Genomic DNA, 57,671 nt, shown 5'->3' with positions numbered 1-57,671 from the left:
TGGATTGAGATAGTTGATATCAAATCCTCTATCATTTGAGTCAATCCACATAACCGATTCAAAAAGACCTACATTGAGTCGTTTGGAAACATTCCAACTCAAATAATGATTGGCCATATACTTGGTTAGGAAGGCACCATCTTCAGTAACTTCAGGTCTGACATCTCTTAACCACATCCAAGTATTTGTGTACTTGATTTTCCAAAAGTTAGTGTTCAATTTTAAAAACGGATAAGGGCTTGACACATCGCTCTGCAACAATGAACGGTACCCATCACCAATAAAATTCTTGCCATGACCAAATTGTATATTCAAAAAGTCTGCAGGCGTATATGACAAATAAGCTTCTGCTACAGGATAATCATAAGAATCCTTCTTAAATCGTTTTGCGATACCTCGTCCAGGAATGATTGCTGGATCTGAACCTGAAGCTTTCAGGCTTTCGGCATATTGGTTAAAGTAATGCGCAAACCTTCCTTGACTTTCATAAACCGATGCTGAAAAATTAAATTTTTTGCCGAGTCCAGCCTGTAAGAATAACCCTCTTGTGTTATTATAGGTCGTGCTAAAATCTGCTTCCGTGTCTTTTCCTACTTGCAAATCAAAAATAGGGTCAACGGTAAACCAGTAATCCTTTCCTTGGATAGCGACCAGATGTTCATCCCATATTTTTCTGCTCCACCATTCGTCAGAACCTTTAACCAAGGCTTCCTTTTCTGACTCAAAATCGTAATATCTAGCCACTTCCTGAAACATAAATGGTTTCGCGGCTGTATGGCTATTAGTGCCCAAACCATTCATTTGTTGGTCAAATCGCGCATAATAATTATGTGTGAACGGAATGTTTAACTGACTTTTATATTCTAATTTTTCGTAGGTTCTGATGTCATTACTAACACTATCGTATTCATTACTTACAAGCGCATTCAAATCTTTGACCTCCTTAACGTCTGGTAACGATTTGGTTCCTGTTGACAATTCTTCAGGATTTACCAAAGGAATTTTCACCGTTAGGGAATACTGAAAATAGGTTGGCTTACCATTGTAAGTGCCAGGAATCACTTTAGGCAAAGTATCAAAAACCCGCTTTGTTTCATCTTTTAGCTCATCATATACTGCATCGACATAAAGTAAATTGATGTTTCCCTCTTTATCGACTTCAAAAAGTATTTTGACATCGCCTTTATACGATTCTTCATTAACTATTTCAGGTGTTTTGAAATTGTTGAAAATAAAGGTGTTTAGTTTATTGTTAAAACAAACTTTAAGTTGCTCTATCGGCTGCGATTCACATTCTGGAAAAACAGGCGATTTTTCATAGACTTCAAGAGTTTGTGCATTCAATAACCCCAACCATAAAACAAACATGATAAAGCAACAATTCCTCATAAATATGTAATCTTATTTTGATGCTGGAAAGATACTATTTTTTTCAAAAGCGGAAACCATTGCCAAACCAATTGAAACAAGAAAACCGCTATCTAACGATAACGGTTTAAGTATCTATTTAATCAATATTACTGCACTTTAAATTTAATAGGCAAATTATATATTACCGAAACTGGCTGATTTCTCTGCATACCAGGTGTCATTTGCGGAATTTTACCCACGACTCGTTCTGCTTCATCTTCCAATGGCTTAAGTGGCGCTCTGGTTTTAATATCTGAAATACGGCCATTTTTATCAATCCTGAATTGTACATCTATTTTCTGTAAACCTGAAAGTCCATAATCAGCCGCTAAATCTGTATTGAATTTTCTTTGGATGAGTTTGGCCAATTTTTGCGACATGCATTTTAAACGTTCGCTATTGCTCTCAGCACTTTCACAACCTGGATAAATAGGAACCCGTTCTACAGCAATCAAAGTTAAAGGCTGATCAATTGATGGTGTATTATCCGTTTTATTTTCAATAGTAGTGTTGATTGTAAACGGTTCTGACACCACTTTTGGAGTGGCGATATCAACTTTTGTTGGCACAATAGCAACATTATTCTTTACAACCATAGGAGCTTTGCTAACTATTTTTTGGGATTGCTTTTTAACTTGCTTTTGGACTTGTGGTTTAGCTTCAACAATGTAATTCTTGACATCAATATCAATAAAATCATCATTGTCAACCATATCTTCAATTTTAATGACTTTGGTTTCAAACTCCATTTCAAAGATGCCATAGGTTCCTAGAAGGCAAAGAATTAAACCAATTTGAAAATACAACGTAGAGTTTTTTTGTAAATTTGCATCATGCTTTTGTGATTTTTGCATGTTTTTATTGCTCTGACCAGCAATATCATGCTTTTTCTTTAAATTTTTCATAATACTAGAATGTTAATGTTAATATTTTGAAAAAATCACAATAAGCATACCAAAGTAAAAATCCCATCTAAAAATTTAGATGGGATTTTGAATATATAGCTAAAACTGAATATCTAGTCTTGAACTTGGAATAAGATTGGTAAAGAATAAGGTACTGTTACAGCCTTACCTCTTTGCTTTCCAGGTTGCATTTTAGGTAATAAGTTAATAACCCGTTTAGCTTCTTTCTCTAAACCAGGATGTGGAGCTCTTGCACGAACATTTGTAATATTACCTGTTTTATCAATCTTGAAAATCACACTTATACGTTGTTTCCCTGAAAGCCCTAAGTCTGAGGCAAGCTCGGTATTAAACTTTCTGTTCACAAACTTTGCAATCTTTTCAGACATACATTGCTTCTTGGCATTATTAGTCTTTTCCTTTTCGCATCCTGGGAAAACCGGTACATTCTCAATAACCGCAAATGGAACTTCTATGTCTTCTTCTACTTCTTCTACTTCGACCTCTTCAACCTCAACAATTTCTTCTTCTTGATCTGTTTCAGTAGACTCGATAACAGTTTCCTCAACCTCTTTCTCATCCTCTACAATCTCAATTTCCTCAGGAACTACAGGTGGTGGAGGTGGTGGAGGTGGTGGGATAATCTCTTGTTGTGTAATTGGAATTTCTTCTTCTAGTTCATCATCAACATTTAGCTGGCCTATATCGATATTAGACTTATCGTAAGACTTATAGTTAATAGTAAGATAAGTCAATGTCATCATCAAGGCCAAACCTACTGCAAAATAAAGGGATGCATTTCTACTTACATCCGACTTATGATGCTTTTTAGGCTCCAATTTTGTATTCTTTTTTGATTCCATTTCTATTCAGGTTTTATAGGATTGCTAATTTAACCAAAAATATGCTAAAAAAACAAACCGTTATTTATTTTAACTTTCCTTTGCCTGCAAAGAGTACACTGATGTACATTATTACAGTACCTATGGTATTGGCAATAACATCTAAGTAATCTGGTGTTCTGAAATCTGTCAATACTGATTGTAATACCTCAATAATAATGCCATAAACAACCGAAACTAATGCAGCACTAAACAAAGGTGCTTTTAACGATGTACTCCTCAAAAAATTAAAGATTAGGAACGTCAATATAGCATAGGCCAAAAAATGATAGATTTTATCATCAAATGACGATCCTAAATCTGGTACAGAAGACACCTGACTTAAGCTCCCTATGGTTAGAGCAACAACGTATGTAAGTAAAATTGGTAATGCCCAGCGCTTAAGCACCTACAATGGCTTTATAATCTTCAGCGGATAACAAGCTATCAATTTCTGACGCATCAGAATATTTAATTTTAATCATCCAGCCATCACCATAAGGATCGGAATTTACTTTTTCAGGCTCGTCCTCAAGAGATTCATTGAATTCAATTATTTCTCCTGAAAGCGGTAAAAACAAATCTGAAACGGTCTTCACAGCTTCGACTGTTCCAAAGATCTCTTCAGCATCAAGGACTTCATCAACTGTTTCTACTTCCACATAAACAATATCTCCCAATTCGCCTTGAGCAAAATCTGTAATGCCTACGATAGCAGTATCGCCTTCAATCTTAACCCATTCGTGGTCTTTAGTGTACTTTAAATCTGATGGTATATTCATTAGAATCGTTAATATATTATTACTGACAAAAATAATTGTTTTGGTTTAAAACCTAGTGTTAATTACCAAAATTATATCTTAATGTAAACCCTGTACGTATGGTCGTTTGTGGAAAAGCTGTCGAGATTTCATATTCTGAAAAAGTATAGTCAAAATAGAAAATGGCCGTTAAATTTTTAGTAAAGGCGTAATCTGCTGCAAACTTAGCTCCCCAAATAGTTTGACCTTGAGTGATCTGATTGTTATCAATATCTAGGTTTCTGATAATCGTTTTATTGTTTCGAACAGACACATCGGCTTTCATATTCAAGTCACTTTTTATGATTTGTCGTGGTCCAGCTAATTTAGATCGAATCCTCACATCCTTAATACGATATCCCAGTCCGAGTATATATTCCTTTCCTTGGATTTCAGTAAGCAGGTTGTTATCAAAACTCAAGGACAAAATTCTATCTTTCTTCATCTCAGCAAGAATTTTGACAGAATTTTTCATCTCAAAGTCTAACCTAAACAATGGACTAAATTGTTCTTCTAAGTTAATATTACTGAAGACTGTTGCATTTTTATAGTTTCCTGATTGGTCCAGAACTTCTGGATCTTGGTTCTCATATGTTACACCTGGTTGCAATACTCCAGGAGGCAAATCAAGATTGGTTCTGAATTGGTTGATCGTATAGCCAGAACGGTAACCATGGGTAATTGAAAAACGCTTGAAGTTTTTCTTAAACCATTTCATCTTCATAAATCCGGTGTACTTTATTTGCCAATTTGGAATCGGAATGTCTTTAAATGCCGACAAGCCAATTTTATCTGCACTTCTACCTCTATAAGCCGCTAGGAATGCTGGTAATAAAACCGCTTGATTATTTTTACCAAATCCTAACGGGAAGCCTTCACCATCACGAGCAAAGTTTTCAGTACCGTAAAAATCTCGTGCCAAACGGTTTGCTACGATTATTCTGTTAGCTCTAAAGTCGTCAAAGGCTTGCGATTGTGTTTCATCACTTTTTTGGAAAGCAGTTTTAATAAGTGCCGTTGAAATACTAAAGTTACCAAAAGAGTTTGTAAGCAATTCATTATAAGTATCACTTAAGCCATCACCATTAATATCAGTGGTATTAAAGTTTTGAGTAAGGTTTTCAGAATAAGTTCTGTTACCAGTAATGTCAATCTTTAAATCATTGATTGGTTCAAGATTAGCGGAAACATCCAAAATACGAGTTGTAACTTCAGTATACTGCTGGTTAAAATCTGGAAATACTGTCAACCACCCATTTCTGGCGGCTAAATCCCTAATGTTTTGCTGGCTTCCAAATGTAAAGCCTAAAGTTGGCTTTAATGTTCCTAAAAATCCTGGTGTAGGAAGGTATCCTGGCAGGAAGGTTCCATTGTTTTCAGAATAGTTGATTTGTATTCGTTTGACACTCGTCAATAAGTCGATGGCACCATTTAAAATCTTTGTTCCAGCACCTGATTTAGACTTTGGTTTTTGAGCAACATCGTTAGTGTTCCCATCTTCTTTGTTTTTACTTTCTTCTTTACCTTTTTCCTTTTCTAGACCTCTAGGAACTGCACTTTTATTTGTTGTAGCTCTTGAACCAGTTGGTACTCGTTTTTTTACAAGTCCGACGTACTTGTAAAGGTTTTCCATGTTTAATGTGGAATTGATGTTATGGGTATTGGCATTTTGAATTGAATTACCAAGATTATAACTTCTGATGATATCTGGGTTATCAACATCTCGTATCTCCAAATTTTGATTTAGGTCAGAACCCTTTTGCCATTGGAAATCTCCTGTGTATGAATAGGTAGCTCTCAGGAAACTTAAAGTTGGAATTTTGTACAACGGAATCTCATAGTTTATCTGAAGCTGCTGGTTTTGAATATTAGGATCCCCTAGATCAAAGAAGCCATCCCAAACATCGAGACTCGGATCTTGTCTTCCATTTATAACATCATTAATAAAATAGTTCCTTACAATATTCTGATTAGAGGCAGTAAAGTTTAAGCTCAAAGCCTTTGTCAGGTTGTAATTTATAACATATTGAAGGTTGAAATTATAATTTCTTCTGAACAATTCCTGTAACCCGATATTATCACCTGTTAGATCAACTTCTCTAAACTTCTGTTTATTAAACTGCCTGATGATATCTGTATTAACGGAAAAGCTGGTTGGGATTGGATTGAAATTGAAATCTTTTAAGATTTTCCAGTATTTGCCTCTAAATAGAGAGTCGTTCTTTTTAAACGGCTCAATATTCATTGGTTGGAAACTATAGTTGTAGTTAACACCTGCTCTCACATTTTGGTCCAAAGAATTCTCGATCTCAAAATCGCGATGCTCAGTTTTGTTATAAGAATAATTAAAGGTTAGATTTTCCACATCATAGAATCGAGGTGTTTTATCTGTAGTTCTATTCTTTCTAACACCAATGAAGTTAATGCTTTGCCTTTTGGTATAGCTTTCGTTGACATTTAAAATTGAGTCTCGATTATTGGTGTTTTCCAGTTGGGTTTCAAGTTTAATATCACGATAAAACTCATCGTATTCTGGAGTGATGACCTCTTCTCCGATACCATAATTAAAAGGAATTTGAATACCCCATTTTTTAGGCAGTAATTGCCCTAAATTCATATTGGTTACTACATCGTATTGTTGTACATCTTCTCGGCTTCGTTCATTAGGTCTTTGTTCTACGGAACCAAATCCAATCGTACTTTTTCTACCTGTAGCACTAATGTCTGCAAAGTCTGCAAAATTAGCATCCAAAGCAGCTACTGCAGCCCAACCACCTTCATTGTCCAAATCGGAAAGACGCAATTCATTAAACCAAACCTCTCCACAGGCATTCATTCCATTATTATCTGGATTTTTCAATCCTACCATTAAAACCCTAATATCTCCAAAGTTAGGATTACCCTTAATAGCAAGACGCTGTTGACCAATTGTATGCGGATCAAACTCGTTTACTTCAACAAGTTCACCATCAACCAAGTTATAAAACGTTGGGTCTTCATTAGCTAAAGTTCCATTAGTAATACCCAAAGACTTTATTTGTTCTAAAGCTTTAAGTTCAATGTTAATTTCATTGACTTCTGGCCAAACACTTTCAGGAGATACTGATCCAGAAGATACTTGAAGAGGCACTTCAATTTGATAATAGTTTTGTGTAAAATCGTTACCCATTCTTATAAAACCAACCAAATCGCCATCACTTAAACTACCTGTTTCACCTTCTTCAGCGTGAATGAACATACGCAGTTTATTGTACTGACGCATATCGACAGAGATATTTTTGAACACACCTCTTGAATCTCTTGGCTCCAGTTCACAAACCTCAACTTGTAATGACTGCTCATTTTGTCTAATGATATTGTTATTGTTGTTGAGCTGCTCTAACTGAACTCCAGGAGGCAACACATAGTTTCCATCATTTTGTTGAAGACCTACGACACCTACATTAAGATCGGTATTGTCGTTATCATTGTTTGGTTCTTCATCAAGGCTTAAAGTATAACGTCTCCAATCACTTCTAACCAAGTCTAATGTTGCAAAACGCAAGACTCTTGGTTGTGTAAAGCCTGTTAAGTACATTCTAACAAAACGAACTGAACGAATATCAGTTATACCTCCAATCGCCTCGGTTGGGTCAGAGATTGGAATTCTAAACTGGTACCATTTAACTTCTCTTGTTTGACCATTAGGAAGCAGTACATCTCTTGTTTTAATATCGTTAATCTGAGGGTTATTGATATTAAGAGATGTAGGTGTTACATCAATTTCATATTGAAAATAACTATCAATAGTATTCATGGTGTTATCTCTATTGATATCTTCAACATCAGGTTGTGCGGTCGATCCTCTATTGGTGTCGGTAAAGACATCTGGAGAGTTTCCTTGAAGTCCGTTATAGCGTTTATAGCGTTCGAAAATATCTCCGTCTGTATTGAGGTAGTAGGTATAATTATCATTTGAAGGGTCAGGTCCAAATGCAGCTCCATTAGGAATTAATGTGGCCTCTTCGTTATCGTCATAACCATCATAACCAACATCTTGATTTGTTCGCTCTTGTCCAGACGTTGAAAACGTATAGATCAACGATTGATTTCGAGGTACGACAGTGTTATAACTTGTTGGAACCAAATCGCTGATATTACCGCTTTCAGGTAAACCATTCTCATATTGTTTTTTTCCATCCTTTAGAACATCCTCAGAAATATTTCCTAGGTTGATAAATAATTTCCCTCCATTAGCTGGCGCAATATCATCTAAAAAAGGATCTTGAACCCAAAAATCAATATACTCTACATTGGCCTGTTCAAAATCGGTTGATGTAATTTGTCTGGTAATCCCAGCCCAACTGTTATTGGCGTTAAGAACACCGTTGGTAGCAGAGGGATCATAGTTATATGGTCCACGTTCTGTTGGATAATATGCTAAATCCAATGTATTGATAACCGTTTGTTGTCCTTGAGCTATATCAATTTCTGGAAATACCTCATCAATAAAAACACGTCTGGTATATAAATTAGACACGTCGTCATCAGTAATACCTCCTGGACGTTGATTACTGTAGAAAATCGGATCAATAGTATACCAGTTCAAAAACGCTCTATCGAAACCATTTTGAATACCGTTTTCATCCTCACCACCAAAACCTGGATAAGATCTACCCAATTGTCTTGGTCTACTGGATAAGAACCAAGATAAAGGCGATAATAAATCGATAGCACCTTGAGTCCCTTCAAAATCGTCAACATAAGCTGTCGCTTCATTATTGAAGTCTGTTCCTTTTGGAGCTCCTGGTTTCAAATAAGCGAATTCACCACGAACGGAAACATTAGATGGCACATCAGTATCAACATTAGGCAGCTTATTCACCAAACGGGTTAGGAATGGGACTTCCGTTGAATAATTTCCATTAAACCCAAAGATGGTATTGTTGATGGGCTCTGTATTGTAATTGGCTTTTTGGGTAATTGGACGTTCATTCAAGTTTAATAAGGTAGCTCCCAATACAAAATTTTCATTGAATTGATGTTCGACATTAACACCTGTAAATCGTCGAGTTTGTTGACCAAAAATAGCATTGTTTTCGACAGAAACATTGATTGGAATATTGGATGCTTTTAAGGCTTCATCTAAAATTTGAACACGACCAATTTGATAGTTAACCGTGTAATCAACACCTTCTACTAAAGTTCGTCCTCCAGCGGTTACGACGACTGAACCCCTTGGAACATTAAATGCTCCTAATGGAATTCCATCACCACCAGAAGATTTGTATCGACCCTTTATTTGAAATTTGTTCTTTTCAGCTTCGTCTAAAGCAGCAATTTTAGTAGACTTATAGAGAATATCGTAAACGTATTTCTCTTGGTTAAGGTTGGTATAGGTTTCTTGTTCGTAATCTATAGCATTGTTATTTGGGTTCCCATCATTATCAAGTACATCAAATAAGTAACGTCCAAAAGGCTCAACCTTAGTAAAAACGATCTTTCCATTTTGAGGAATGACAGTCATGCCTGGCACATAATCAAAAAATCCGTCACCTCCTGCTTGCGGATCGTTATTGAAGTTTAATCGGTCTAAATGAAATAGTCGAATCAAAGGCGTATCAACAATTTCTCCATCATCAGTGTTATCAAAAGGCGTATTGTTATCAAATGCAGGGAAAGACTCCAAAATGTTACCATTAGCATCCCTAACTGGAGAAATATAGTTTAAAGGCGATGCTTCTGTATAAAAAATGTTTAATCTAAAATCTTCTTGCTCTAGTTGAAATGCTCCAGTGTCATAAATGTTCTTCATCATCAAGTCCCAAATTGGTTCTTCTACATTTGTGATTGGACTTTTCAACATTTTCAATACGAGACTTTGGGTGGAGCCTTCAGCAACAATAAAGCTATCATTAATCCCATCAGCGTTGGTATCTGTTCCGTTATCGACGACACCATCGCCATTAACATCAGCATCGGCATTATCATTAATACCATCACCATCTGTATCGGTTCCATTATCTGGAGTACCATCACCATTGACATCAACATCGGCATCATTTGGAATTCCATCTTGGTCATCATCACTATTGGTTGCAATAGAATTGATTCCATCATTGGCAAATTCACCTACTTGATACACTTCACCACCAATAGTATATTGAAATGCCACGGCTAAGATCTCATCGTTCAGAAGTCTTTGGTTCAAGGAAATGTATCCCAATTGATTTTGCACTTGATAATCTGATCCTTGAATAAGCTTTCTCGCATTTTCAAGTTTACCAAAATCAAACCCTTCATTCGCTGGAACCAAAATCCCTTGTTCCACCGTAGTAATATCTCTAACCAATGGTGACAAAAGAGAACCAGGACCCGCAATATTTGTTGGATCAAAATCATTATTTGAGTTGTCTGGTGGTTGGTTAGCGCCTACATTCACAAATCCAGGAGGTGCATTGTCTAAACCTATGACATCAGACTCCCCTAAATCTTGAAACGCAGCAATGTTTCTAACATTATCTGTTTGATTGCTCCTATTTGTTACCCAAACCTCGATTCTAGTTATTTGAATATTGTTATTTATAAACGGATAACGAAGCATGGCTTCATCATAGTTATTTCTAAAGTATTGTGATAGAAAGTAGTGTCTGTTTTCATCGTAATCCCTAACAAAAAACTCAAATTCCTCTAAAGTTCCACCTCCTTGAGCAACTACAGATTGTGACTGCGATCGTTGTTCAGAAAAAATAGCAGTAACTCTTGTTTTGCCGAATTGTAATTCAGTTTTAACACCAAAAAGACTTTGAGCTCCTGTAATCAACGAACTGTTTAACGGCATTGCTACGTTACCAACTTCTATTTTCCTAACAATATCATCTTCTGTAGGCGTGTATTCTAACTTTACCAAATTTTGAAAATCGAAAGTGGACTCCGTATCGTAATTTGCTGTAACCTGTAAACGCGTTCCCACTTTACCTAGCAAACTCAAACTGATACGTTGATCAAAATCAAATGTGAAATTGCTTCGGTTTCTTGGTGAAAATGTAGGATTATCTTGCTTCGTAAACAACACGCCTAAGTCCATTTCCACAGAACCTTGGGGAATGACTTCTATGGTATTGCCCCCAAAGAGTGTTTCAAAAAAGCCTGAGTTAATGTAGAATTCAGGCAACAAGTTTTTCTGTTCCTCTTCAGTACCCTCTTTTTTACCGTCAGCCGCATCAATTTTCTGTTTGTAATATAACTTTTGCTGTTCTAACAACACAAGTCTTTGATATTCAGCTGGTGTTAAGATAATTGGGTAATTGATATTGAACTCGCCTACTTTTTCAGTGTAGATATAACGATCTGTGACAGGGTCGTAAGTGTACTTTGAAACGATGCTTTGAGGATTAGGCATGGACATACTTCCTAATGCAAATCCTGTTTTTGTACTATCTTGACTTGAAGGGTTTTGTTGGGCATTGGTAATAAAACTGACCAAAACCATCATCGGTAGCAGGAAAATACGTCGTAAAGATATAAGTAAAGTATAGTTAGTTGTTGAGCTCAAATTTATAATTTTTTTAATGCATCCTTTATAAGGGTTTCTACATTAGCATCTGGTTGTTCAGACAATAATTTGTCAAGAACACGTTCGGATTGTTTTTTTGAAAATCCGAGAACTTCTAAAGCTGATAACGCTTCATCTTTATTCGTATTGTTTTTATTAACAGAAACTTCATTTTCATCTAAATCATAAACCTTAAGTACCTTGTCTTTTAAATCTAAAATAACTCTTGCTGCCGTCTTTGCACCGATTCCTTTAATAGATTGAATCAACGCTACATCTTCATGGGCTATGGCTTCCTTAACTTGCTGTGGTGTAATGGAAGACAACATGGTTCTTGCTGTACTGGCACCAATTCCATTAACCGAGATGAGAAGTTTAAAAATTTCACGTTCAGCTACAGATGAAAATCCGTATAAGGTATGCGAATCTTCTCGTACAATGAGGTATGCAAAAAGTTTAAGGCTTTCTTCGTCAGGAATTTGTGAAAACGTATGTAAGGAGATATTTAATAGATAGCCAACGCCATTGCAATCTATAACAACATCTGTTGGGTTTTTTTCAACTAATCTCCCCTGAATATGCGTAATCATTTAATAGCTTTGGTTCAAAACCCAAATGTAATAAAATTATTTACATTTCAAAGGTGCTTATTTGCTAATGTTTAAGGCGTTCTATTTCGATTTTTTCCTTCTGCTGAGCGTCAATTACTGCAATGGCCGTCATATTGATAATCTCTTCTACACTAGCATCTAATTGAAGAATATGAACTGGTTTTCTCATGCCCATCATAATTGGTCCAATAGAATCTGCTTTATTCAATTCCTTAAGTAACTTATAGGTAATATTAGCCGATTCAAGATTAGGAAAAATAAGTGTGTTAACCTTTTTTCCAGCCAATTTAGAAAATGGAAAAATATCTTGTAGCATTTCGCTATTTAGAGCAAAATCGGTTTGCAATTCTCCATCTACAGATAAGTCAGGATGACGCCTATGAAGGTAATCTACAGCTTCACGAACTTTGGTCGCTGTTTGGTCTTTTGAAGACCCAAAGTTTGAGTAGGAAATCATGGCCATAACCGGTTCCATACCAAACATCTTCACCACTTTGGCCGTCATTTGGGCAATGCGTTTTAAATCATTTGCTGATGGATTGATATTAATTGACGTATCACTTAAGAACATTGGTCCGCGTTGCGTCATCATGACATTTGTTGTTGCTATTCGAGTTGCTCCAGGCGCCAAACCAATCAACTGAAGCATAGGCTTCACTACTGAAGGGTAGCTTCTAGAAAAACCAGTAACCAAGGCATCAGCATCACCTTCATTAATCATCATTGCCGCAAAATAGTTGCGTTCTCGCATCAATTGTTCAGCTGCATATAATGTAATGCCTTTACGTTTTTGCTTTTTCCAAAATACTTTAGCATAGTAGTTCTTATGTTCGAGTTCTTCATCAGATTTGGGATCGATAATACTAAGGTCAGCTTCAAACTCGATTTCTTCCATAAGCTTTAAAATGGTATCTCGTCTTCCTAGCAATATAGGAATGGCAATACCTTCATCATAGACAAACTGGGCAGCTTTGAGGACATCTAAGTGATCAGCTTCAGCAAACACAACACGTTTCGGGTTTAATTTTGCACGATTGTGAAGTAATCTCACAATTTTATTGTCAGAACCTGAGCGTTCTAATAGTTCTTCTTCATATTTCTGCCAATTTTCTATAGGCTCCTTGCTTGCACCACTTTCCATAGCCGCTTTTGCAACTGCTAGAGGAACGGTAGAAATAAGTCTCGGATCAAAAGGCTTCGGAATGATGTAATCTCTACCAAAAGTCAATTTTGTTTCTCCATAAGCAATATTCACTTGCTCTGGAACCGGTTCCTTTGCCAATTCGGCTAAAGCTTTCACTGCAGCCATTTTCATCTCTTCATTTATTTTCGTTGCTCTAACGTCTAAAGCTCCTCTAAAAATAAATGGAAATCCGAGGACATTATTCACCTGATTTGGATGATCGCTTCGTCCTGTGGCCATAATGATATCATCTCTAGTATCAATCGCTAATTGATAGGAAATCTCAGGGTCTGGATTTGCCATGGCAAAAACAATAGGATTTTTAGCCATTGTTTTCAACATTTCAGGCGTCACGATATCAGCCATTGATAATCCGATAAACACATCGGCTTCTTTCATAGCTTCATCAAGCGTATCAATATTTCTGGAGGTAGCAAACTCTGCTTTTTGTGAGGTAAGGTTTTCCCGATCTTTACGAATCACACCTTTACTGTCTAACATGACCATATTTTCTTGCTTAGCACCACATGATTGATAGAGTCGCGAACATGAAATGGCCGCTGCTCCTGCACCACTAACTACTATTTTAACCTCTTCGATGTTTTTTTCAGCTATTTCCAAAGCATTCAACAAAGCCGCTGCAGATATAATTGCAGTACCATGCTGATCGTCATGCATAACTGGTATATCCAGTTCTTCCTTAAGTCGTCTTTCAATTTCAAAAGCTTCAGGTGCTTTGATATCCTCAAGATTGATGCCTCCAAATGTTGGAGCAATGTTCTTAACCGTTTGAATAAACTCTTCAACATCTTCTGTATCTACTTCAATATCAAAAACATCTATATCTGCAAAAATTTTAAAAAGCAAGCCTTTACCTTCCATAACCGGTTTAGAAGCTTCAGGACCAATATTACCTAATCCCAATACAGCTGTTCCATTAGAAATTACAGCAACCAAATTACCTTTGGCTGTATATTTATAAGCATTGTTCTTATCCTTTTCAATTTCTAAGCATGGCTCAGCTACTCCAGGAGAATAAGCTAAAGACAAATCACGTTGGGTAGCGTACTTTTTTGTAGGCACCACTTGTATTTTTCCTGGTTTTGGCTTGGCGTGATATAGTAAGGCTGCTCTTCGTTTACTTTGTTTGCTCATGAAATGGCTTGTTAGATCAATAGTTTAATTTCAATAATATTTGATACAAATGTAACGGTTTTAATGCAAAGCCATGCTTAAAATCTAACATCGAGTTTAAAGTAATTTCCAATAAATAATTTACATTTTTTGTCATTCAGGCAACCATTATTTTAAAATAAGCGTCTAGATAATAAACCGTCAATTAATTATGAAACTATCTTTTCTCATTTTCCTTCTCTCTTTTCTTAGTTTTTCGCAAAACAGCAAAACTTTCAAAATCGTTGACCAGTCTGACAATACACCTGTTGCCTTTGCAAATATTATTTTCAACGATGATGTTTACAGTGGTACCATAAGTGATATTGATGGTTTATTTAAAATTCCATCAGATGTCAAAAAAATCACCATTAGCTATATAGGTTATGAATCGCAAACACTGAACATAAACGATCTTAAAACAAATGTGATTCGTCTACAACAAAAAATCAGTGCTTTGGATGAAGTGGTGATCAATTCAAATGAAAACCCTGCGCATCGCATCATTAGAAATGCTGTTAAAAACAAAGACATCAACAATCCTGAACGCTTAAATGCCTTCACTTATACCTCATACGACAAGATCTTTATCGACACAGAAGGCATAGAAGTAAAGGAAGATACGTTAAATGAAATTGGAGAGTTCTTTGATAAATCGTACCTCTTCATTACTGAAACCGTTGCTAAGCATAAACACATGAAACCTGGATTTTCAGAGGACAGTATCATTGCAACCCGATCATCAGGCTTCAAATCTCCTCAATTTGCTGTACTTGCCAACGCTTTGCAACCGTTTTCTTTTTATGAGGAATACATCAACTTATTTGAAACCGATTACCTGAATCCGATTTCAAAAGGAAGTACCAAGAAATACAAATTCAAAATTGAGGATGAATACTTAAGAGGTAAGGATACCATTTTTGCCATTTCATTTGAACCCAATGCCAATAGAAATTTTGAAGGTTTAAAGGGATTGGTATATATCAACTCGAATACCTATGCGGTACAAAGTGTTGATGCAACCACATATAATTCGGGACGTATTACAGTTGCCATTCAACAAAAATACAACTATTTAGAAGAAACACAATGGTTTCCAGAACAGTTGAACTTTCAAATTGATATAGGCGATGACTCTGGAACCTTCAAAGAAAGTTTTGGGGTATTTAGATATGTTGGAAAAAGTTATTTATCGGATATTGACCTAAATCCTTTACTGGATAAAAAGGACTTTTCTGTACTTCCGTTAGGTGTTCAAAAAAAAGCCACGCAAAAGGATTCCATTTTCTGGAAATCTGCCAGACGTGACACCTTGAGCATAAAGGAGACCCAAACCTATAAAATCATTGACAGTATTGGTGATAAATTAAATTTTGACAAAATAGCAACACTTTCAGCAGACTTGAGCAAGGGTAAAATTCCGTTAAAATATGTAGATATTGATATTTCCAAATCCTTGATTGTAAACAAGCATGAAAACTTAAGGCTTGGATTAGGTCTATATACCAATGATGACCTATTTGAAAATGTTTCCTTAGGTGGATTTGCAGGTTATGGTTTTAAAGATTCCGAATGGAAATATGGAGGGAGTATAGAATATGATGTACCAAGTAAAAAAGACATTTCCCTTACCTTTTCCTATGAAAATAATTTAAAGGAAGTTGGACGTCCATTTTCAGACCGATCCCTTACTTTATTTAATTTCAGAAATCTTATTGCTGAGCGAATGGACAAAATTGAAAGTTTTGATTTTAAAACTGATATGAAATTATTCCGAAATATTGATTGGAGCGTTGGAATTACTAGAGCGAAAACAACACCGCTTTACAATTACCAATATAATAATGGCTCTGGAGTTGTAACTCAATACAACACTACCGAACTTCATATCGGATTGCGCTATTTTGTCAATGAAAAGCTGACCAATATGTTTAATTCAGTATTCAGGCTAGACAGTGATGACCCTGTTTTCAATCTCAATTATACCAGAGGTTTTTCTAATCTTTTTGGGAGTGATTTTAGCTATAATAAAATCCAATTTACCATGGACGATAGTTTCAGGATAAAAGGCTTAGGTAAAATGAGTTATAGAATCGATGCTGGCTATATCGATTCGTCAGTGCCTTACGGACAATTATTCACAGGTGAGGGTAGTTTTGATGATGGATTGCCTTATGTATTCAACAACTATTTTCAAACCGTTCAACCTTATGAATTTTTATCAGATCGCTATGTACACCTTTTTACCGAACATAACTTTGGAACGCTTTTTAATAACAAAGGCTATTTTACTCCTGAAATTGTTTTACACAACAACATAGGTATTGGCGATTTGGCGCATCCAGAACATCATCAGAACATCAGGTTTTCTACAAAACAAGAATTATTCTTGGAAACTGGACTTGAATTGCGAAACTTATTAAAATTTCCGATGATGAATATGGGCTATTTTAGTTTTGGTGTAGGAGGTTTCTACCGCTATGGATATCATAACTTGCCAAAATCTAGCGACAACTTTGTGTTTAAGTTTTCTACTGGGTTTACGTTTAAGTAATTAAATAATCCATAGAATTAAAACTGAAGTGTTTTATCGTTATCACCGTCGCTGTAAGCTATTGAAAATTGTAAAGTGTCCAAGCCGACTTTTAATTCAGCCCAATGATTCTTATTTACCCATTTTAAACTAAAATGCTTATCATTTTTTTTAATAACTTCTAAGTTGCCATTAAATGCTATAAAAGTATTTCTAAATCGAATCATTTTTAATTGACAGCTTACAACTTCTGTTTTAAGTCTATCATTTACATCTTCAACACTTAGTGTCGTGCGATTTATTTCTTTGTGACCGCCTTGACCTGCTTTTTCAACAGCATCATAATCATTGGTTCCTGCAAACAGATCTAAATACCAAATTTGCGGAATACCAGGCATAAATAACTGAATGGCTCTTGCCAATAACAACTTTTGCTCATTTTCACCTAAAGCACTAAAGTATGTTGCATTAATTTGATAATATGAAATTTTGTTGCCTTCTGAATCATAGATGTTTTTAACTCTGCCACCTCGTTCAAGAATAATGTTCATTATACTTTCAATATCATCATCCTCTAAAAGTCCATCATGATAAATTCCATTTGTTTCTTTACCTTTTAAATCTAAAACAGGAATCCCATCGTGACAACCTAGCATATTGATGGTTTTATACTTATTTAATAAAATTTCATCAATCCATCTCAACAAAACATTACAAGATTGTTCTTCTAAAGTATGGATGATAAGACCTGGAAGAAAAAAATCATAAATATGATATCCTTCATTTGAAACTTCTTTGTGAAGCCCTAGGCCATGTTCTGCATGAATCTCAGGCAGAAGTGTTAAGTTATTTTTTTTAGCAATGGATTTAATTCGTTTTAAATATTCCCAAGTTCCAGGTGTATTGAAAAAATTAGCTTTCCCAACAGCTTTATGCAAGTATGCAAATGCATCTAAACGTACAATCGAACAACCATAATTTTTTAATTTAGACAAGGTATCTTCATAAAACTCCCAAACCAATTCAGATTGTGCATTAACATCCATTTGACCCAAGATATTGGCTTTGTTGGCTATTACACACTTGACTTCAGTTGCTACAACTTCAGTACAATTGAAATTTGCTTCATAAGGATTTTTGCCTTTAATAATGTTATCGTTAACAGCATCACAGATATTTGATTTTTCTTCTTGCGTAAGAGAAGTGATTCGTTTTAAATCTTGAATATCAATGAGATTATAATTGATTTTTTGATAAAAGGTATTCCAATATGGTTGGAGTGTTCCATCAGGAAAAGGGACGTTCAGTATAGGCAATCCTGATTTTCGCATAAACAATTTATCAAGATGAACTTTATCAGGAATAATTATTCCATTATCATTGACTTTTCCATTCCCTTCCCAAAAGCTATTCCAATTAATAAAAAAATCTTTGTATTTGGAATCATTTCCATGAACCAATAAATCTTGAAATTGAGGTGAAGCGACAGATAGGTGATTAAGGACAATATCAAATTTCAGCTTAATGCCTAGTTCTTTTAAGTCTTCTAAATCTGAAGTAGATACCAATGACTTATTTAGATCATAATCTATAATTGAAAAACCTCTATCCAAATCACTATTGAAGAACGTGGGTAAGATGTAGAATAAGGAAAATACATCTTTAAACTCTGGGCGTTTCAGAAGCTCAATAATATCTATCAAGCGTGTGCCAACACTATCAGGATATGCATTGAGCATAACACCATTAACGTTCAATTTTGTTTCTGAGGTTTCTCTATAAAACATGTTTTGGAAAGAATTCACAATAATTTGGAAAGAATATTTATATTATCTGGTAATCTACCAACATTCTGTAGTTTAAGGGCAGCTAACTTTAAAGCTATTTGCAAACAATCTTCAATAGGTTTATTTTGAACGTAAGCAAACAGAAAACCTGACCAAAATGCATCACCAGCACCAGTGGCGTCCATGACATTATCGATTTTGATTGCTGGCAACTTGATTGTAGTTTTTTCTTTTCGAGCCAACTTAACACCTTTGCTACCAAGTGTTAAACAAATAGTTTCAACACCCAGCTTATGGAAATAATTAAAAATTTCATGATGATTGAGTGTTTTATTAAAAAAACGAAACATATCATCTTCACTAATCTTCAGTAACGGATTTAATTCGCAATACGAAGCGATAATTTTATTGGCTTCCGTTTTATTTGCCCACATTTTTTCTGAATAATTGAGATCGATGCTTAACTTACAACCTAGATTAAATGCTTCTTCTGCCTTCTTAAGGATGGTGGTTTGAGCCGGATTTTTACTTAAAGCAAAACAAGTTGTGTGGAATATTTTTGTACGATAGAGGATCTCTGTTGGAACTTGTTCAGGAGAGATTTGAAAATCAGCGGCTCTAAACGGCAAGAAATCCGGTGTAGAATCAGATCTCGAAACAAAAATCACACTAGTAGGATCATTAAGAGTTGTTTTCACCAATGACGTATTTACTCCAACTTCAGAAAAACGTTTATGAATATAGGTACCAAAACCATCATCACCGACAGTAGCAACCATATATGAATTTAATCCCAATCTTGACGAATTCATTGCTACATTTGTGGGAGAACCTCCTAAATACCTATGATAATCTCTTGTATCATCAATTGTTACTTCAGTTTGATGACCAATAAAATCAATCAGGACTTCTCCTATACATAAAATATCTATATCTCTTTTCTTGTTTTCCAAAACAAAAATTATATCATTTGAATTTTTACTATTTCCTCCAAACTTAAAAACGGACAAAATCAGTCTACTTTTTTTAGTCGTAATGCCAATACTGATGCAACTACAAAACAACCGCCTCCAAATAGAATTGCATTAACAGCACTATTATTAAGGAGATGTTTTACAATTGGTCCAAAAGTCAAAGTTTGAATTCCCATTGGTATTACAATCATCATATTTAAAATTCCCATGTACACGCCACGCCTTTCTTGAGGGACAATTTTTGATACCATGGCGTAAGGAATTCCCATTATGGCAGCCCAACCAATACCAAATAAAATCATAGGCAATATTACAAGGTTGGCATCTTGAATGTTTGGTATTAACAACATAGCGATAGCTGTTAGAAACAAACTTGCAACATACACACGTTTACCACCCCATTTCATTGCTAAAGGTACAAGTGCTAAAGCAAAAACAATGGTTGAAATATTATAAGTCGTATTCATTTTAGCAGCCTGGCTCAATGCTTGGGATTTATCAAACCCTAAACTCTCCTCAAACATTGGTGATATAAACTGCCAGTAAACAAACAAAGCATACCATTGAAACAAATATACGCCTGATAATTGCCACATAAATTTAGGCATGTCTTTTACAGCAGTTAAAATTTCAACCAAAGGCATTTTTATGCGGTCGATAAAAGGCAATGCTTTGTGCTTGCTTATTTCTTTTAACTCTTCAACTTCAGGTGGTATTTCAGGTGTTTTTAAAACGGACCATAGAATAGTACTTACAGAAAGTATCGCTCCAATGAAAAAAGAGTAATAAAGCCATGTAGGAATAACTTTTGCCGTTCCATTCATGGTTTCTTGACCGCCAAACCAATCTTGGAATAAAAATATTGAAGCATTGGCCAAAACAATTCCTGCACCGACAAATAAACTTTGCATTTGATAACCAAAACTCAATTGTTTTTTAGGCAACTTGTCACCAACAAAAGCTCTGTAAGGTTCCATAGCCATATTATTTCCAACATCTAAAATCCATAATAGCCCTACTGCAAACCACAACGAAGGACTATATGGAAAAGCAAACAAGCAGAAACTTCCTATAATAGCACCTATTAAGAAGAATGGTTTACGTCTTCCCCATTTTGGAGACCATGTTTTATCAGAAATAGCCCCAATAATTGGCTGTACAATTAATCCAGTTACAGGACCAGCGAGATTAAGTAGTGGTAAGTCATCATGAGCAGCACCTAAAAATGAGAAAATCGGATTGACAGCTGTTTGTTGCAATCCAAAACTGAATTGGATTCCTAGGAAGCCGACATTCATATTAAAAATTTGCCAAAAACTCAATTGCGGTTTTACCTTACCCATGATTATCTCGTCTAAAGTTCTAATTATTAAAGATAAAAAAGAGCCAATAATTATATAATAACATTGACTCTTTTAACTCAATCAATCAATTTAACTTAAATATAGAATTAACTCACTCAAAAAAAGTCTTAAAAATTATAATTCAATCCCAGGGAAATTGACCTTCCAGGGACAGGACGTGCTCGCACATAGTTTACTTGTCCTTCTGTAATTGAACCTTCCTCTGATTCAGTGATTCCCAATGAATCAAAAATGTTATTTAAAGCTAGGTTAGCACTCAAGTCTTTAGTTATACCGTAATTAAAGAATCCATTAATGATAACGAATCCAGGCATAATCAATTCATTACTGTCTTGGGCATATGCTTTTGTTTGCCCTATAAAACTTAACCCAAAAGCATTTTGTTTTTCAGCCCCAAAGTTATAAGAAGGAATTAGGTTATAAATGAAATCTGGCTGTCGTCTTGGTGTATTTCCATCATTATCACCAGAATCTATTTTAGCCTTTGTATAGGTTACTCCTCCTCTAAGGAAGAAATCATTTATTCTATAAGTTCCTTCCAATTCAACACCTAATGAACTATAATCATTTTCAATAATGGAATTAGACGTCGCTTCAAAACCTCCTTCTTCTGAAGTTTTAGCATAAAAGAATGTGGCATACAGCGATCCATTTTCAAAGCCTCTTTTATAACCAATTTCAGCTTGGTTTATGAAGTCTAATGCATTTATCCTGTCACCATCTAGATAATCTAAACCAGAAAACAATATGCGGTCAGCTTTAGCAGATCCACCTCTACTGTATCTTCCAAAAACTGCTTGATTGTCTTTTATTTTATAGTTAACTCCAAAAGAATAAGAAATATAATCATAGTCATAATCTACTGCGGTTGGATTTGCGGTATCGACAGCTGAAACCGATTGTTCAGGCACAGAAATGCTGCCATCATTATTAACATCATATGCTGTTTGAACTGTTCCAGCAAAAGATCCATCAACTTGACCTTTATCTAGACGAATACTAGCATCAATATTCAATTTATCATTTGCTTCAAATGAGATATTAGCATAAGGCGCAGAGATATTATACTGAGTGTCATAATTTCTTGTACAGCAGTTCCCCCAAAATGGAACTCCATAAGCATAAAGTCCGTTTGTACTTAGTGGGTTGCTTGAAGCATCCTGAACATCAATAAGTCTAGCATTATCATCGTTAACTTCTTGTAAATATGAATTCCACAACCAAGACATCGATACATTTTGAATGGCTTTAAAGTAACCAACGGTTACATCTACTTTGTCAAAAGACTTTGTTAACCTCAAATCATTCACGAAGTTGTTAAAATTGTTTAGCTCAGTATCGAACATATGAATACGAGCAACAAGATCATTTGCATTAACATTAGAACCATCATTAGCAAAAGTTAATGTTGAACCAGTACCGAAGGACTCAGCAATAGATGATGCTGTAGCAACTTCTGCCGGGAAAGGTGAAACAAAACGACCCTTATTAAATGAAAATCTACCATTGTTTCTAATTTTCCATCCGTCAACTAATTCAAAATTGGCTTCGATGCCTATTGAAGTTGATACTGGATTCATTCCATCTGCAACATTAGAACGTCTTAATTGACCATCTGGACCCAAACCAACATTTTGGGTTAAATATGATGAGTGTAACGAACCTTGTGTAGCATCAAAATTAGGAGCATCACTCCAATCTGGATTATCATTAGAACCTGTAACCTTGATAGGCATAGGAAGATATGCGACAGATCTGTCATTTAAATATTTACCATATAATCTAATATAACCCTTCTCAAATTCTTTAGTAAAGTTGATTTTAAATTGACCTCCATTATTTGCGGTAAAACCAGTTTCTCTTATTCCTTCTCCTACTCGATAAAAACCACCCATATGAAAATATAAGTCTTTACCTATAGGTGCACCATAATCAAAATCAGTTCTAAATGAATTATAATCTAAACCAAATGATGTTCCAACAGAACCACCTTGATTCTTTCCAGTTTTGCTTATCATATTAATAATAGCTCCTGGAGCATTAGATGATAATGTTGATGCAGAACCTCCTCTAATCGCTTCAATTCTACCTATGTTATTGTCAAATCTTGTGAAAATATCTGCAGTAGCAAATGACATATCTCCAAACAAAAGAACTGGCAATCCGTCTTCTTGAAGTTGTACATATTTAGAACCACCTGAAGAAACTGGCACACCTCTAACTGCAATATTAGAGTTACCATCTCCACCTGAGGACTCAGATCGGATACCTGGAATAGTTCTAAAAATTTCAGCTGTTGTTCTTGGTGCAGATTGCTTAATCAATGTTGGTCTCATCGTTGTAACAGAAACACTAGATTCGATTCTAGATTTTGGATTTGTTACACCAGTAACAATGACTGCATCTAGTGCCTCACTATCTTCACTCAATACAAAATCTAAAGTCACATCGCTATTAGAAATAGTAACAGATTTAGTTATCGTTTTAAAGCCTAAGTAGCTAGCTATAACATTAAAAGTCCCACTTTCAACATTTTCAACACTATAGTTTCCATCAAAATCAGTGACTGCTCCCTGTGTTGTACCTTCTAAAACAATGTTAACACCTGCTAAGGGAATTCCGTTTGAGTCTTTTACATTTCCCTTGATTGCATGTTGTGCAGAAACAATCATGGTGGTCATCATTAGCATAATAAATAATGACCATTTGTTTTTTATTAATCTCATTGTGATTGTTGTTTAGTTAAAAAAATTGCGATTATTTTTGACAAATTTATATTCATTGATAAAAAAAATTATGAATTTGGCATCGAAAACGTTTTCGATTTTGCGAAAACGTTTTCGATTTGTTAAATTTATGTTCATAAATAACATTTATGAAACCAATCACTTTAAAAGATATAGCCGAAATCCTTGGGATATCGGTCACAACTGTCTCTAAAGCATTAAAAGACTATCCAGACGTAAGCAAAAAAACCAAACGCTTAGTTAGAGAAACCGCCGAAACTCTTAATTACAAACCTAATGCCTTTGCCGTAAACCTTAGAACTAGCGAGTCTAAAACAATAGGTATTATCATACCCGAAGTAGTACACCATTTCTTTTCTAGTGTTTTAAAAGGAATTGTTGCCCAAGCAGAAAAAAAAGGTTATTTAGTTATTATTCTACAATCAAATGAATCTTATGAGTTAGAAAAAAAACAAATTGACTTGTTGCTAAACAAAAGAGTTGATGGTATTTTAATGTCTCTAGCCAACGGGACTATTCATTTTGACCATTTAGATGAGATTTTAATTTCTGAAACTCCCTTAGTATTGTTTGATAAAATTGCTAAAGTCGTTCAATGCTCAAAAGTCATTATAAATGACAGAAAAGCTGCTTATAATGCAACAAAACACCTGATAGAGTCAGGATGCAAAAAAATAGCACACTTCAGAGGTCCTCTTTTACCTCAAAATTCAATAGATAGATTTTTAGGCTATAAAAGTGCCTTACTTGAGCACGGAATGAATTATGACCCATCATTGGTATATATACTAAATGATATGAGCTTTGAAGAAGGTGTCCATTTTTCTAAAGAACTTTTAAAAGATCACAAGGATGTCGATGGTGTTTTTATAAACACTGATTTAGTGGCCATTGGTGCCATTTCTGAATTCAACAAACAAGGGATTGCCATTCCTAATGATATAAAAATTGTTGGTTTTAGTAATTGGTTTATGTCTTCCGTAATTACACCAACCTTAAGTACAATAGATCAACCTGGTTATGAAATGGGAAAAGTTGCCTTCAAACTTCTATATAAGGAAATAAAACAAAAGAAAAAGAAAATTCCCGTAACATTTAAAACTGTGGAACTACCGACAAACTTGGTAATTAGAGAATCTTCAATAGCAGAAAAGATCAATTAATAACAATTCATGTTTCCATAAAATAATCCTCGACCATTCTTTTATAGGTTCTCGAAATTGGTAATGAGGTGTTAGAGTCTATTATAATTTCGTTACCACTTAATGTAGCCATGTTTGGGTTCACCAAGAAAGCTCTATGAATTCGTAGAAAGCCATCCAGTTTTTGGGACCATTCAGAAATCTTGATCGTATTTTTATACGTAGTTCCATCCGTTAAAATGGCAATAGTGAAATCGCCTCTACTTTCTATATAAGCCAAATGCTGAATTTGAATCACGGTTTTCTTTCTATTACTGAAAATAGAAACCGTTTCTTTTTCAACCGGTTTGGATGTTTTAAATAGTACGCGCTCAAGTAAAACAAAGAAGCCAATCAAGATCCAAATGAAAAAAGGATTGATTATGATTTTTTCAACAGTTGCTGAATTGAGTTCCAAGATATACCAATAGGCAATCAATATGGCTATATAACCCCAGAATAAAGAAAGAACTGCCAATAAAAAGTATCGAATTCCTTTCTTAATTGGAGGAAGGGTGTTTGTTTTTTCGATTCCAAACTTGACAATTAAAGCTGCGGGTAATAAAAATAAAGCGATTAACCATGCATTCCAAAATGAGGGAAGTGAATCCTGTAATAAAATGGCCATTAAAAGTGAAGCCACTATCCAATACAGAGCATTCAATAGTTGTCTTTTATTCATACCGTAAAAATAGAACAAATGTGTATATTAAGACGTCTGTAGTACGATACGTTAGCTTTAAATAGGGATTCAACAACTCAAAAGAGGTTTATTACATACTGAGCAAAATATATTAATACCTACATTTGAATAGTAACATTAAAACACAAATTATGTTAGATTTATTTTTTGAAGGTGGCACCTTATTTATGACCATTCTTACCTTATTATTATTAGGCGTTATTATTAGTTTTTGGAAATTCCCAGAGTGGACAAAAGACATCGGACTTTTAGCACTTTCTTTTGGAATCTTAGGTCAAATCATCGGATTGTATGGTGCCTTTAAAGGCATTGAGCAAATGGGACAAGTAAGTCAGCAAATAATGGCAGGCGGTTTGAAAGTAAGTTCTATTACTACTATTTATGGCCTCATAATTTACATTTTGGCGATCGTTTTAGCGCTGATAAACAAATCAAGATTGGATTAAATCAAAAATGGATTACTCCTTTTTCAAAAAATCAATGTTGCGTTGAAGCCCTGAAAATTTAGTGCGTTTTACGGCTGATTTTTTAAAAAGTTCATTAAACACATCTTGGGTAATCTCCTCCCAATCTTTTTTGGACATGGATAATAACTCAGGATGTGGATTGAAAAGTGGTTCTCTGTGAGGTTTTGAGAAACGGTTCCACGGACAAACATCTTGGCACACATCGCAACCAAACATCCAATCGTCAAACTGACCCTTGAACTCAGATGGAATTTGCTCTTTCAACTCTATCGTAAAATAGGAAATGCATTTACTCCCATCAACGACATAAGGTTCTGTTATGGCTTCTGTAGGGCAAGCATCAATGCAAGCTGTACAAGTACCACAGTGGTCGGTTACTGCATGGTCGTAATCCAATTCCAAATCAATAATGAGTTCAGCAATAAAGTAAAAAGAACCTACTTGCTGTGTCAATAAATTACTGTGTTTTCCAATCCAGCCCAAACCAGATTTTGCAGCCCAAGCTTTATCCAATACAGGTGCTGAATCTACAAAAGCACGACCATGAACGTCTCCTATTTCTTTCTGAATAAAATGTAATAATTGTTTGAGTTTGTCTTTTATCACGAAGTGGTAATCGGTACCATAAGCGTACTTCGACAATTTATAGCTTTCAGGATTTTGAAGTTCTGATGGATAATAGTTAAGTAATAACGACACCACACTTTTGGAATCCTCAACGAGCTTTGTAGGGTCCAACCGCTTATCGAAATGGTTTTCCATATAACGCATTTCTCCATGCATGTTTTTCTTCAACCAATCTTCCAATCGTGGTGCTTCTTCTTCAAGAAACGCTGCTTTACTTATTCCGCAGGATAAAAATCCAAGTCGTTTAGCTTCTGTTTTTATTAGTTGACTGTATTTAGATTTGTTATTAAGCACTAGTCTCTAGGTTCAAATGTCAAAAAGGCGTTTTTTGGCTTTAAAGTAATTAAAGGCAGTATTTCAATAGCTTCAAAATCAGGTTTGATTTGATATTTCGATATTAGTTCTGTGACGGCAATAACCATTTCAAACATAGCAAAATTATTACCAATGCATTTTCTTGGTCCAGCACCAAACGGAAAATATTGCGAAGAAAATTTCCGAGAGCCTTCATCAAAACGCTCAGGTTGAAATTGATTTGGATTACTCCATAGTTTTGGATGGCGATGGATTTCATAAATGGAAAACAAGAGTTTGACTCCAGATTCGAAACTAAAACTGTTAAACGTGTCTGGTTCCACATTGACACGATCAATAAAGTAGGCTGGTGGATACAATCGCATAGACTCTTCAATAACTTGCTGACAAACTTTAGATGCTGTCACCAAGGTCATCAAATCATCGGTTTCTTTTCTTAAGTTAGAAGCTTCTTCAAAAATACGTTCTTGCCATTCAGGATGTAGCGCCAATAATTGAAAGGTAAAACTCAACGCATTTGAAGTTGTTTCATGACCAGCGACAAACAGTATTAATATTTCATCAATTAATTGCTCTTCATCCATAGCGTTACCATCTTCATATCGAGCATCCAAAAGCATATCGAGCAAATCATTTTTTCTAAGTTTTGAATCTTTTCTCTGATTTACAATTCGCTTTAAAATATCACGAGCTTTACGACTTAATTTTAAATGATGCTCTAGTTTTCCGCTCATATTGAACCACCAACCTAAATACGGTTGACGCAGTTCTTTAACCAGCATTTTTTGATTGGCTTCAGTAATGAATTGCAATCGGTCAATATCATGTTGATTTGCGGCACTACTAAATAAAGATTGTACTACTGTTTGAAAGGCCAAATCGTTCAGAATTGGAAACACATCTATTGATTTCTTTACTTCAATTCGTTTATACTCCAAAAGAATGGTTTGTCGAATTGTATCGAGAAGTTGGCTCAGTTGTTTTTTATGAAATGCAGGCTGAATGAGTTTTCGTTGCTGCTTCCAAAGTTCACCTTCAGAGGTCAGTAAGCCTTTACCAACATATTTTACCAAGTCTTCGGTTTGTATTTTGGACTTGACATAATTCCTATGGTTTTTCTGAAGGACATACTCTGCAAATGCAGCGTCTCTGGAAAAATACACTTTCTTTTTTAACCCGATTTTCAGTTGAAAAATATCGCCTTTATTCTTAAAGTTTTTATGATGGAATGGGAGTGGGTTTTTAAGAATTTGTAGAGAATGTTTTAAAAATTGTGATAGCCGAACTTCAGGAATGTGTTTTGTATCACTCATATCTCTATTTAAAACAAATCGCCTTGCGTAGGCCCTTTAATTTTTCCCAAATGTCTATACGCCTGCTCAGTGACTTCTCGTCCTCTAGGTGTACGCATAATAAACCCTTGCTGAATCAAAAAGGGCTCATATACTTCTTCAATGGTTTCGGCACTTTCACTAACTGCTGTTGCTAAAGTCGTAATGCCGACTGGACCACCTTTAAACTTTTCAATGATCGTGGATAGGATTTTATTATCCATCTCATCCAATCCGTGTGCATCTACATTCAAAGCTTCTAAAGCGAATTTAGAAATTTTGATATCAATACTTCCATTCCCTTTAATTTGAGCGAAATCACGAACACGACGTAATAAGGCATTCGCAATTCTTGGTGTGCCTCGACTTCGTCCTGCGATTTCAACAGCAGCTTCCATTGAAATAGGAACATCTAAAATGGAGGCACTACGTTGAACTATAGTGGTCAACAATTCGGTGTTGTAATATTGAAGTCGGCTTTGAATACCGAAACGCGCTCGCATAGGTGATGTGAGAAGTCCTGATCTGGTTGTGGCACCAACCAATGTAAACGGATTTAAATTGATCTGAACTGTTCTAGCATTTGGACCAGACTCAATCATGATATCGATCTTGTAATCTTCCATAGCTGAATAGAGATATTCTTCCACTATAGGACTCAGACGATGAATTTCATCAATAAACAAGACATCGCGCTCATCTAAATTAGTAAGAAGTCCCGCAAGATCTCCAGGCTTATCCAGAACTGGTCCTGAAGTCACTTTGATGCCAACATTCAACTCGCTTGCCAATATATGCGCCAAGGTCGTTTTCCCTAATCCTGGAGGTCCGTGAAACAATGTATGATCTAAGGCTTCGCTTCTCCCATTAGCCGCTTGAACAAAAACCTGAAGATTTTCCAAAACCTGGTCTTGACCCGTAAAATCATCAAAAGATAATGGTCTCAATTTTTTTTCGACATCAAGTTCTTCGGGTGAAAAATTTTGATTCGTAGGATCTAAATTTTCGTTCATAACACAAATATAAACATACTAAAACGAATTTTATCACAAAAAAAGCCTTCCGAAATTAACGGAAGGCTTTTTAAATATTCTTTCAAATTTTTTTAATGTTGAAGTTCCTCTTCTCCTTCTTTCATAGGAACATTTTGAGGCACAAAGTCATCATCATGACCTGGTTTGCTATAGTCATAAGCCCAACGATATACGTGAGGAATCTCGCCTGGCCAATTTCCGTGCATGTGCTCTACAGGAGCTGTCCATTCTAAGGTGTTTGATTTCCATGGATTTTGTTCTGCTTTCTTTCCGTAGAAAATACTACTAAGGAAATTGTATAAAAATACAAGTTGAACAGCACCACCAATTAAAGCGAAGATAGTAATCACTACATTAGCATTGGCTGTATCATCAAACAACGGGAAATTAGAATTGGTATAATAACGTCTTGGTAGTCCAGCCATTCCAATAAAATGCATTGGGAAGAAAACACCATAAGCACTAATGGCAGTGACCCAAAAATGGAGGTAACCAAGATTTTTATTCATCATACGACCGAACATTCTAGGGAACCAATGATAGATTCCAGCGAACACACCGTAAAGTGCAGAAATACCCATTACCAAGTGGAAGTGAGCCACAACGAAATACGTGTCATGAACATTAATATCAAGAGCACTGTCTCCAAGAATAATTCCTGTTAATCCACCAGTGATAAAGGTTGATACCAATCCGATAGAAAACAGCATTGCTGGGTTCATTTGGAGGTTTCCTTTCCACAATGTTGTTATATAGTTGAAGGCCTTAACCGCAGAAGGTATAGCAATCAACAATGTCGTAAATGTAAATACAGATCCTAAAAATGGATTCATTCCTGAAACGAACATGTGGTGTCCCCAAACTATTGTAGATAAGAAGGCAATAGCCAAGATTGACATAACCATCGCTCTATATCCAAATATTGGTTTACGTGAGTTCGTTGCAATAATTTCAGAAGTAATTCCTAGCGCAGGCAATAATACAATGTATACTTCAGGGTGACCCAAGAACCAAAATAAATGCTCGTACAATACAGGCGAACCACCTTGATAGTGTAACACTTCACCTTGAATGAAAATGTCTGACAAGAAGAATGAGGTTCCAAAACTTCTATCCATTATTAACAGTAAAGCTGCTGACAATAATACTGGAAATGAAATCACACCGATAATTGCCGTCACAAAAAACGCCCAAATTGTTAGTGGAAGTCTGGTCATAGACATTCCCTTTGTTCGTAAATTAATTACAGTAACGATATAATTCAATGATCCTAAAAGTGAAGATGCAATGAAAATAGCCATCGACACTAACCATAATGTCATACCCATTCCAGAACCTGGTTGTGCCATAGGTAGCGCACTTAAAGGAGGATAAATTGTCCATCCAGCAGCTGCAGGACCGAATTCAACAAAGAATGATGAAATCATGATAACACAGGATAAGAAAAATAACCAGTAAGAAATCATGTTCAAGAATCCTGATGCCATATCTCTAGCACCAATCTGTAGTGGAATCAATAAGTTACTGAAAGTACCACTAAGACCAGCAGTAAGTACAAAGAATACCATCAATGTACCATGAATAGTCACTAATGCTAAATAAATATCGGCATCCATAACACCATCTGGAGCCCATTTCCCTAACAAGGCCTCAAAGACCACATTAGGTTCTCCTGGCCATGCAATTTGCATACGTATCATTAAAGACATTAAAATCCCGATGATACCCATAATGATTACTCCAGTAATTAAATATTGCTTGGCAATCATTTTATGGTCCTGACTAAAGATATACTTAGTCACGAAAGTCTCTTTATGATGATGTCCGTGATCGTCGTGTGCGTGAATATCTGCGTGTGCTGACATAATCTTTTTCTTTTAATTTTTTTATTTGGTCAAAGAATTTGCGAACGTTGTTTGTTCACTAAGCCAAGCTTTATATTCTTCTTCGGTTTCAACAATAATTTTCATTTGCATATTGTAATGCGATTTTCCACAAATCTTATTACATATCAGTAAGTAATCAAACTCATACTGTAAATCTTGTCCAATAGCTTCAATTTCAGCTTGACGCTCTAACCTCAATTCATTGATATGAGCAACTTTATCTTTGATGTCTTGGTTTTGACGCATCTCAGCTGTTGTTACAGTTGGTGTAAAACCGAATTGCGTAATCATACCTGGCACACAGTTCATTTGTGCTCTAAAGTGCGGCATATAAGCTGAGTGCAATACATCTTGGGAACGCATTTTGAACAATACAGGCTTTCCTACAGGCAAATGCAATTCAGTAGTTATGATATCATCACTAGCATTAGGATCAGATTCGTCAACACCTAAGATATTAGCTTTGTCAATATCAATTAAACGAACATTAGCCATACCTAAAGTGTTATCTTCACCAGCATAACGTGCTTTCCAGTTAAACTGTTGCGCATATAATTCGATGACGATTGGATCTTCACTCTCATCCACATTCATAATGCTAGTCCAAGTGAAAAGTCCGTAAATAATCAAACCTGCCAAAACAACTACAGGAATGAATGTCCAAATAGCTTCAAGTGTATTGTTATCGGCATAAAACAATGCCTTCTTCCCTTTTTCACCTTTGTATTTATATGCGAAATAATGCAAAAGGAATTGAGTAAATGTTTGAACTATCAAAATGATGATCATGGAGATCCACATCAAATTGTCAATTTCCAATCCGTGTTCAGAAGCTGAATTTGACATTAATGGTAAATCACCTAAGTACCAAAAGCAAACTATAGTAATGGCATAAATGAACACCAAGAATCCCATCATCAAATAGCCATTGATTTTATTGTCTTTATCGGTCGCAACTTGTCCACTACCAGAAGAGCCTACTTGTGCAAGGTCAAAAATCTTAACCATTTGCCAAATGGCAACAGCAATAAAAATTACAATTATAAGTGTTAAAAAAGCAGTCATTGTCGTTTCTCTTCTTTATTTAATTTTATTTAATAATGAAATTGTTCACTTTCTTTAATAAACGGATTTCCTTTTGCTAGTAAAGGTGCTTTTGTTAAGGCACTCAATACGACAAACAAGAACAAACCTGCAAACAATAATATAGCTCCAATTTCTGGAAGACCAATAAACCATCGATCTGCAACCGTTGCTGGCATAATCATATTGAAAACATCAATGTAATGTCCAAACAGAATGACCAATCCAGCCATGACTACAAACCAATTGACACGTTTATAATCACTGTTCATCAACACCAATAATGGGAAGATAAAGTTCATGACCAGCATACCAAAAAATGGCAATTTATAATCATTTATTCTTGAGACAAAATAAGTCACCTCTTCAGGAATATTAGAGTACCAGATCAACATAAATTGTGAGAACCACAGATAGGTCCAGAAAATACTAATACCAAACATGAATTTTGCCAAATCATGGATATGACTATCATTTACAAATTCCAAATGACCTTTTGATTTCAAATAAATGGTCATTAGCGCAATAACAGTAATACCACTTACAAACATTGAAGCGAATACATACCATCCAAATAGGGTTGAGAACCAGTGTGGATCAACACTCATAATCCAGTCCCAAGACATCATTGATTCTGTATAGATATAAAATACAAGAAAGGCAGCTGAAATACGAAACGTCTTTTTAAAGTTTCTTTTATCGTTAGCTTCAGCATGATCTTGAGCAATAGAGAATTTTCTAGCAAATGTTCGGTATAAAACCCAACCTCCTAAAAAGATCAACCCCCTAATAAAGAATCCTGTTTTATTCAGCCAACCTTGTTTCCCTTGAATTAATTCATCATGAGCAACAACATCTGGATCCATCCATATAAAAATGTGGTCTCCAGCAAAGAATGCTATTGCCAATACGATAAGTCCACCAGGTAAAACGTAAGCTGTAATTCCTTCCATAACCCTAAACAATACTGGTGACCAACCTGCTTGCGCAGCCCATTGAATGGCATAAAATGCCAAAGCGCCAAGTGCAATCATAAAGAAGAAAAAGGCACCAACATATAATGCAGCCCATGGTCTGTTATGAATTTGGTGAAGCACGTGTTCTTCATGGCTCATCTCATGACCTTCCTCTGCATGATCTCCTTCAGCGTGATGTGCATCTTCTGCATGGTGCATGTCAGCTGCATGATCTGTAGTGGCATGAGCTTCTCCATGCCCATGGCTTTCACTAGCCAATAATTCCTTTACATCTTCTTCAGTTTGATATTTATGGGAGTCCCAAAAACCGAAACCAACACCAAGAGCACCTAAAATAATAAGTACAATAGAGATTGTTTTTAATTTACTTGAAAATGTGTACATATCCTGTGTCTAATCTTAATCTATGTTATTTTTCTAGATCCGCTTTTAAATTTAAAACGTAATCTACCACTTGCCAACGCTCTTCTTCATTTAACTGATTAGCGTATGATCCCATGGCATTTTTCCCATAATATACAGTGTGGTAAATGCTTCCTTCGGTAATCGCTCTTCCTGCATCTGCATAACTAGGAACCCCTAAAATCTTCTCTCGCTTTACTAATTTACCTTGACCGTCACCTTTGTTTCCATGACAAATCCCACAATAGATATCATATAGTTCCTTTCCTCTTTCAGAATCCACTTGAGTTGAATCTAACGGACTCATCAAAGAACTCTTAGCCAAATCATAACCTTCAGTTGTATTTTCATATTCAAAAGGCAGGTGTCCACCTCTTGGTATGGTTCCTTCTGCTGGCAATTGTGCTTCTACACCATTAGCAAACGCATCAGACTCGGCATAAGCTTCATAACCAACAGGCTCATACATGTTTGGCATAAACTGGTAATTAGGCCTTGAGTCTTTTTTACAAGACATAATGCTTGCAAATACCGTTAATACTATTGCTATTTTAAATATGCTTTTCATCTGAATAAATTAATGTGCTTTATCAATTAAATTAATCTCCACTGCTCCAGTATCCCTAAGTAAATTGGTCAATTCCTTTTCATTTCCATGCACTGGTATTTCCATAAGGAAATGATCGTCAGTAGTTCTAGGATCTGGATTTTCAGCATTTTTGAAAGGCCACATTCTACTTCTTAAATAGAATGTAATCACCATAAGGTGAGCGGCAAAAAATACCGTAAGCTCAAACATAATTGGTACGAAAGCTGGCATGTTCTCCAAATAACTGAAACTAGGTTTTCCACCTATATTCTGCGGCCAATCTTGAATCATGATAAAATTCATCATCACAATAGCAACCGTCAAACCAACACATCCGTATAAGAATGATGTAATGGCAATTCGTGTTGGAGCCAATCCCATGGCTTTGTCTAATCCGTGAACCGGAAAAGGTGTATAGACTTCTTCAATGTGATGTTTTTCAGCTTTTACCTTTTTAACGGCAGCCATTAAAATATCATCATCATTGTAAATAGCGTGAATTACTTTTGAAGCTTCCATGTACTATTTGTTTATTAATTTTTTAGCTTGACCAGACCAATCATCACGTTCCGCTCTTCCTGGGAATAATCCTGTGATCTCATCAATTAAATCGTATTCTTTTTTGGTCATCTTGCTTACCTGTTGGAAGGTATAGATTCCAATACTGTTTAACGCTTCTTCCATTTTTGGACCTACACCACTGATCTTCTTTAAATCATCGGCAGTTTCAGTTTTAGAATCAAAAGACCCAACTGTTGACAACAAACTATTGATTTTATCTGAATTGTCAACCGTTAAATGTGATTCAGCTGTTTCCTTAGGTAATTTATGTACTGAGGTTCTTTCATCTGCACCTGTTCCAACTAAACTATCGCCTCGTTCTCTTATATTCTTATAACGTTGTCCAGATGATTTCAAAATTGTCTTTACTTCCGCTTGCGCAATCACAGGGAACGTTCGAGAGTATAACAAGAACAATACAAAGAAGAATCCGATGGTTCCGATGAAAATTCCAATGTCAACAAATGTTGGTGAGAACATCGTCCATGATGATGGCAGGTAATCTCTATGCAAAGAGGTAACGATAATCACAAAACGCTCGAACCACATTCCGATGTTTACCACAATAGAGATAAAGAATGAGAACATGATACTTGTACGTAATTTTTTGAACCACATGAACTGAGGAGAAAATACGTTACAGGTCATCATGGCCCAATATGCCCAAGCGTAAGGACCTGTTGCTCTGTTTAAGAACGCATACTGTTCGTACTCAACTCCAGAATACCATGCAATAAATAATTCAGTAATATAAGCCACACCAACAATTGAACCTGTAATCATGATGACAATGTTCATCAATTCGATGTGTTGCACTGTGATATAATCTTCAAGGTTACATACTTTACGCATGATAATCAATAAAGTATTTACCATCGCGAATCCAGAGAAAATCGCTCCAGCAACGAAGTATGGAGGGAATATGGTCGTATGCCATCCAGGAATTACAGACGTTGCGAAGTCAAAGGATACAATTGTATGTACTGAAAGTACAAGAGGTGTCGCTAAACCGGCAAGGACTAATGATACTTCTTCAAAACGTTGCCAATCTTTAGCTCTACCAGTCCATCCAAAACTTAATAAGGAATAGATTTTCTTTTGGAAAGGCTTAACAGCACGATCACGAATCATAGCGAAATCTGGCAAAAGACCTGTCCACCAGAACACCAATGACACCGATAAATACGTTGAGATTGCAAATACGTCCCAAAGTAATGGTGAGTTAAAGTTTACCCAAAGGGAACCAAATTGGTTTGGAATTGGTAATACCCAGTAACCTAACCATGGACGACCCATGTGAATAATTGGGAAAAGACCTGCTTGAACAACAGAGAAAATTGTCATTGCCTCTGCAGAACGGTTAATTGCCATTCTCCATTTTTGACGGAACAGTAAAAGTACGGCAGAAATCAAAGTTCCTGCGTGACCAATACCAACCCACCAAACGAAGTTAGTAATATCCCAAGCCCAACCAACGGTTTTATTTAAACCCCAAGTTCCGATACCTGTTGATATCGTGTATATGATACACCCAATTCCCCAAAGGAAAGCTACCAATGAAATTGAAAATACAATCCACCACGATTTATTCGCTTTACCTTCTACTGGAGCGGCCACATCAATCGATACATCATGATAGGATTTCTCTCCGGTAACTAAGGGTCTTCTAATAGGTGCTTCGTAATGAGACGCCATAATCTGTTATAATTGTTTCTTAATTAATTTTTATGCTTCAGTTGTATTTCTCACTTTAACATGGTACTGAACATTAGGTTTAGTACCGACACTTTCCAGTAAGTGATACATACGATCATCTTTCAAAAGTTTTGCAACTTTACTCTCTTTATCATTGATATCTCCAAATACCATTGCGCCACTACTACAAGCTGCAGAACATGCTGTTTGGAATTCTCCATCCTTAATTTCTCTTCCGTCGCGTTTAGCATCCAGAATTGTTTTCTGTGTTTTTTGGATACACATTGAACATTTTTCCATCACACCACGAGAACGTACCACAACATCTGGATTCAACACCATACGACCAAGATCATCATTCATGTGGTAATCGAACTCATCATTTTGAGCATATAAGAACCAGTTGAATCGTCTCACTTTATACGGACAGTTGTTCGCGCAATATCTCGTACCAACACATCTGTTGTATGCCATATGGTTTTGACCTTGACGACCATGTGATGTTGCTGCCACAGGACAAACGGTTTCACAAGGTGCGTGGTTACAGTGCTGACACATAACTGGCTGGAACGCAACTTGAGGATTATCCGCTGGATGTTCTAATTCTCCAAATCCACCAAGCGATCCTTTGTCTCCTGACAAACCAGAGAAGCCATCTTTTTTCTCATTATCTTCTTTGAAGGTATCTTCCGAAGAATAATATCTGTCAATACGCAACCAGTGCATATCTCTACTGCGTCTTACTTCTTCCTTACCAACTACAGGAACGTTGTTTTCAGCATGACATGCAATCACACATGCGCCACATCCTGTACAGGCATTTAAATCGATAGACAAGTTAAAGTGATGTCCAACCGAACGATCGAATTCATCCCATAAATCAACTTCTGGAGATGTTACAGGAGTTTCAACGTGGTTTAATGACACTTTTGGAATTGGATTCCAGTAATTCTTATCTTTAGTATTGAATATCTCAAGTGTTGTTTCTCTTATGATATCGCCACGTCCCATCAAGGTGTTTTGCAACTGAACACAAGCAAACTCATGCATTCCAGTGGCTTTTTCAACGGTCACGCTTTGTGCATTATTGAAGTCTTGATATAAAGGGTAGGCGTTAACACCTGTTTTCATTTCATCTTTTAATCCAGCTGTTCTACCATATCCAAAAGAAAGTCCGACAGACCCTTTTGCTTGACCTGGTTGAATGATAACTGGCACATTCTTAACCGTGACACCATTAACAGTTACATTGGCATAACTTCCGTTTAAAGCTCCAGTAGCTTCGTGCTCATTAACCAATCCTAAAGATTCGGCATCAGCAGAAGATACTGTTAAATAGTTATCCCAAGATGTTCTAGTTATTGGATCAGGAAACTCTTGCAACCAAGGGTTATTGGCTTGTTGACCATCTCCCATTCCTGTTTTAGCATACAATTGCAACTCCATTCCTGAAGTACTTGCTGAAGACGCCAATGCTCTTGCAGCAGCTCCAGCTGAAACTGCTGTTGCAGTAGCTGTATTGTTTGAACTTCTTGAGGTAGTTGTAGTCGTTGTTACGTATTCGTCTTTGTCTTCCTCTTTAAGTCCGACACCAACGGCAACATCATGAATAATACCTCCAACAAAGGTTCTATCTTTCTTATCTTTCAACTCAGATGTTGTAACCGTTTGAGAAGAAGATCCATTTGGTCCACTTCCAAAAACTCCAGGTACATATACACCATCTTGAACAGCCTTATTAAATGAGCTTGCCCCTAAAATAGAAGAACCCCAAACCTCTTTCATATATTCACGATAGGTTTTATCGTTATCGGTCCACTTTAATAAGGTATCTTGAAATTGTCTTGTATCAAACAATGGACGAATCGTTGGTTGCATCACACTGAAATGACCTTTTTTCATTTCAACATCTCCCCAAGATTCTAAGTAGTGAGGTGTAGCAGCAATGTAATCACACAATGAAGATGTTTCATCGGCCTTCATTGTAAAGCTTACAGACAAGTCTGTTTTTTCTAAACCTTCAGCAAAATCAGCTGCATTAGGCAAAGTATACATTGGGTTCACGCCATTCATAAGAATAGCACCAACTTTTCCAGCTTTCATATCGGCAACTAAACTCGATACATATTTAGCATTACCTTGTCTTGTTTTTATTGGCGTCTTAGGATCAAAAGCCTTGCTGCTTAAAGATTCATTGATAGCTAAGGCTACAGTTTGTGCATTAACATCTTGAATACCTGTAACCAAAACACCATTGCTTCCAGCTTTCTTTAATTCGTTAGCTGCATTTTGAACAGCTTGATTAATGTGCTCTGGTAACTCTACAGAGGCAGAACCACCAACCACTAAGCTATACAATTTAGCCAAGGCAAGTTTTTGTTGACTTGGAGTTAAAGGCACACGCTTATCGGCATTGGCACCTGATAATGACATATTGGATTCAAACTGAATATGTCTAGACATCTTGCCATTTTTAGGCACACGTCCCTTAGCATAACCAGAATCAAATCCGCCACCTTGCCAATCTCCTAGGAAATCAGCTCCAACAGAAACAATAGTTGTTGCTTTTGAAAAGTCATAATTAGCTAAGCCACGTTCTCCGTACTTCCCTTCAAAAGCATCTAAAGCAGCAGATTCAGAAACAGCATCATAAATGACATGACGAACATTTCCGTATTTATTAGCGAATTCAGAAATTAGTTTTGAAGTTGACGGACTTGCATAAGTCTGAGTCAACAACACGATTGGCTTTCCAGAAGCTTGAATATCTTTTAAAGCTTGACCAACTTCTACATCAAATGTTGACCAAGAAATAGCATTCTCTCCTTTCATAGGAGACTTTACTCTCATAATATCATATAAACCTAAAACTGAAGCATTGACTCTAGCATTGGCACTTCCATTAGTGGATGCTAAATCATTGTTTTCAATTTTAATAGGGCGACCTTCTCTGGTCTTAACCAAAACACTAGCGAAATCATAACCATCAGCAATAGTTGTTGCATAGTAGTTGGCAACACCTGGAATGATTTCCTCAGGTTGCACAACGTATGGTATCGATTTGATTACTGGTCCTTCACAAGCTGCCAAGGAAGCAGCTGCAGTACTAAACCCTACATATTTAAGAAAGTCACGACGTGTCGTAGAAGAAGATTCTAGAGATGTTTTATTACCTAAAAATTCATCTGTAGGAATCTCATTGACAAATTCATTCTGCTTTAGCGTCTCAACAATAGAACTGTTATCGTTCAGCTCTTCAACACTTTTCCAGTATTTCTTGTTTGATGACATATGATATAATTGAATTACTTCGTATTAAACTTTTAATAATGGCACTTTCCGCATTCCAAACCACCCATTTGAGCAGCTGTTAACTTTTCTACACCATATTTTTTAGATAACTCTTCATGTATTTTCGTATAGTAAGCGTTATCCTTAACATTTACTTCTGTTTCTCTGTGACAATTGATACACCATCCCATGGTTAGTGGTGAATATTGATACATCACTTCCATTTCCTCAACAGGTCCATGACATGTTTGGCACTCAACACCAGCTACAGATACGTGCTGTGAGTGATTAAAGTATGCGAAGTCAGGCAGATTATGAATTCGCACCCATTTTACAGGCTTTGTTTCACCAGTATATTTTTGCTCTGTATCATCCCAACCTACAGCCGCATACAGTTTCTTGATTTCAGCATTGTAATCAATACCATATTCTTTCAACCCTTCTGCTTGCGTTTCCTCTGCAACTTGATAAATTGATTTATGGCAGTTCATACAGATGTTCAATGATGGAATACCTGAATGCTTACTAACTCTAGCCGAAGAGTGGCAATACTTACAATCGATACCATTGTCTCCAGCGTGTATTCTATGAGAATAGTGAATCGGCTGCACAGGTTCGTAACCTTGATCTACTCCAATTTGAGATAAGTAACCGTACACAAAATAAGCACTTGCCAGTAACAGGAAGATAACAGACACCAATACTAAGAATTGGTTCTGAACAAATGCTTTCCAGATTGGAACGGTTTTGTCTTCATGTGTAATATCAATGCCTTTTGCTTCTGCAAAACGATTTAATGTTCTACGAACCAAAATCAAGGCCATGCCCAACAAGGCAAATAAAATTGCTAAAGCTCCTAAAATAAGTTTATTTGAAATACCTGTTTCAGACTGTGAACCGCCTTCGCCTCCACCTCCGTTAACTTCAACAGGCTCTGGTTTTGGTTGAGCTGTATAGGCCAAAATATCTGAAATATCTTGATCTGTCAACTGCGGGAAAGGAGTCATCGGTGTTTTGTTGTACTCGTTGAAAATCTGGTTTGCGTAAGCATCTCCAGTAGCGATTAACCCAGCACTGTTTCGAATCCATTTGTTTAACCATTCACGATCTAACCCTTGCTCCTCAGCAAGACGCGCTTCCACGTTACGTAACGCAGGTCCAGTCATTTTTCTATCTAACTGGTGACATGCAGCACACTGTGTATTAAATATAGTCTTACCTTTTGCAGGATCACCTTCTTGGGCAGTAAGTGAGGTGGAAATCGTGAGTAAAAAAACTAACCCTAAATTGAGAAAATTTGATGTTAGTTTACGGTATATCACCTGTATCATAGTGTTAGTTGAATTATCTTCTAAACTTTGGTATGATTTTTTCATCAAAGAATTTGAAAAAAACGTTTGTAAAATCTCACGCAAAAATAACACTTAAAGTGGATTTGCGAAATGTTAGTGAAGTGTTAATAGTTAATTTATAAAGATTCTAAATAAGATTTTAAACCTTAAAATCGTTGTCTATTTATAGCGAATGGGTTAGCTCTTAAAAAAAATCATTTTCTTTGTATAAAATTTAAAGTTATGGCCAGAATTAATAAAAAGGTTTTTGTTTCAATGTTAACATTGTTTTTGTTTTCATTTTTGAGCTATTCTCAAGATGGAACCGTAACCATTGATCAGGATAGCGATATTGACAAATTATTGGAATACAAAAAAGACATTGAAACCGTTAATTTGTTTAAAATCCAAATTTATTCTGGAACACGTTCTGGAGCAGAAAATGCCAAAAGGGCATTTTTAGACAGTTATTATGAATGGCCTGTAAGCATGGAGTATGATTCGCCAAACACTAAAATTTGGGTGGGCAATTTTAGAAGTCGATTAGAAGCCGACAAAGCGCTTTTGAAGATCAAAAAAAAATATATCAATGCGTTTATTTTTAAACCCAAAAATGACAAGAAGTAACTGTATAGCATAAAAAAAGGCGACCAAAGTTGGTCGCCTTTTTTTATTGATGAATTTTTATTTCAATTTCTTTTTTACCTCTACTTCTTGGAAGGCTTCAAGAACATCATCGATTTGAATATCGTTGTAATTCTTAAGTTGCATTCCGCAATCATATCCTTTAGACACTTCCTTAACATCATCCTTGAAACGCTTCAATGACACTAGTTCTCCTGTATGGATAACAACACCATCTCGAATCAATCGTATTCCAGAGTTGCGGTATATCTTACCACTAGTCACCATACATCCAGCAATGGTACCAATCTTAGAAATCTTAAAGGTCTCTCTAATTTCAGCAGTACCTGTAACCTCTTCCTTAAGTTCAGGAGATAACATGCCTTCCATAGCATCTTTAAGATCATTGATAGCATCATAAATAATAGAATAGGTTCTAATATCTATTTCTTCCTGTTCAGCTATTTGACGTGCATTACCCATTGGTCTCACGTTAAATCCAATAATAATAGCATCTGAAGCAGTTGCCAACAATACATCACTTTCAGTAATGGCACCAACTCCTTTATGGATGATATTTACTTGAATTTCATCAGTAGATAATTTCTGGAAGGAATCTGTTAGAGCTTCCACAGAACCATCCACGTCACCTTTCAAGATAATATTCAGCTCTTTAAAGTCACCTAACGCAATACGTCTTCCAATTTCATCTAAAGTGATATGACGTTGCGTTCTTACTGACTGCTTACGCTGTAATTGTGTACGTTTTGCAGCGATGGTTTTCGCTTCACGTTCATCTTCAAACACATTGAACTTATCACCAGCTTGTGGCGCACCATCCAATCCTAAAATTGAAACAGGTGTTGATGGTCCAGCAGCTTTTACCTCATTTCCACGCTCATCGTGCATAGCCTTCACTTTACCACTGTTCTTACCTGCCAATACGTAATCACCAACTCTTAAAGTTCCTGCTTGAACTAAAATAGTCGATACATATCCTCTACCTTTATCCAAAAAGGCCTCCACAACAGTACCATTAGCACTTTTATTCGGATTAGCTTTCAATTCCAATAATTCGGCTTCAAGCAATACCTTTTCCAATAACTCCTTAACGCCTGTACCATTCTTGGCTGAAATATCATGGGATTGGATTTTTCCACCCCAATCTTCAACCAATAGATTCATATTAGCCAATCCTTCTTTTACTTTATCGGGATTAGCACCAGGCTTATCAATTTTGTTGATTGCAAAAACAATTGGCACCTCTGCCGCTTGGGCATGCGCAATAGCTTCTTTGGTTTGTGGCATAATGGCATCATCAGCCGCAATCACAATAATTGCAATATCTGTTACTTGAGCACCACGAGCACGCATTGCCGTAAAGGCCTCGTGACCAGGTGTATCAAGAAATGCTATTTTTTGTCCGTTATCCAATTTCACACCATAAGCTCCAATATGTTGTGTGATACCACCAGACTCACCTGCAATCACATTTTCTTTACGGATATAATCCAATAACGACGTCTTACCATGATCTACGTGACCCATTACGGTCACAATTGGAGTACGTGGTTTTAAATCTTCAGGCTTATCTTCGACTTCTTCGATAGACTCTTCAATATCAGCCGTTACGAAATCTACTTCATATCCAAATTCATCAGCAACAACAGATAAGGTTTCAGCGTCTAAACGTTGGTTCATTGTAACCATCATTCCCAGCGACATACAAGCTGAAATAATTTCGGTAACCGATACATTCATCATTGTTGCCACTTCACTAGCAGTAACAAATTCGGTTACTTTCAATACTTTGCTTTCAGCTGCTTCAGCTTGAAGCTCTTTTTCGGTTTGTTCTCTATGCTGATCACGCTTTTCACGTCTGTATTTAGCCGCTTTACCTTTATTGGATTTCCCTTGAAGTTTTTCAAGCGTCTCTCTTACTTGTTTTTGCACTTCTTCAGCACTTGGCTCTTCCTTAACAACATTTGAGCGCCTTCCTTTACCTTTCTTTAAGTTGCCTTTGCCTTTATTTCCGAAGTTTTTCTCACCGGTTCCACCTTTGCTAATACGTCTTCTCTTCTTTTTACCACTATCAGAATCAGTCGATTTCTTGTCTTCTTTTTTCTTCTTAGGCTTATTGAATTTAGACAAATCTATTTTTTCACCTGCAATTGTAGGACCTGAGAGTTTTTTGTACTGCGTTTTTAGTTTATCATCAGCAGGCTTTTCTTCAACTTCTTTTTTAGGTTCTGCAGGTTTTTTAGCAGGCTCTTTTTTGGTTTCAGCCTTGACTTCCTCTTTAGTTGGCTTGGAAGCCTCTTCTTCTTTAGCCTCAGCAACAGGCTCTTCTTTCTTTTCAGCTTTTTTAGGGGCATCCAAATCAATCTTACCAACTTGTTTTGGACCACTTAAGTCAGCTTTAGCCTTAACAACTTTCTTAGCTTCTTCTTCCTTTTTAGCCTTCTCCTCTAATTCACGCTCACGCTGTTCACGCAGCTCTTCCTTTTCCTTGAGCTTAGCCTCACTAACCTCTTGCGATGCCATCTTCTTGTTGGCATCGGTTTGAAATTCATCGGAGAGCATTGCATAAACGTCTTCTGATATTTTTGTATTCGGACTTTTATCTATGTCGACACCCTTTGATTCCAAAAAATCAACAGCACGATCAATAGAAATATTGAGTTCGCGTAATACTTTATTTAATCTAGTTTGAGCCATAAATTGCTAATTGCTTGTAATATAACTTAAAAATATTTTATTCTTCAAATTCTTCCTTAAGAATACGAATGACATCAAGGATGGTTTCCTCTTCTAAATCGGTTCTTTTAACAAGGTCTTCAACATCTTGTTCCAAGACACTTTTTGCGGTGTCTAATCCAGCTTTACTGAACTCTTCGATGATCCAACCTTCTATTTCATCTGAAAACTCTTTTAACTCAACATCTTCTTCTGCACCTTCTCTAAAGACATCAATTTCATAACCTGTCAAGTGACCAGCCAATCTAATATTGTGTCCACCACGTCCAATCGCTTTTGACACCTCTTCTGGTTTCAACAACACTTCAGCACGTTTGTTTTCTTCATCAATTTTTATTGACGTCACACGTGCAGGACTTAGAGCTCTTGTGATAAATAGGTTAAGGTTATTAGTATAATTGATAACATCAATATTTTCATTTCCTAATTCTCTAACGATACCATGGATACGAGACCCTTTCATACCAACACAAGCTCCTACAGGATCAATACGATCATCATACGAATCTACGGCCACTTTAGCCTTTTCTCCAGGAATACGAACTACTTTTTTAATAGTGATCAAACCATCAAACACTTCTGGAATTTCCTGTTCAAATAATTTTTCAAGGAAAACAGGAGAGGTTCTTGACATGATAATTGCTGGCTTGTTTCCTTTAAGCTCAACACTCTCAATGATACCTCTGACATTTTCACCTTTTCTGAAAAAATCTGAAGGAATTTGTTTATCCTTCGGAAGGATAATTTCATTTCCATCGTCATCTAATAAAATGATTGCTCTATGACGAATATGGTGTACTTCAGCAGAATATATTTCTCCTTCTAAATCCTTGAATTGTTTATAAATATTGGTATTGTCATGCTCGTGGATTTTAGAAATCAGGTTTTGGCGCAATGCCAAAATTGAACGACGACCAAGATCAACCAACTTCACCTCTTCAGCAACATCTTCTCCAATTTCAAAATCAGGCTCGATTTTCTGGGCCTCAGACAAAGCGATTTCTTGATTTGGTTCTTCTACTTCGTCATCTGCTACAACCACTCTATTTCTCCAAATTTCCAAATCTCCTTTATCTGGATTGATAATGATATCGAAATTATCGTCATCGCCATACTTCTTTTTTAACGCATTCCTCAACACATCCTCCAAAATCGCCATTAACGTTACACGATCAATTAATTTTTCATCTTTAAACTCTGAAAAAGAATCAATTAACGCAATATTTTCCATTTCTATCTTGAATTAAAATTTTATTACTACTTGAGCTTTAGAGATCGTATCATAAGATAGTTCTGCTTGCTTCTTTACAGTTACTTTTCCTTTGCCAACAGGTTTTGGTTCTCTAGCTTTCCATTCTAGAAGAATTTTATCGTCATTGGCTTGGGTTAATTTTCCTTCTATGGTTTGGTCTTCAGAAGTAGTTACCTTCAAAAAACGACCAATATTTTTCTTATACTGTCGTTTATCAACCAAAGGCGATGTTGCTCCAGCAGAGTGCACCTCGATTGAAAAATCCTGTTCTTCACGGTCCAAATTGTGTTCAACCGCACGACTTATAAACATACAGTCTTCAACCAACACACCGTTATCGCCATCGATGACGATTCTGATTTGATTACTATCAGTGACCTCAAAATCAATCAAGAACAGATCTTTACGCTGTTCTAAACTATCCTCCAGTAAATTTTTTACGGTATCTCTGAACATTTTCAGTATAAAAAGAGCGGACTTTACGTCCGCTCATTATTCTTTTTTCTTCAAACAACGATGCAAATATACAACATTTATATTGATTTACACAACCTGTGATATATCGAATTTTATTATTAAATTTATGTAATTGTAAATAATCCCATCCGTATGAAAAAAATATTAGTTCCCACAGACTTTTCACAAGAAGCCGAAAACGCCTTAAAGGTAGCGGCTCAATTAGCAAAAAAATATGGCAGTGAAATTTATCTCTTGCATATGTTGGAAATTCCAATGCAAGAAGTTGATGCTGTTAGCGCGCATGTTGAAGTACCAGAAGTTATGTTCTTTATGAAAATGGCTCAAAAAAAATTCAAGGACATTATGGAGAGTGATTATTTAAAAGATATTCAAGTGCGAGAGATTGTAAAACCTGAAGCTTCTTTCAATAGTGTTGTTGAAATCTGTCATGAAAACAACGCAGAAATGATTGTCATGGGATCTCATGGCGCAAGTGGTTTCAAAGAAATGTTTGTCGGTTCCAATGCTGAGAAGGTCGTGCGAACCTCAGATGTTCCTGTGCTTGTCATTAAGAATGAGCATCAGGATTTTAGTATTGACGATTTTGTGTTTGCTTCCGATTTTAAAAATGATAATAAAGAAACCTATCGTCAAGCTACTGAATTAGCAACCACTTTTGGTGCCAAAATTCATCTGCTCATGGTTAACACTGCAGGAAACTTTACAACGACACGAAAAGCAAAAGAACGCATTAACAAGTTCATTGAAGACTATAGTTTTAAAAACTATACGGTAAATATTTATAATGATGAAAGTGTCGAGAAAGGCGTTTTGAATTTCTCAAGTGACATTGACGCAGACCTTATTGGCATTAGTACTCATGGCAGACAAGGCATTGCTCATTTTTTCAATGGCAGTATAAGTGAAGATTTAGTGAATCACGCCAAACGACCAGTGATAACATTCAAAATTTAAAATGACTTAAGTGAATAAAAAAGTCTTCCGAAATGGAAGACTTTTTTGTTGGCCTACTAGGGCTCGAACCTAGACTCTTCTGGACCAAAACCAGACGTGTTGCCAGTTACACCATAGGCCAATCTTTGATTGAGGGTGCAAATTTAGTACAAAGTTTTATTTGCACAAATAATTTTTCCTAAAATAATCAAAAAAACATAACGTTTACTTAAAAACTTTAGGGTTTCATATTTTTATCACTAAATTCGCTCGCAATATAATAGACCTTGGATATGTCCGCATTCAACTTCAAGAAATGGAACCTCATTTTAGGATGGTTCACCTTTATCATAGCACTCATAACTTATGCTTTAACCATTGAACCAACCGTTAGTTTCTGGGATGCTGGAGAGTATATTCTTACCTCATCAAAGCTACAAGTAGGCCATCCGCCTGGAGCGCCTTTATTTCAAATGTTAGGGGCTTTCTTCTCTCTATTTGCGCTAGAACCTTCACAGGTTGGTATGATGCTCAATATGATGAGCGCTGTTGCCAGTGCGTTTACCATTCTATTTATGTTTTGGACCATATCGCTCCTATTGAAACGATTGATTGCAAAAAGTGAAGACATTTCGAAACAGACTTTTATTGCGATTCTTGGAAGTGCATTTGTAGGAAGTTTAGCCTTTACATTTACAGATTCATTTTGGTTTAATGCTGTAGAAACTGAGGTTTATGCAATGGCAACCTTGATTATGTCCATTCTTTTTTACTTAGGATTGCGGTGGGAACAAGACATGGATAAACCAAGAGGACATAAATGGCTTATCTTAATTGCATTTGTGATTGGACTTTCCTTCGGAGTTCATTTTATGGGACTCCTAACCATTCCTGCTCTCGGACTTATTTACTTCTTTAAAAACTATAAAGAGGTAACCATTAAAAACTTCATAATTGCTAATGCTATTGCTATTGCTATATTATTATTCATTTTTAAGTTGTTACTGCCAAATGCCTTAAAGCTCTTCAGTATTTCTGAAATTTTCTTTGTGAATACAGTTGGCCTACCATTTAATTCGGGCTCTATTATTGCTGGACTTGTATTGATTGCTGCATTTTATTTCGGATTAAAGGAGACCAGAAAAAAGGGGTATAAATATGCCAACACACTCATACTCTGTTTGATTTTTATTTTCATCGGATTTTCTTCGTGGCTTATGCTTCCTATAAGAGCTAATGCCAACGTCATCATCAATGAAAACAACCCATCAAGTGCTCGAGAACTATTGGCTTATTACAATTTAGAGCAATACCCAGAAACCCATTTGTTTTATGGCCCTTTGTTTACCGAGCAGTACACTGGCTTAGATGAGAACAACCCTTACGTTGATGACAAGCCTAAATATGAAAAGGATTATGAAAAAGGAGAATATGTTATTGTAAACGAGTATAAAAACGCCAAACAAAACTACAACTCCGAACATGCTGCAGTCTTGCCTAGAATGTGGAGTACAGAACATGCTGAAAACTATATGATGTTTACAGGGTTATTGGATTTTAAAATCAAACCCGATCTTGGCATTACACTTTACAACGAAGCTATAGCTCAAGGCTATACTAATGATGAGGCTAGTCAGTATTCAAATTTTACACTCAGAAATATCAATGAGCAGGTCAACGCCTTCCGAAAGGATGTTATGCAAGGACAAATTGATTATGAAGACTACCATATGTTCCTAAAACAATTTGGACAACAATATCTTGAAATCGAAAAACCTTCCTTAGCCGATAATATCTTTTACATGTTGGAATACCAATTAGGTTACATGTATTGGCGTTATTTTATGTGGAATTTTTCTGGACGCCAAGATGATATCCAAGGAAAATACACCGATTTGCATGGAAACTGGATAAGTGGCATCAAATTTATTGATGAGATGCACTTGGGAATGTCTCAAGATAAATTACCAAGTGACGTTGAAAACAATAAAGCTAGAAACACGTATTATATGCTACCATTGATTTTAGGGCTCATCGGGTTTTTATATCTTATGTCAAAAGACCCTAAACGTTTTTGGGTGATGTTGGTGTTTTTCTTGTTCACGGGATTAGCTATCCAATTCTACACAAACGTAAGACCTTTTGAACCTAGAGAGCGTGATTATTCGGTTGTAGGCTCATTTTATGTGTTTGCCATTTGGATTGGTTTTGGTGTTTATGGTATTTATGATTTCCTAAGAACCAAAGTTAAGTCAAATCTTCTCGGCCCAGCTGTATCTTTGGTGTGTTTGGTGCTTGTACCAGGTATTCTAGCAGCAAACAATTGGGATGATCATGACCGTTCAGATCGTTACACAGCTAATGCCATGGCTAGGAAATATTTAGAGTCTTGTGCTCCAAATGCCATTTTGTTTACGATAGGTGACAATGATAGTTTCCCTTTGTGGTACTTGCAAGAAATTGAAGGTGTGCGCACAGATGTTCGAGTGGTCAATACCAGCCTTTTTCAAACCGATTGGTATATTGACCAAATGAAGCGAAAAGCTTATGAAAGTGATCCAATCCCATCTCAACTAACACATGATCAGTACAAATATGGGACTCGAGATTACATCATGAGAAGGGAGATTACTAAGGATACGCTTATGATTAAAGATTTCATGAATTTCATTAGTAATGATGATCCCAAATATAAACTTAAGTATTTGGTTCAGCGTGAAAATGAAGATCCATCTGGTTATCCAAGTCAGCTCTTAAATTCCAACTATTTCCCAACACGTTATGTAAGAATTCCAGTGGACAAAAATTCAGTGCTGGAGAATGGTATTGTAAAAGAAAAAGATGCAGATCTTATACTTCCATATCTAGACATTGAAATAAAAGGAAGTGCCTTATATAAAAACCGATTGATGATGTTAGACATTGTTGCCAATAACAATTGGGAACGTCCTATTTATTTTACAGGTGGCGCCTTTAGTGATGAAGATTATATTTGGATGAAAGACTATCTCCAACTCGATGGTCTTTGCTATAAATTGGTTCCAATCAAAACACCTATAGATAGAGCCAATCCATTTGATATGGGCAGAATAGATTCTGATCTTATGTACGATAAAGTTATGTCTTGGGATTGGGGAAATAGTGGTAATGAAAATGTCTATCACGATGTAGAAACACGTAAAAATGGTATTACTTATAGAGGAAATTTAGCGCGTTTGATGGAAACGCTCATCAACGAAGACCAATATGACAAAGCTGAAAACGTAGCCGATTTAGCTATGGAAAAAATGCCAGTGGATGTATTTGGTTACTATACACTCCTAGAACCGTTTATTGGTGGCTACTATGAAATTGAGAAAACTGACAAAGCACGAAAAGTGTATTTTGATGTGGTGAAAAAGTACCAAGAAAATCTTACCTATTATAGCAATCTATCTATTGAAAACCAAACACGCTATTTAGACGAAATAGTAACCGATATTGAACGCTATAGAAGCTTAGTGGATTTACTGGTCATTTATAATGATAAGGATTTAGCATTAGAGGAAACTGAAAAGTTCAATAATTACCTCAGACTCTTCAACCACTTTACAGATGATGATGAAGATGCTTATGAAGATGACCTTATTAGGGAAGATGCTGATATTGCAAAAGATACCATTGATAGCATTCTAAAACTTGAGGATTGATTTATTTTGAACTTAGTACCAGTAAAAACAGGTTTGCTCACCAAAAAATTGTTTCCAAATTATGTTTGGGATGTACAAACCAGTGCTAAGGAACTCTTTCTAACCTTCGATGATGGTCCAACACCTGAAATCACAAACTGGACCTTAGAAACCTTGTCAAAATATAATGCTAAGGCTACATTCTTTTGTATTGGAAATAACATTCAAAAACACCCAGATATTTTCAATAAGATACTTGCTGAAGGGCATTCTATAGGAAACCATACCCAAAACCATATCAAGGGATGGAAAACGAAAACTAAGGCCTATATTGATGAGGTTATAGAAGCTCAAAATGTGATAGCCTCTGAGCCCAACTTATTCAGGCCACCTTATGGACAATTAAAACCAGAACAAGGCAAGGAACTTATAAAACTAGGTTATCAAGTCATTATGTGGGATGTACTGTCCTTTGATTGGCAAAAAGAACTTAGTGAAGAAACCTGCTTAAATAATGTGATTTCCAAAAGTAACCCTGGAAGCATTATTGTATTCCATGATAGTATTAAGGCATCAAAAAACATGATGTATGCGCTTCCGAAAGTATTGGAGCATTTTAGCGAAAAAGGCTTTGAATTTAAAACTTTAGGTTAGATATACTCTTGAACGATCCCAATAAGAGTATTGGCATCCTGTTCTCCACTGTGACGCCATTTCATTTCTCCATTTTTGTAGATAATAAGAGTCGGTAAGCCTTTCACTCGAAGTGCTTCAGCCAATTCCTTATTTTTATCGACGTCAATTTTAATGACTTTGGCCTTGTCTCCAAGAGCAGCAGCAACGTCTCGCATTACTGGATGCATCGCTATAGATTGTTCATTCCATTCCGTAAAGAAATCTAACAGTACAGGAATGTCGACATCTATAAGTTCCCCAAATTTTGACATACGTTTAAATATTAAATTAAACCTGTTATTACAAACCTAAGCAAATTTTGCATAGACTCTTAAAACACATTGTTTTAAATTTACTCTGTCTTACTCATAAAAATAAGCAATTTTCAGTAAATATAACACTTTCAGTAAATTATGTGTCTATTTCACCCTTTTTCAAAGTAATCACTGTCACTTCAGGCCAAATCCCAACACGTCCAGGAAACGCATGGTAACCAAATCCTCTATTCACATTGATAAACCTTCCAAACTCATTATATAATCCAGCCCACTGTTTGTAAACATATTTTGACGGGCTCCATTTAATAAACCCTGGAATTTCAATCCCCATTTGCAAACCATGTGTATGACCGCTTAAGGTAAGGTGGTAATGAAAATCGTCTTTCTTCACTTCATATTCCCAGTGGGAAGGATCGTGAGACAATAATATTTTAAAGTCATCATCTTTAACTCCAGCTGAAGCTTTCTTTAAATCGCCTGATTGGTTAAAACCCTTTCCCCAATTTTCAACACCAATTATCGCTAGTTTTTGACCATCCTTTTCTATAAAACGGTTCTCATTCATTAAAAGATCGAACCCAATTTTAGGATGCAGCTCTTGGATCTTTCTAAAGTTGGCAATTTTTTGCTCTTCAGTATCCCAGTTGACATAATCCCCATAATCATGATTCCCTAAAACCGAAAACTTCCCTAGTGGCGCATGCAAGGTTTTAAACATGTCTATCCAATCATCCATTTCATCAGCTACATTATTTACAATATCTCCTGTGAATAGAATAAGATCGGATTGCTGTTCTTTAATTAAATCAATTCCGTACTGTATTTTATCCGGATTGGTAAAACTCCCAGAATGGATATCTGATATCTGGGTAATTTTGATGCCATCGAAGGCTTCTGGTAAATCTGGAAACGTCAGTTGGTATTGTAGCACTTTGTAATTATATCTACCTTGAATGATTCCATACAGAAATGAAGCAAAAGGTATGGCTGCCAATCCCAAAGCAATTTTTGAAATAAACTCACGCCTACCTGGTAATGGTGCTGTTTCGCCTGGAGAAACCCAACTAAAAAGTTTAAAGCTTAGTCTCCACAGGTCTTCAGCAAACATGCTGAAAATCAAAATGGCCTTAGGAATTAATATCGTGAGCATAAATCCAACCGCATATTGAAATTGAATGGTTTGACCAATACTTCTTGGTGTAGAAAAAATGACGTAAAGCAGATTTGCATACACTAAAAAAGAAACCAGTAACCATACAATCTTTACCCATCGACTTCTTGTAATTGTTTTAAGAGCTTGGAATGCATAAATTTCAGCAACAAGTATGATTATGGAAAGAATGATTAATCGAATTGCCCAACGAGACATAAAGTAATTTTATTCAAAGATAATCGAATTTAAAGCGCAATAAGGAGATAAGAAAGTATTTAACGATACCTTAAGATTTATTATCTTTTACCCATAATAAAATTCTATGCATCGTATTTTAATTGCTTCCGTAACTTCTCTATTGTTTTTTATTGGATGTAAGTCAGAGATAACAGTTGAAAAAGCTGAAAAAGACACTAATTTGATTACCTATGTCAATCCCTTCATTGGTACAGGTGGCCATGGTCACACTTATCCAGGAGCAACCTTACCTTTTGGTATGATGCAATTAAGTCCAGATACCAGATTGGATGGTTGGGATGGTTGTTCAGGCTACCACTATAGCGATAATTACATCTACGGATTTTCACATACACATTTAAGCGGAACAGGTGTTAGCGATTATGGAGATGTTTTACTGATGCCTACAAATGCTATTAACTTTAATAATGGAAGTAATGGTAAACCAGGCTATCGTGCATATTTTTCGCATGAAAATGAATATGCTGAGCCTGGCTATTACAAAGTGACATTAGATTCCATTAATATTGATGTGGAATTGACGGTTTCTAAAAGAAGTGGGATTCACAAATATTCTTATCCTTCATCAGAAAATCAGTTTGTCATTCTCGATCTTGAGCATCGCGATCAGCTGCTTGATTATAAAATTCAAATGCTTAATGATTCTACCTTAACAGGGTATAGACACTCGAAAGCTTGGGCCGAAGACCAACGTTTGTTTTACAATATTCAGTTTTCCAAACCTATAAAATCCATAACCTATCTTGAGGGTGATACACCTATTTCCAAAAACTATAAATTCTTGAGTAAAAAAGCAGCCATTGAATTCGACAATCCAAATAATGATCCTGTTTTTGTGAAAGTGGGCATCAGTGTCGTTGATGAAAAAGGTGCCCTAAACAACCTTACTTCAGAAATAGGAAACAAAAGTTTTAGCACAATCAAAAAAGAAGCTAATGACATTTGGGAATCCCAACTTGAAAAAATAGTGGTCAATTCAGATAATACAGATTACAAAACCAATTTTTATACAGCTTTGTACCACACCATGATTGCGCCCAATCTCTATCAAGATGTTGATGGTCGTTATCGAGGTATGGATTTAGAAACACATCAAACCTCTGATTTTGAATATTATACCGTGTTTTCACTTTGGGACACCTATCGTGCTGCCCATCCTTTATACACCATCATTGAACAAGATAAAACCAACGATTTCATACAAACTTTTTTAGCCAAATACGATGAAGGTGGCATTATGCCTATTTGGGATTTGAGTGCCAATTACACAGGTTGTATGATTGGCTACCACGCTATTCCTGTTATTGCTGATGCTTATCTCAAGGGCATTAAGGATTATGATGTCGAAAAAGCTTTTGATGCCATGACGCATTCGGCAACTCGTGATCATTTAGGGTTGAAATCGTACAAGGAATTTGGTTATATCCCTGTTGAGGAAGAAAGTGAATCGGTTTCCAAAACATTGGAATATGCCTACGACGATTGGACGATTACTCAAATGGCCAAGGCGCTCGGAAAAGACGATGCGTATAAAACCTATACGGAACGTGCCCAATACTATAAAAACATTCTAGATCCTGAAACCAAATTCATGCGTGGACGCTTTAAAAATACATGGTTTGCTCCTTTTGATCCCTATGAAGTGAATTTCAATTATACCGAAGCCAATGCTTGGCAATACAGCTTCTATGTGCCTCAGGATATTTCCGGGTTTATGACGCTTTGCGGTGGAAAAACAGCATTTGAAAATCTTTTGGACAATTTGTTTTCAGCAGAAAATGAAACCTCTGGCCGAAATCAAGCCGACATTACCGGACTTATTGGTCAGTATGCACATGGTAATGAACCGAGTCATCACATGGCCTACCTGTACAATTTTGTCAACAGACCTCATAAGACGATGGAACGTGTCCATCAAATTCTTACTGAACTTTACACCAATGAACCTGATGGCATTTCAGGCAATGAAGATTGTGGACAAATGAGCGCTTGGTATGTGTTTTCGTCCCTTGGATTTTATCCCGTAACACCAGGAAGCAATCAATATATTATCGGAACACCACTTTTTGACAGAGCGAGTATTAATCTCGAAAACGAAAACACCTTTACGATTGCAGCTCATGATTTAAGTAATACAAACATTTATATTGAATACGCTTATCTGAATGGTGAAAAATTAAATCGTACTTACCTTACCCATGAAGAAATCATGAAGGGAGGAACATTAGAGTTTTACATGAATGACAATCCAGCAGTTTGGGGAAGTCGCGAGGGCCAACAACCAAAGACAGAAATTACAGACCACCTCATCGTACCTGCCCCTTTTATTGCTAAAGGAGATGTGGCTTTTAAAGGTGAAACTGAAATCGTTTTAAAAAACATTGATGATGACGCTTCTATTTATTATAGCACAGACGGAAATGACTTTGCTGAATACAAATCACCATTTACAATTTCTGAGCCTACGGTATTAAACATCTATTCAGAAAAAGGCAATACAAAAAGTGCTGAAATTAATACACGATTCTACAAAATTGACCCAAATATTTCCATCAGTTTAGAAACTGAATATGCCAACCAATACAATGCTGGAGGTAACAATGCCTTAATCGATGGTGTTTTAGGCACTAAAGACTTCAGAACTGGAACTTGGCAAGGCTATTGGAATGAAGATCTTGTAGCTATTGTCGATTTAGGACGCGTGAAGCCTATAGATACGATTAGCATCAATTTTTTACAAGATCAACGCTCATGGATTTTCTATCCTACCGAAGTAGAATGCTATGTATCTGACAATCCGAATCGATTTTACAAAAATTTACCACCTCAAAAAATTGATGCTACAAAACCTTCGGAAGAATCAGAAATCATAACACTGCAATTCTCAATGCAAGGTTATAGTGCGCGTTATGTAAAAATTGTAGCCAAAAAACTAGGTGAACTTCCAGAATGGCATTTAGGGCATGCCCATGACGGACGAAGCTGGTTGTTTGCAGATGAAATCACTATTAAATAAAAACCCATGAAACGTAGACATTTTTTAAAAAACACCTCCTTAATTGGCGTTGGTATCGGACTAGGAAGCTCTTTAGTAAATTGCGCTGAATCTCCTAAAGGGAAAAGTACATCAGCTGCAAGTACAGAAAATCAAACTAAGACCAAACTACCTTTTGTTATAGCCACTTGGAATGTTCCCAATGCCACGGCAAAAGCGATGGAAGTGCTTCAAGCTAATGGCAATGCCCTTGATGCTGTGGAGCAAGGTTGTATGATTGAAGAAGCCAATGCCGAAGGGCAATCGGTTGGTAAAGGTGGTTTGCCAGATCGTGATGGCAATGTGACTTTAGATGCTTGTATCATGGACAAACATGGAAATTGTGGTTCTGTGGTGTACCTGCAAAATATCACACATGCTGTTTCAGTAGCAAGAAAGGTTATGGAAGACACACCGCATGTCATGCTAGCAGGAAAAGGTGCAGAACAATTTGCCATTTCAAAAGGATTTAAGTCTGAAAACCTATTAACCGAAGCATCCAAAAAGGCTTGGGAAGAATGGAAAGTTAAAAGTGAATACAAACCGATTATCAATATTGAAAACCACGATACCATCGGTATGTTGGCAATCGATGAGAAAGGTGATATTTCAGGAGCTTGTACAACTAGTGGTCTGGCTTATAAAATGGGAGGACGCGTTGGTGATTCACCAATAATTGGGTCAGGATTGTTTGTAGATAATGAAGTTGGTGCTTGCGTCGCTACAGGTTTAGGAGAAGAAGTCGTGAAAACCGTAGGCAGTTTTTTAGTGGTTGAATTGATGCGTCAAGGCAAATCACCTCAAGAAGCCTGTGAAGAAGCTATTAGACGCATTGTGACAAAACCAAACAGTAACTATAAAGATTTTCAAGTTGGTTATATTGCTTTGAACAAAAAAGGTGACACAGGAAGTTATGCCATTCACAAAGGATTTACCATGACCAAATTCCAAGAGGATACCAACACCAATATGCAAGCTGAACATTACGTAAAAAGTTAATAGCTTAACGTTTATCGAAAAAATTTATTAGAAGCTATCAAAAAACTTAACTTTCAATTAAAGTTTATATCCCTACATTTAACTTTAATCTGATTCTATGTCAGCTATACGTGTTTTAATTGTTGAAGACGACCCTATCATCTCTGAAGATATTAGGGACATGCTTACCAATGTGGACTACCAAG

At 36.2% G+C, this 57,671-nt stretch carries 39 protein-coding genes and 1 tRNA gene (2 of these 40 running past the window's edge); 10 read left to right on the top strand and 30 right to left on the bottom strand.

What is annotated here, in order from left to right:
• From AB9K26_RS13435 to AB9K26_RS13400, 8 genes are all read right to left on the bottom strand, one after another.
• Window positions 1–1,368 carry the 5' portion of a gliding motility protein RemB gene (locus AB9K26_RS13435; protein ID WP_369973068.1) on the bottom strand. 720 nt of this gene lie to the left of the window's left edge, so only the first 1,368 of its 2,088 coding nucleotides appear in the window; the start codon lies at window positions 1,366–1,368; the stop codon falls past the left edge of the window.
• A 149-nt stretch (window positions 1,369–1,517) separates the two neighbouring features.
• Window positions 1,518–2,315 carry an energy transducer TonB gene (locus tag AB9K26_RS13430; RefSeq protein WP_369973067.1) on the bottom strand — a complete coding sequence of 266 codons (798 nt, stop codon included), beginning with the start codon at window positions 2,313–2,315 and terminating at the stop codon, window positions 1,518–1,520.
• Window positions 2,316–2,428: 113 nt separating this feature from the next.
• On the bottom strand, window positions 2,429–3,154 hold the full coding sequence (locus tag AB9K26_RS13425; protein ID WP_369973099.1) for an energy transducer TonB: 726 nt from the start codon (window positions 3,152–3,154) through the stop codon (window positions 2,429–2,431).
• Window positions 3,155–3,242: 88 nt separating this feature from the next.
• Window positions 3,243–3,605 (bottom strand): VanZ family protein, encoded by a 363-nt coding sequence (locus AB9K26_RS13420; protein ID WP_369973066.1) that lies wholly within the window; start codon window positions 3,603–3,605, stop codon window positions 3,243–3,245.
• The gene (gene gcvH / locus AB9K26_RS13415; RefSeq protein ID WP_369973065.1) at window positions 3,598–3,978 is read right to left on the bottom strand and encodes a glycine cleavage system protein GcvH; all 381 of its coding nucleotides are present in this window, start codon (window positions 3,976–3,978) and stop codon (window positions 3,598–3,600) included. The genes AB9K26_RS13420 and gcvH overlap by 8 nt, the downstream gene beginning before the upstream one ends.
• Before the next feature lie 58 nt (window positions 3,979–4,036).
• Window positions 4,037–11,470: a cell surface protein SprA gene (gene sprA / locus AB9K26_RS13410; RefSeq protein ID WP_369973098.1), complete on the bottom strand. Its 7,434-nt coding sequence runs from the start codon at window positions 11,468–11,470 to the stop codon at window positions 4,037–4,039.
• Window positions 11,471–11,532: 62 nt separating this feature from the next.
• Complete coding sequence (gene ruvA, locus AB9K26_RS13405; RefSeq protein ID WP_369973064.1) at window positions 11,533–12,120, bottom strand: Holliday junction branch migration protein RuvA; 588 nt, start codon at window positions 12,118–12,120, stop codon at window positions 11,533–11,535.
• Window positions 12,121–12,184: 64 nt separating this feature from the next.
• Window positions 12,185–14,479 carry an NADP-dependent malic enzyme gene (locus tag AB9K26_RS13400; protein WP_369973063.1) on the bottom strand — a complete coding sequence of 765 codons (2,295 nt, stop codon included), beginning with the start codon at window positions 14,477–14,479 and terminating at the stop codon, window positions 12,185–12,187.
• 190 nt (window positions 14,480–14,669) lie between these two features.
• Between AB9K26_RS13400 and AB9K26_RS13395 the strand changes: the two genes are divergently transcribed.
• The gene (locus tag AB9K26_RS13395) at window positions 14,670–17,051 is read left to right on the top strand and encodes a DUF5686 family protein (protein ID WP_369973062.1); all 2,382 of its coding nucleotides are present in this window, start codon (window positions 14,670–14,672) and stop codon (window positions 17,049–17,051) included.
• A 17-nt stretch (window positions 17,052–17,068) separates the two neighbouring features.
• Here the strand turns inward: AB9K26_RS13395 and AB9K26_RS13390 are convergent, their stop codons facing one another.
• The 4 genes from AB9K26_RS13390 to AB9K26_RS13375 all read right to left on the bottom strand — a co-directional run bounded on the left by AB9K26_RS13390 (window position 17,069) and on the right by AB9K26_RS13375 (window position 23,881).
• Window positions 17,069–18,817 carry a glycosidase gene (locus AB9K26_RS13390; protein ID WP_369973061.1) on the bottom strand — a complete coding sequence of 583 codons (1,749 nt, stop codon included), beginning with the start codon at window positions 18,815–18,817 and terminating at the stop codon, window positions 17,069–17,071.
• Between the two features lie 14 nt (window positions 18,818–18,831).
• The gene (locus AB9K26_RS13385; RefSeq protein ID WP_369973060.1) at window positions 18,832–19,770 is read right to left on the bottom strand and encodes a carbohydrate kinase family protein; all 939 of its coding nucleotides are present in this window, start codon (window positions 19,768–19,770) and stop codon (window positions 18,832–18,834) included.
• A gap of 59 nt (window positions 19,771–19,829) precedes the next feature.
• Window positions 19,830–21,134, bottom strand: coding sequence for an MFS transporter (locus tag AB9K26_RS13380; RefSeq protein ID WP_369973059.1), 1,305 nt, complete (start codon window positions 21,132–21,134; stop codon window positions 19,830–19,832).
• Window positions 21,135–21,262: 128 nt separating this feature from the next.
• A complete protein-coding gene (locus AB9K26_RS13375) occupies window positions 21,263–23,881 on the bottom strand; it encodes a TonB-dependent receptor domain-containing protein (protein WP_369973058.1) in 2,619 nt (872 codons plus the stop codon).
• A 149-nt stretch (window positions 23,882–24,030) separates the two neighbouring features.
• Between AB9K26_RS13375 and AB9K26_RS13370 the strand changes: the two genes are divergently transcribed.
• Window positions 24,031–25,065, top strand: a complete 1,035-nt coding sequence (locus AB9K26_RS13370; RefSeq protein ID WP_369973057.1) for a LacI family DNA-binding transcriptional regulator — start codon at window positions 24,031–24,033, stop codon at window positions 25,063–25,065.
• A 7-nt stretch (window positions 25,066–25,072) separates the two neighbouring features.
• On the opposite strand, the gene AB9K26_RS13365 is transcribed toward AB9K26_RS13370, so the two are convergent.
• Entirely contained in the window at window positions 25,073–25,765 is a 693-nt protein-coding gene (locus AB9K26_RS13365) for a LytTR family transcriptional regulator DNA-binding domain-containing protein (RefSeq protein ID WP_369973056.1), read from the bottom strand.
• Between the two features lie 152 nt (window positions 25,766–25,917).
• On the opposite strand from AB9K26_RS13365, the gene AB9K26_RS13360 reads away from it, so the two are divergent.
• Window positions 25,918–26,232, top strand: coding sequence for a MotA/TolQ/ExbB proton channel family protein (locus AB9K26_RS13360; protein WP_369973055.1), 315 nt, complete (start codon window positions 25,918–25,920; stop codon window positions 26,230–26,232).
• Window positions 26,233–26,244: 12 nt separating this feature from the next.
• Here AB9K26_RS13360 and queG read toward each other — a convergent pair whose 3' ends face one another.
• The 11 genes from queG to AB9K26_RS13305 form a co-directional block, all read right to left on the bottom strand.
• Window positions 26,245–27,174, bottom strand: a complete 930-nt coding sequence (gene queG / locus AB9K26_RS13355; RefSeq protein WP_369973054.1) for a tRNA epoxyqueuosine(34) reductase QueG — start codon at window positions 27,172–27,174, stop codon at window positions 26,245–26,247.
• Window positions 27,174–28,508 (bottom strand): cytochrome P450, encoded by a 1,335-nt coding sequence (locus AB9K26_RS13350; RefSeq protein WP_369973053.1) that lies wholly within the window; start codon window positions 28,506–28,508, stop codon window positions 27,174–27,176. The genes queG and AB9K26_RS13350 overlap by 1 nt, the downstream gene beginning before the upstream one ends.
• Window positions 28,509–28,516: 8 nt before the next feature.
• The gene (gene ruvB, locus AB9K26_RS13345; RefSeq protein ID WP_369973052.1) at window positions 28,517–29,539 is read right to left on the bottom strand and encodes a Holliday junction branch migration DNA helicase RuvB; all 1,023 of its coding nucleotides are present in this window, start codon (window positions 29,537–29,539) and stop codon (window positions 28,517–28,519) included.
• Between the two features lie 92 nt (window positions 29,540–29,631).
• The gene (locus AB9K26_RS13340) at window positions 29,632–31,425 is read right to left on the bottom strand and encodes a cbb3-type cytochrome c oxidase subunit I (protein ID WP_369973051.1); all 1,794 of its coding nucleotides are present in this window, start codon (window positions 31,423–31,425) and stop codon (window positions 29,632–29,634) included.
• Window positions 31,426–31,446: 21 nt separating this feature from the next.
• The gene (locus AB9K26_RS13335; RefSeq protein WP_369973050.1) at window positions 31,447–32,511 is read right to left on the bottom strand and encodes a cytochrome c oxidase subunit II; all 1,065 of its coding nucleotides are present in this window, start codon (window positions 32,509–32,511) and stop codon (window positions 31,447–31,449) included.
• Window positions 32,512–32,540: 29 nt separating this feature from the next.
• A complete protein-coding gene (locus AB9K26_RS13330; RefSeq protein ID WP_369973049.1) occupies window positions 32,541–33,890 on the bottom strand; it encodes a quinol:cytochrome C oxidoreductase in 1,350 nt (449 codons plus the stop codon).
• Between the two features lie 25 nt (window positions 33,891–33,915).
• The gene (locus AB9K26_RS13325; protein WP_369973048.1) at window positions 33,916–34,476 is read right to left on the bottom strand and encodes a cytochrome c; all 561 of its coding nucleotides are present in this window, start codon (window positions 34,474–34,476) and stop codon (window positions 33,916–33,918) included.
• Window positions 34,477–34,485: 9 nt separating this feature from the next.
• Window positions 34,486–35,016, bottom strand: a complete 531-nt coding sequence (locus AB9K26_RS13320) for a DUF3341 domain-containing protein (RefSeq protein WP_369973047.1) — start codon at window positions 35,014–35,016, stop codon at window positions 34,486–34,488.
• Window positions 35,017–35,019: 3 nt separating this feature from the next.
• On the bottom strand, window positions 35,020–36,753 hold the full coding sequence (nrfD, locus tag AB9K26_RS13315; RefSeq protein ID WP_369973046.1) for an NrfD/PsrC family molybdoenzyme membrane anchor subunit: 1,734 nt from the start codon (window positions 36,751–36,753) through the stop codon (window positions 35,020–35,022).
• A 30-nt stretch (window positions 36,754–36,783) separates the two neighbouring features.
• On the bottom strand, window positions 36,784–40,044 hold the full coding sequence (locus tag AB9K26_RS13310; RefSeq protein WP_369973045.1) for a TAT-variant-translocated molybdopterin oxidoreductase: 3,261 nt from the start codon (window positions 40,042–40,044) through the stop codon (window positions 36,784–36,786).
• A gap of 32 nt (window positions 40,045–40,076) precedes the next feature.
• Window positions 40,077–41,375, bottom strand: a complete 1,299-nt coding sequence (locus AB9K26_RS13305; RefSeq protein ID WP_369973097.1) for a c-type cytochrome — start codon at window positions 41,373–41,375, stop codon at window positions 40,077–40,079.
• 243 nt (window positions 41,376–41,618) lie between these two features.
• Here AB9K26_RS13305 and AB9K26_RS13300 point away from each other — a divergent pair, with 243 nt between their 5' ends.
• Entirely contained in the window at window positions 41,619–42,002 is a 384-nt protein-coding gene (locus tag AB9K26_RS13300) for an SPOR domain-containing protein (protein WP_369973044.1), read from the top strand.
• A 57-nt stretch (window positions 42,003–42,059) separates the two neighbouring features.
• On the opposite strand, the gene infB is transcribed toward AB9K26_RS13300, so the two are convergent.
• From infB to rimP, 3 genes are read right to left on the bottom strand one after another with little or no spacing between them, the layout of a single operon-like run.
• A complete protein-coding gene (gene infB / locus AB9K26_RS13295; protein ID WP_369973043.1) occupies window positions 42,060–44,717 on the bottom strand; it encodes a translation initiation factor IF-2 in 2,658 nt (885 codons plus the stop codon).
• 37 nt (window positions 44,718–44,754) lie between these two features.
• Window positions 44,755–45,987, bottom strand: a complete 1,233-nt coding sequence (gene nusA / locus AB9K26_RS13290) for a transcription termination factor NusA (protein ID WP_369973042.1) — start codon at window positions 45,985–45,987, stop codon at window positions 44,755–44,757.
• Between the two features lie 12 nt (window positions 45,988–45,999).
• Window positions 46,000–46,464, bottom strand: a complete 465-nt coding sequence (gene rimP, locus AB9K26_RS13285) for a ribosome assembly cofactor RimP (RefSeq protein WP_369973041.1) — start codon at window positions 46,462–46,464, stop codon at window positions 46,000–46,002.
• Between the two features lie 153 nt (window positions 46,465–46,617).
• Here rimP and AB9K26_RS13280 point away from each other — a divergent pair, with 153 nt between their 5' ends.
• Window positions 46,618–47,442, top strand: a complete 825-nt coding sequence (locus AB9K26_RS13280) for a universal stress protein (RefSeq protein WP_369973040.1) — start codon at window positions 46,618–46,620, stop codon at window positions 47,440–47,442.
• A 48-nt stretch (window positions 47,443–47,490) separates the two neighbouring features.
• Here AB9K26_RS13280 and AB9K26_RS13275 read toward each other — a convergent pair.
• Window positions 47,491–47,563: transfer RNA gene (locus AB9K26_RS13275), tRNA-Gln, on the bottom strand.
• Window positions 47,564–47,714: 151 nt separating this feature from the next.
• Between AB9K26_RS13275 and AB9K26_RS13270 the strand changes: the two genes are divergently transcribed.
• Window positions 47,715–51,110, top strand: coding sequence for a DUF2723 domain-containing protein (locus tag AB9K26_RS13270; protein WP_369973039.1), 3,396 nt, complete (start codon window positions 47,715–47,717; stop codon window positions 51,108–51,110).
• 6 nt (window positions 51,111–51,116) lie between these two features.
• On the top strand, window positions 51,117–51,743 hold the full coding sequence (locus tag AB9K26_RS13265; RefSeq protein ID WP_369973038.1) for a polysaccharide deacetylase family protein: 627 nt from the start codon (window positions 51,117–51,119) through the stop codon (window positions 51,741–51,743).
• On the opposite strand, the gene AB9K26_RS13260 is transcribed toward AB9K26_RS13265, so the two are convergent.
• Complete coding sequence (locus tag AB9K26_RS13260; protein ID WP_369973037.1) at window positions 51,740–52,036, bottom strand: thioredoxin family protein; 297 nt, start codon at window positions 52,034–52,036, stop codon at window positions 51,740–51,742. The two genes, AB9K26_RS13265 and AB9K26_RS13260, sit on opposite strands and share 4 nt — an antisense overlap.
• 139 nt (window positions 52,037–52,175) lie before the next feature.
• Window positions 52,176–53,411: a metallophosphoesterase gene (locus tag AB9K26_RS13255; RefSeq protein ID WP_369973036.1), complete on the bottom strand. Its 1,236-nt coding sequence runs from the start codon at window positions 53,409–53,411 to the stop codon at window positions 52,176–52,178.
• Between the two features lie 106 nt (window positions 53,412–53,517).
• On the opposite strand from AB9K26_RS13255, the gene AB9K26_RS13250 reads away from it, so the two are divergent.
• The 3 genes from AB9K26_RS13250 to AB9K26_RS13240 form a co-directional block, all read left to right on the top strand.
• The gene (locus tag AB9K26_RS13250; protein ID WP_369973035.1) at window positions 53,518–56,469 is read left to right on the top strand and encodes a GH92 family glycosyl hydrolase; all 2,952 of its coding nucleotides are present in this window, start codon (window positions 53,518–53,520) and stop codon (window positions 56,467–56,469) included.
• 6 nt (window positions 56,470–56,475) lie between these two features.
• Window positions 56,476–57,486 (top strand): N(4)-(beta-N-acetylglucosaminyl)-L-asparaginase, encoded by a 1,011-nt coding sequence (locus AB9K26_RS13245; RefSeq protein ID WP_369973034.1) that lies wholly within the window; start codon window positions 56,476–56,478, stop codon window positions 57,484–57,486.
• 97 nt (window positions 57,487–57,583) lie between these two features.
• On the top strand, window positions 57,584–57,671 hold the start of the coding sequence (locus AB9K26_RS13240; protein ID WP_369973033.1) for a response regulator transcription factor. It continues 527 nt past the right edge of the window; only the first 88 of its 615 coding nucleotides appear in the window; its start codon is at window positions 57,584–57,586; its stop codon lies beyond the right edge, outside the window.

The sequence above is a fragment of the Psychroserpens sp. XS_ASV72 genome (assembly GCF_041224425.1).
Lineage (GTDB): Bacteria > Bacteroidota > Bacteroidia > Flavobacteriales > Flavobacteriaceae > Psychroserpens.
The sequence above is the reverse complement of the archived record's forward strand: the minus strand, read 5'-3'. Positions and strand labels throughout refer to the sequence as shown.

What these genes read in the sequence shown, in the direction of transcription:
- AB9K26_RS13430 (WP_369973067.1), bottom strand. Translation starts at nt 2,315, where the DNA reads ATGAAAAATTTAAAGAAAAAGCATGATATTGCTGGTCAGAGCAATAAA.
- gcvH (WP_369973065.1), bottom strand. Translation starts at nt 3,978, where the DNA reads ATGAATATACCATCAGATTTAAAGTACACTAAAGACCACGAATGGGTT.
- sprA (WP_369973098.1), bottom strand. Translation starts at nt 11,470, where the DNA reads ATGATGGTTTTGGTCAGTTTTATTACCAATGCCCAACAAAACCCTTCA.
- ruvA (WP_369973064.1), bottom strand. Translation starts at nt 12,120, where the DNA reads ATGATTACGCATATTCAGGGGAGATTAGTTGAAAAAAACCCAACAGAT.
- AB9K26_RS13400 (WP_369973063.1), bottom strand. Translation starts at nt 14,479, where the DNA reads ATGAGCAAACAAAGTAAACGAAGAGCAGCCTTACTATATCACGCCAAG.
- AB9K26_RS13395 (WP_369973062.1), top strand. Translation starts at nt 14,670, where the DNA reads ATGAAACTATCTTTTCTCATTTTCCTTCTCTCTTTTCTTAGTTTTTCG.
- AB9K26_RS13390 (WP_369973061.1), bottom strand. Translation starts at nt 18,817, where the DNA reads ATGTTTTATAGAGAAACCTCAGAAACAAAATTGAACGTTAATGGTGTT.
- AB9K26_RS13380 (WP_369973059.1), bottom strand. Translation starts at nt 21,134, where the DNA reads ATGGGTAAGGTAAAACCGCAATTGAGTTTTTGGCAAATTTTTAATATG.
- AB9K26_RS13375 (WP_369973058.1), bottom strand. Translation starts at nt 23,881, where the DNA reads ATGAGATTAATAAAAAACAAATGGTCATTATTTATTATGCTAATGATG.
- AB9K26_RS13370 (WP_369973057.1), top strand. Translation starts at nt 24,031, where the DNA reads ATGAAACCAATCACTTTAAAAGATATAGCCGAAATCCTTGGGATATCG.
- AB9K26_RS13365 (WP_369973056.1), bottom strand. Translation starts at nt 25,765, where the DNA reads ATGAATAAAAGACAACTATTGAATGCTCTGTATTGGATAGTGGCTTCA.
- AB9K26_RS13360 (WP_369973055.1), top strand. Translation starts at nt 25,918, where the DNA reads ATGTTAGATTTATTTTTTGAAGGTGGCACCTTATTTATGACCATTCTT.
- AB9K26_RS13350 (WP_369973053.1), bottom strand. Translation starts at nt 28,508, where the DNA reads ATGAGTGATACAAAACACATTCCTGAAGTTCGGCTATCACAATTTTTA.
- ruvB (WP_369973052.1), bottom strand. Translation starts at nt 29,539, where the DNA reads ATGAACGAAAATTTAGATCCTACGAATCAAAATTTTTCACCCGAAGAA.
- AB9K26_RS13340 (WP_369973051.1), bottom strand. Translation starts at nt 31,425, where the DNA reads ATGTCAGCACACGCAGATATTCACGCACACGACGATCACGGACATCAT.
- AB9K26_RS13335 (WP_369973050.1), bottom strand. Translation starts at nt 32,511, where the DNA reads ATGACTGCTTTTTTAACACTTATAATTGTAATTTTTATTGCTGTTGCC.
- AB9K26_RS13330 (WP_369973049.1), bottom strand. Translation starts at nt 33,890, where the DNA reads ATGTACACATTTTCAAGTAAATTAAAAACAATCTCTATTGTACTTATT.
- AB9K26_RS13325 (WP_369973048.1), bottom strand. Translation starts at nt 34,476, where the DNA reads ATGAAAAGCATATTTAAAATAGCAATAGTATTAACGGTATTTGCAAGC.
- AB9K26_RS13320 (WP_369973047.1), bottom strand. Translation starts at nt 35,016, where the DNA reads ATGGAAGCTTCAAAAGTAATTCACGCTATTTACAATGATGATGATATT.
- nrfD (WP_369973046.1), bottom strand. Translation starts at nt 36,753, where the DNA reads ATGGCGTCTCATTACGAAGCACCTATTAGAAGACCCTTAGTTACCGGA.
- AB9K26_RS13310 (WP_369973045.1), bottom strand. Translation starts at nt 40,044, where the DNA reads ATGTCATCAAACAAGAAATACTGGAAAAGTGTTGAAGAGCTGAACGAT.
- AB9K26_RS13305 (WP_369973097.1), bottom strand. Translation starts at nt 41,375, where the DNA reads ATGATACAGGTGATATACCGTAAACTAACATCAAATTTTCTCAATTTA.
- AB9K26_RS13300 (WP_369973044.1), top strand. Translation starts at nt 41,619, where the DNA reads ATGGCCAGAATTAATAAAAAGGTTTTTGTTTCAATGTTAACATTGTTT.
- infB (WP_369973043.1), bottom strand. Translation starts at nt 44,717, where the DNA reads ATGGCTCAAACTAGATTAAATAAAGTATTACGCGAACTCAATATTTCT.
- nusA (WP_369973042.1), bottom strand. Translation starts at nt 45,987, where the DNA reads ATGGAAAATATTGCGTTAATTGATTCTTTTTCAGAGTTTAAAGATGAA.
- rimP (WP_369973041.1), bottom strand. Translation starts at nt 46,464, where the DNA reads ATGTTCAGAGATACCGTAAAAAATTTACTGGAGGATAGTTTAGAACAG.
- AB9K26_RS13280 (WP_369973040.1), top strand. Translation starts at nt 46,618, where the DNA reads ATGAAAAAAATATTAGTTCCCACAGACTTTTCACAAGAAGCCGAAAAC.
- AB9K26_RS13270 (WP_369973039.1), top strand. Translation starts at nt 47,715, where the DNA reads ATGTCCGCATTCAACTTCAAGAAATGGAACCTCATTTTAGGATGGTTC.
- AB9K26_RS13260 (WP_369973037.1), bottom strand. Translation starts at nt 52,036, where the DNA reads ATGTCAAAATTTGGGGAACTTATAGATGTCGACATTCCTGTACTGTTA.
- AB9K26_RS13255 (WP_369973036.1), bottom strand. Translation starts at nt 53,411, where the DNA reads ATGTCTCGTTGGGCAATTCGATTAATCATTCTTTCCATAATCATACTT.
- AB9K26_RS13250 (WP_369973035.1), top strand. Translation starts at nt 53,518, where the DNA reads ATGCATCGTATTTTAATTGCTTCCGTAACTTCTCTATTGTTTTTTATT.
- AB9K26_RS13245 (WP_369973034.1), top strand. Translation starts at nt 56,476, where the DNA reads ATGAAACGTAGACATTTTTTAAAAAACACCTCCTTAATTGGCGTTGGT.